The organism is Allosediminivita pacifica, assembly GCF_003054175.1.
Taxonomy (GTDB): Bacteria; Pseudomonadota; Alphaproteobacteria; order Rhodobacterales; family Rhodobacteraceae; genus Allosediminivita; species Allosediminivita pacifica.
In genome coordinates this window covers 1-45,946 of record NZ_QBKN01000034.1, presented here as the reverse complement: position 1 = coordinate 45,946, position 45,946 = coordinate 1, and the positions used below count along the sequence as shown (strand labels likewise).

The 45,946-nt window shown below is 63.7% G+C and carries 38 protein-coding genes; 12 read left to right on the top strand and 26 right to left on the bottom strand.

The features are described from left to right. Positions 1-217: 217 nt before the first annotated feature. The 5 genes from C8N44_RS20075 to C8N44_RS20055 all read right to left on the bottom strand — a co-directional run bounded on the left by C8N44_RS20075 (position 218) and on the right by C8N44_RS20055 (position 4,901). Entirely contained in the window at positions 218-1,228 is a 1,011-nt protein-coding gene (locus C8N44_RS20075; RefSeq protein ID WP_107978546.1) for an NAD-dependent epimerase/dehydratase family protein, read from the bottom strand. Between the two features lie 87 nt (positions 1,229-1,315). Next, on the bottom strand, positions 1,316-2,191 hold the full coding sequence (locus C8N44_RS20070) for an aldose 1-epimerase family protein (RefSeq protein ID WP_107978545.1): 876 nt from the start codon (positions 2,189-2,191) through the stop codon (positions 1,316-1,318). Between the two features lie 74 nt (positions 2,192-2,265). Further along, the gene (gene kdsA, locus C8N44_RS20065) at positions 2,266-3,102 is read right to left on the bottom strand and encodes a 3-deoxy-8-phosphooctulonate synthase (RefSeq protein WP_107978544.1); all 837 of its coding nucleotides are present in this window, start codon (positions 3,100-3,102) and stop codon (positions 2,266-2,268) included. Beyond that, positions 3,099-3,899, bottom strand: a complete 801-nt coding sequence (locus C8N44_RS20060; RefSeq protein ID WP_107978552.1) for a 3-deoxy-manno-octulosonate cytidylyltransferase — start codon at positions 3,897-3,899, stop codon at positions 3,099-3,101. The genes kdsA and C8N44_RS20060 overlap by 4 nt, the downstream gene beginning before the upstream one ends. A 21-nt stretch (positions 3,900-3,920) precedes the next feature. Next, entirely contained in the window at positions 3,921-4,901 is a 981-nt protein-coding gene (locus C8N44_RS20055; RefSeq protein WP_107978551.1) for a KpsF/GutQ family sugar-phosphate isomerase, read from the bottom strand. A 329-nt stretch (positions 4,902-5,230) separates the two neighbouring features. Here C8N44_RS20055 and C8N44_RS20050 point away from each other — a divergent pair, with 329 nt between their 5' ends. From C8N44_RS20050 to C8N44_RS20040, 3 genes are all read left to right on the top strand, one after another. Further along, on the top strand, positions 5,231-5,647 hold the full coding sequence (locus C8N44_RS20050; protein WP_107978543.1) for a helix-turn-helix transcriptional regulator: 417 nt from the start codon (positions 5,231-5,233) through the stop codon (positions 5,645-5,647). Next, positions 5,644-7,233: a tyrosine-type recombinase/integrase gene (locus C8N44_RS20045; RefSeq protein ID WP_107978542.1), complete on the top strand. Its 1,590-nt coding sequence runs from the start codon at positions 5,644-5,646 to the stop codon at positions 7,231-7,233. Before C8N44_RS20050 ends, C8N44_RS20045 begins: the two co-directional genes overlap by 4 nt. A gap of 148 nt (positions 7,234-7,381) precedes the next feature. Beyond that, positions 7,382-7,675, top strand: coding sequence for a BrnA antitoxin family protein (locus C8N44_RS20040; protein ID WP_210204196.1), 294 nt, complete (start codon positions 7,382-7,384; stop codon positions 7,673-7,675). Between the two features lie 155 nt (positions 7,676-7,830). On the opposite strand, the gene rfbA is transcribed toward C8N44_RS20040, so the two are convergent. The 6 genes from rfbA to C8N44_RS20010 form a co-directional block, all read right to left on the bottom strand. Further along, entirely contained in the window at positions 7,831-8,712 is an 882-nt protein-coding gene (rfbA, locus tag C8N44_RS20035; protein WP_107978541.1) for a glucose-1-phosphate thymidylyltransferase RfbA, read from the bottom strand. After that, positions 8,709-9,560 (bottom strand): dTDP-4-dehydrorhamnose reductase, encoded by an 852-nt coding sequence (gene rfbD, locus C8N44_RS20030; protein WP_244641145.1) that lies wholly within the window; start codon positions 9,558-9,560, stop codon positions 8,709-8,711. The genes rfbA and rfbD overlap by 4 nt, the downstream gene beginning before the upstream one ends. Beyond that, positions 9,557-10,606 carry a dTDP-glucose 4,6-dehydratase gene (gene rfbB, locus C8N44_RS20025; RefSeq protein ID WP_107978540.1) on the bottom strand — a complete coding sequence of 350 codons (1,050 nt, stop codon included), beginning with the start codon at positions 10,604-10,606 and terminating at the stop codon, positions 9,557-9,559. Before rfbB ends, rfbD begins: the two co-directional genes overlap by 4 nt. Continuing rightward, entirely contained in the window at positions 10,603-11,175 is a 573-nt protein-coding gene (gene rfbC / locus C8N44_RS20020; protein WP_107978539.1) for a dTDP-4-dehydrorhamnose 3,5-epimerase, read from the bottom strand. Before rfbC ends, rfbB begins: the two co-directional genes overlap by 4 nt. Positions 11,176-11,379: 204 nt before the next feature. After that, on the bottom strand, positions 11,380-12,411 hold the full coding sequence (locus tag C8N44_RS20015; protein ID WP_107978538.1) for a ParB/RepB/Spo0J family partition protein: 1,032 nt from the start codon (positions 12,409-12,411) through the stop codon (positions 11,380-11,382). A 120-nt stretch (positions 12,412-12,531) separates the two neighbouring features. Further along, the gene (locus C8N44_RS20010) at positions 12,532-13,911 is read right to left on the bottom strand and encodes an AAA family ATPase (protein WP_107978537.1); all 1,380 of its coding nucleotides are present in this window, start codon (positions 13,909-13,911) and stop codon (positions 12,532-12,534) included. Positions 13,912-14,314: 403 nt separating this feature from the next. On the opposite strand from C8N44_RS20010, the gene C8N44_RS20005 reads away from it, so the two are divergent. The 8 genes from C8N44_RS20005 to C8N44_RS19970 all read left to right on the top strand — a co-directional run bounded on the left by C8N44_RS20005 (position 14,315) and on the right by C8N44_RS19970 (position 25,021). Then, complete coding sequence (locus tag C8N44_RS20005; RefSeq protein ID WP_107978536.1) at positions 14,315-15,334, top strand: replication initiator protein A; 1,020 nt, start codon at positions 14,315-14,317, stop codon at positions 15,332-15,334. A 193-nt stretch (positions 15,335-15,527) separates the two neighbouring features. Beyond that, on the top strand, positions 15,528-16,970 hold the full coding sequence (locus tag C8N44_RS20000; protein ID WP_107978535.1) for a mannose-1-phosphate guanylyltransferase/mannose-6-phosphate isomerase: 1,443 nt from the start codon (positions 15,528-15,530) through the stop codon (positions 16,968-16,970). Between the two features lie 35 nt (positions 16,971-17,005). Beyond that, the gene (locus C8N44_RS19995; RefSeq protein ID WP_107978534.1) at positions 17,006-17,899 is read left to right on the top strand and encodes a sulfotransferase; all 894 of its coding nucleotides are present in this window, start codon (positions 17,006-17,008) and stop codon (positions 17,897-17,899) included. A gap of 16 nt (positions 17,900-17,915) precedes the next feature. After that, positions 17,916-18,917: a sulfotransferase gene (locus C8N44_RS19990; RefSeq protein ID WP_158274104.1), complete on the top strand. Its 1,002-nt coding sequence runs from the start codon at positions 17,916-17,918 to the stop codon at positions 18,915-18,917. Then, positions 18,914-20,053 carry a glycosyltransferase gene (locus C8N44_RS19985; protein WP_107978532.1) on the top strand — a complete coding sequence of 380 codons (1,140 nt, stop codon included), beginning with the start codon at positions 18,914-18,916 and terminating at the stop codon, positions 20,051-20,053. Before C8N44_RS19990 ends, C8N44_RS19985 begins: the two co-directional genes overlap by 4 nt. Beyond that, positions 20,050-21,228, top strand: coding sequence for a glycosyltransferase (locus C8N44_RS19980; RefSeq protein WP_158274103.1), 1,179 nt, complete (start codon positions 20,050-20,052; stop codon positions 21,226-21,228). Before C8N44_RS19985 ends, C8N44_RS19980 begins: the two co-directional genes overlap by 4 nt. A 138-nt stretch (positions 21,229-21,366) precedes the next feature. After that, on the top strand, positions 21,367-23,541 hold the full coding sequence (locus tag C8N44_RS19975; protein WP_244641146.1) for a polysaccharide biosynthesis tyrosine autokinase: 2,175 nt from the start codon (positions 21,367-21,369) through the stop codon (positions 23,539-23,541). Next, positions 23,480-25,021 carry an oligosaccharide flippase family protein gene (locus C8N44_RS19970; RefSeq protein ID WP_107978530.1) on the top strand — a complete coding sequence of 514 codons (1,542 nt, stop codon included), beginning with the start codon at positions 23,480-23,482 and terminating at the stop codon, positions 25,019-25,021. Before C8N44_RS19975 ends, C8N44_RS19970 begins: the two co-directional genes overlap by 62 nt. Before the next feature lie 15 nt (positions 25,022-25,036). On the opposite strand, the gene C8N44_RS19965 is transcribed toward C8N44_RS19970, so the two are convergent. The 3 genes from C8N44_RS19965 to C8N44_RS19955 are packed head-to-tail and all read right to left on the bottom strand — an operon-like array spanning position 25,037 to position 28,695. Then, on the bottom strand, positions 25,037-26,017 hold the full coding sequence (locus C8N44_RS19965) for a glycosyltransferase family 2 protein (protein ID WP_107978529.1): 981 nt from the start codon (positions 26,015-26,017) through the stop codon (positions 25,037-25,039). A gap of 25 nt (positions 26,018-26,042) precedes the next feature. Then, positions 26,043-27,212 carry a polysaccharide pyruvyl transferase family protein gene (locus C8N44_RS19960; RefSeq protein WP_158274101.1) on the bottom strand — a complete coding sequence of 390 codons (1,170 nt, stop codon included), beginning with the start codon at positions 27,210-27,212 and terminating at the stop codon, positions 26,043-26,045. A gap of 13 nt (positions 27,213-27,225) precedes the next feature. Beyond that, the gene (locus C8N44_RS19955; protein WP_107978527.1) at positions 27,226-28,695 is read right to left on the bottom strand and encodes a hypothetical protein; all 1,470 of its coding nucleotides are present in this window, start codon (positions 28,693-28,695) and stop codon (positions 27,226-27,228) included. 278 nt (positions 28,696-28,973) lie between these two features. On the opposite strand from C8N44_RS19955, the gene C8N44_RS19950 reads away from it, so the two are divergent. Further along, on the top strand, positions 28,974-30,797 hold the full coding sequence (locus C8N44_RS19950; RefSeq protein ID WP_210204195.1) for a hypothetical protein: 1,824 nt from the start codon (positions 28,974-28,976) through the stop codon (positions 30,795-30,797). 29 nt (positions 30,798-30,826) lie between these two features. Here the strand turns inward: C8N44_RS19950 and C8N44_RS19945 are convergent, their stop codons facing one another. The 12 genes from C8N44_RS19945 to C8N44_RS19890 all read right to left on the bottom strand — a co-directional run. Then, positions 30,827-32,107, bottom strand: a complete 1,281-nt coding sequence (locus tag C8N44_RS19945; protein WP_146178881.1) for a hypothetical protein — start codon at positions 32,105-32,107, stop codon at positions 30,827-30,829. Positions 32,108-32,225: 118 nt separating this feature from the next. Next, positions 32,226-32,414, bottom strand: coding sequence for a hypothetical protein (locus C8N44_RS23890; RefSeq protein ID WP_244641147.1), 189 nt, complete (start codon positions 32,412-32,414; stop codon positions 32,226-32,228). Positions 32,415-32,970: 556 nt separating this feature from the next. Continuing rightward, positions 32,971-33,717: a phosphoadenylyl-sulfate reductase gene (locus C8N44_RS19935; protein ID WP_107978523.1), complete on the bottom strand. Its 747-nt coding sequence runs from the start codon at positions 33,715-33,717 to the stop codon at positions 32,971-32,973. Between the two features lie 151 nt (positions 33,718-33,868). Next, on the bottom strand, positions 33,869-34,801 hold the full coding sequence (gene fcl, locus C8N44_RS19930; protein WP_107978522.1) for a GDP-L-fucose synthase: 933 nt from the start codon (positions 34,799-34,801) through the stop codon (positions 33,869-33,871). Then, positions 34,798-35,574, bottom strand: coding sequence for a hypothetical protein (locus C8N44_RS23195; RefSeq protein ID WP_158274100.1), 777 nt, complete (start codon positions 35,572-35,574; stop codon positions 34,798-34,800). The genes fcl and C8N44_RS23195 overlap by 4 nt, the downstream gene beginning before the upstream one ends. 34 nt (positions 35,575-35,608) lie before the next feature. Next, positions 35,609-36,730 (bottom strand): GDP-mannose 4,6-dehydratase, encoded by a 1,122-nt coding sequence (gmd, locus tag C8N44_RS19920; RefSeq protein WP_107978520.1) that lies wholly within the window; start codon positions 36,728-36,730, stop codon positions 35,609-35,611. After that, entirely contained in the window at positions 36,730-38,001 is a 1,272-nt protein-coding gene (locus C8N44_RS19915; RefSeq protein WP_107978519.1) for a WcaI family glycosyltransferase, read from the bottom strand. Before C8N44_RS19915 ends, gmd begins: the two co-directional genes overlap by 1 nt. A gap of 627 nt (positions 38,002-38,628) precedes the next feature. Beyond that, entirely contained in the window at positions 38,629-39,951 is a 1,323-nt protein-coding gene (locus C8N44_RS19910) for a UDP-glucose dehydrogenase family protein (protein ID WP_107978518.1), read from the bottom strand. Between the two features lie 113 nt (positions 39,952-40,064). Further along, on the bottom strand, positions 40,065-41,435 hold the full coding sequence (locus C8N44_RS19905) for a polysaccharide biosynthesis/export family protein (RefSeq protein WP_107978547.1): 1,371 nt from the start codon (positions 41,433-41,435) through the stop codon (positions 40,065-40,067). Next, on the bottom strand, positions 41,435-42,070 hold the full coding sequence (locus C8N44_RS19900) for a YjbF family lipoprotein (protein ID WP_146178879.1): 636 nt from the start codon (positions 42,068-42,070) through the stop codon (positions 41,435-41,437). Before C8N44_RS19900 ends, C8N44_RS19905 begins: the two co-directional genes overlap by 1 nt. Then, positions 42,067-44,223, bottom strand: coding sequence for a YjbH domain-containing protein (locus C8N44_RS19895; protein ID WP_158274099.1), 2,157 nt, complete (start codon positions 44,221-44,223; stop codon positions 42,067-42,069). The genes C8N44_RS19900 and C8N44_RS19895 overlap by 4 nt, the downstream gene beginning before the upstream one ends. A 334-nt stretch (positions 44,224-44,557) precedes the next feature. Then, a partial coding sequence (locus C8N44_RS19890; protein ID WP_107978515.1) for a phosphomannomutase occupies positions 44,558-45,946 on the bottom strand: 1,389 nt, incomplete at its 5' end.

Here is a 45,946-nt window from a genome sequence, read left to right as displayed (position 1 = left end):
GGGCAGGCTGCCAGGAAGGCGCGGGTGTGGTCCGCGACAAGATCCGGTGTCAGCTCGGTGACGAGGCCGCGCAGGCCGCTGGTACCGAATTTGGGGGCCATGAAATCTCTCCCTGGAAAAGTTCCCTGGGCGAGGGTGTCGCCCGAACGGGGCCCGACCTCAATGGCAAACCGCACAACTTCGACGTGTGAAGCGGCGACCTGCCACGATACTGATCTCAAAGACCGTGATGCTCCCGGTACCATGCCACGAAGCGTGAAACCCCTTCGGTGACGGGCGTATGGTGACCGGTTCCCGTCAGGCTTTCCAGGAGGGTGGTATCGGCCCAGGTGGCGGGCACGTCCCCGGGCTGCATGGGCAGCATGTTGCGCTGCGCGGTGCGCCCGGTCGCCGCCTCGATGGCGGCGATGAACTCGGTCAGGGCCACGGGGGCGGAATTGCCGATATTGACCACACGGAAGGGCGCCACCGGTGAGAGGCTGTCGCCCTCGGGCGCCTGCCCCGCCGCGGGGCGTTCCGGCACGGCATCCATCAGCCGGCGCATGGCCCCCACCAGGTCGTCGATATAGGTGAAGTCGCGCTTCATGTCGCCATGGTTGTAGACGTCGATCGGCGCGCCCTCGAGGATCGCGCGGGTGAACTTGAACAGCGCCATGTCCGGCCGCCCCCAGGGCCCGTAGACGGTGAAGAAGCGGAACATGGTGACCGGCAGCCCGAACAGGTGGGCATAGGAATGGGCCATGCTCTCGGTCGCCTTCTTGGTGGCGGCGTAGAAGGACATCTGGTGATCGGCGCGCATGGTCTCGCGGTAGGGCATCTCGGTGTTGGAGCCGTAGACCGAGGAGGTGGAGGCCAGCAGCATGTGGCGCGGCGGATGCGCGCGCGCGGCCTCGAGCAGTTCGAAGGTGCCGGTGATGTTGCTCTCGAGATAGGCGCGTGGCGCCTCGATCGAGTAGCGCACCCCGGCCTGGGCCGCGAGGTGGATGACGAAGTCGGGGCGATGCCGCTCGAAGAGCTCCATCAGCAGGCCGGGCGTTTCCACCCGGTCGATGACCGGTGTAAACCCCTCGGAGGGGCTCAGACGGTCCAGCCGCGCCTGCTTGAGCGTGACATCGTAGTAGTCCGTCATGGCATCGAGCCCGACGACCGCATGGCCCTCGTCAAGCAGCAGGCGACTGACGTGGTAGCCTATGAAGCCGGCAGCGCCGGTGACGAGGATCGTGGCCATCTGCGGGGTCCTTCCGGCGAGAAGAGCACTCAGTACGGGAGGTCTTGTGAAACATCTGCCCGCCCTTGGCCAGCCCGGGCCGGGGTCTCAGCCAGCAGAGACGGAAAACCCGAAGCGCATGCTGCCGCCAGGGGCAAGTGTCACACTGCCGGGACGGGCGGTCATCTCGGGGCCGGCGCCTTCCTCGGCGGCCATGCCGTGCCAGGGCTCGATGCAGATGTACGGTGCGCCGGGTTTCTGCCAGATGCCGAGATGCGGCGTGTTCTCGAAGGCGAAGCGCAGCGCGGGTGCGTCCTGCCCCGCCGCCTCGAGGCGCAGCGCAGTGCCCGCCCCTTCGGGAAAGATCATGGCGTCTTCCTCGAAGAGACCGGGATCGAGGGTCAGCACGCCTGCGGAAAAGGGTGAGGGGAGACGATCGGGCGCGAGCAGCCCCCCTGCCCCGAGCCGGGCCAGCGGCGGCTCGGCACCGTTTTCCAGCACGACACGGTGGGGCTGGTCTTCGGCGCCCGGCAGCGGCCAGCGGAAGGCGGGGTGGAAGCCGAAGCCGAAGGGCAGCGGCACCTCGCCGGGGTTCTCCACCTCGGCGGTGACGGTCAGGGTGGCACCCTCCAGCGCGTGGGTGACGGCAAGGCGGAAGGCAAAGGGATAGGCGGCGCGGGTCTCTTCGCTGTCGGTGAGCACGTGGCGGCACCAGTCCGGCCCGGCCTCTTCCAGCACAAAGGTGCTGCGGCGGGCGAAACCGTGCTTGGCCATGGGGTAGGTCGCGCCGTCGAAGGCCACCGTGTCCCCCGGCGCGCCACCGACCATGGGAAAGAGGATGGGCGCGCGCCCCGACCACCAGGCGGGATCACCGTCCCAGAGCAGCTCTCCCCTGCCCTTCAGCGTGAGGCTCTGCGTCTCGGCGCCGAGGGCGGCAACGGTGGCGGTCAGGGTATCGGAGTCGATGGTGACGGTGTCGGACATGGTGCTGGGTCTCCGGCGGGCTCTGTTTTTCGGGGTAGGCCGCGGAACGGGGAGCCGCAAGCCCCCTGCCCGGCTCAGCCCTTGGTGAGCGCGTCGATGGCGGCAAGCCGCCCCAGCAGCGCCGGCAGCCGGTCCACGGGCACCATGTTGGGCCCGTCCGAGGGGGCGTTGTCGGGGTCCTCGTGGGTCTCGACGAAAAGCCCCGCGGCGCCCACGGCCAGCGCCGCGCGCGCCAGCGGTTCGACGAATTCGCGCTGCCCGCCCGAGGTGCCCCCCTGCCCGCCCGGCAGTTGCACCGAGTGGGTGGCATCAAAAATCACCGGGTAGCCGGTCCCGGCCATGATCGGCAGCGCGCGGAAGTCGCTTACCAGCATGTTGTAGCCGAAGCTCGCGCCGCGTTCGCAGAGCAGGATGTTCTCGTTGCCCGTCGAGGCGATCTTGGCGGCGACGTTGGCCATGTCCCAGGGCGCGAGGAACTGGCCCTTCTTGACGTTGATGACGCGGCCGGTTTCGCCAGCGGCGAGCAGCAGGTCGGTCTGGCGCGACAGGAAGGCGGGGATCTGCAGGATGTCGGCCACCTCGCCCGCGCGGGCCACCTGGCCCGTGTCATGCACGTCGGTCAGCACCGGGCAGCCGAATTCCTCGCGGATGGCGGCGAGGATCTCGAGGCCCTTCTCGATGCCGAGCCCGCGTTCGCTGCCCAACGAGGAGCGGTTGGCCTTGTCGTAGCTCGCCTTGAAGACGAAGGGGATGCCGTAGGGCGCGGTGGCCTCGGCGATCTTCGCACACAGCATGCGCGAATGCTCGAGGCTCTCCATCTGGCAGGGCCCGGCGATCAGCGCGAAGGGCGCCGCGTTGGAGAAGCTGACCGGGCCGGCGGCCACGGTGCGGGGTTGGACGGTCTCGGTCATGTGCTCTCCGCGCGCAGGATGGTTTCGATGCGGTCGACGTCCTCGGGGTTGTTGAGCTCCCAGAAGACGCGGCCCCGGCCCTCGACCTCGACGCATTGCAGGCGGGCGCCGTTCTCGAGGAAGCGCAGCTGTTCGAGGCCCTCGAGGGTTTCGAGCGGGCCGGGTGCCCAGCCAAGGTAGGCGGCGAGCGCCGCAGGCCGGTAGGCGTAGACGCCCACGTGGTGGAAGACGGGCACCGTGTCGCCGGCGTCAAAGACCGCATCGCCGGTGAAGGGGATGACCTCCTTGCTGAAATAGAGGCCGCGCCCTGCCCCGTCGAAGACGGCGGTGGTGCCGCCCACGCGGCCCGCGCGCCGGTCCTGGCGGAACATCTCGAGCGTGGCGGGATCGCAGCGCAACACCGGCGTCGCCGCGTCCAGCGTGGCGTCGGCGCGCATGGCGCCGATGAGATCCGACAGGAACCAGGCGGGCGTCAGCGGCGCGTCGCCCTGCAGGTTCACCACCACCTCGGGGGAAAGCCCCGCACGCGCCAGCGCGTCGGCGCAGCGCTCGGTCCCGTTGCGGCAGTCGGGATCGGTCATGATGACCTCGGCCCCGAAGCCCCGGGCCGCCTCGGCGATGCGGTCATCGTCGGTGGCCACGTAGACGGCATCGGCCTCGGGCACGGCGCGGGCCACCTCCCAGGTCCATTGCAGGAGCGGCTTCGCCACGCCGTCGGATCCCCGCAGGGTCGCCAGCGGCTTGCCCGGGTAGCGGGTCGAGGCATAGCGCGCGGGGATCAGGATCACGGTCTTCACGTCTGTCACCTTGGTCACCTTTCAGGCCACGCCGGCGCGCAGCAGGTCGTGGATATGCAGCAGCCCCTGCACGCGGTGGTCTGCGTCCACCACGAAAAGCGCGCTGATCTTGGCCTCGTTCATGATCTTGAGCGCCTCGGAGGCGAGCGTGTCGGGGGACACGGTCTTGGGATTTCGCGTCGCAACCTCGCCCGCGGTGCTGTCGAGCAGCCGGTGCATGTTGCGCCGCAGGTCGCCATCGGTGACGATCCCGGCGAGCCGCCCGTCCTCGACCAGCCCGGCAAGGCCGAAGCCCTTGGCCGACATGAGCACCAGCCCCTCGGACATGGGCGTCGCCGGTTCGACCAGCGGCAGGTCTGCCCCGGCATGCATCAGCCGCGCCACGCTGAGCAGCTGCGCCCCGAGCTTGCCGCCCGGGTGGAACACCTCGAAATCCTCGCGCCGGAAGCCGCGCTTTTCCATGAGCGCCACCGCCAGCGCATCACCGAGCGCGAGCGTCGCGGTGGTCGAGGTGGTCGGCGCCACGCCGATCGGGCAGGCCTCGGGCGCGTCGGGCAGCAGCAGGGTCACGTCGGCCTGCCGTGCCAGCGTGCTGTCCGCGCCGCCGGTGACGGCGATGAGCGGGATGGCGAAACGGCGGCTGTAAGTGACGAGATCGGCCAGCTCGGTGGTTTCGCCCGAGTTGGAGATGACGAGGCAGACGTCCTTCTCGGTGATCATGCCGAGATCGCCGTGGCTGGCCTCGGTCGGGTGCACGAACTGCGCGGGCTGGCCGGTCGAGGCGAAGGTGGCGGCGATCTTGCGGCCCACGTGGCCGGACTTGCCGATGCCGCTGACGACGACGCGCCCCTGCGCGGCCTGCAATATCTCGAGCGCGCGGGCATGATCGGGCCCGAGCGAGGCGCTCATCTGCACGAGCGCCTCGGCCTCGATGCGCAGCACGCGAGCGATCCGGTCCAGCCCTTCCTGCGGGTCCGGGGGCACGGCTGCGTTCTCGCGCATATCGATGTCCTCGCTGAGACTTACAAAGGCCGTGGGCATACCACGAGGGTTGTGCGCCCACTTATCCGGCCAGGGCCTGAGGCTTCAACCGTTGAAAGGCTTAGCCATGTCGGATGCCGGTGGCTTCACTCTCATTGAGCGGCATGTATGTCCCCGGCGTCTCAAAGCTGGCCCCTAGCCGAAAGCTGCGCCGAATTTTCCCTTGGCACCTGGTGCAACTTGCCTCATACAGAAACATATAGAGAACATATGGCGATGACCGTCGATGTTCTAACGAAAAACAAGTAGCGTGGCGAAGGAGTTGTCGGCTACCCAGAAGGGGTAGGCGTATGACGTTTCTACGCGAGAACCAGCTAGATCTTTTTCCTTTGGAGCCATCCGCCCGCAAAGAGGACGGATACCAAGAGTCTGGCGGCAATGTCGTCGCCAAGCCCGCGCACGATATTCCGCAAGCTTCAAGCGACGGTACTGGTCTAAACAGAGAGCGCGCTGATCGCTCTGCTGCACCGCGCAAAGCGGCGGCTTTGCGGACCGAAAAGCAACCGCGCAAGCTCTTCCTGTCCGACAAAGAAGTGGCCGAGAGATACTCCGTCTCCCGCCCGACTATCTGGCGCTGGGTTAAGACGGCTCCCGGATTCCCGCCGCCGGTCCGCCTGGCACAGGGCACGACACGCTGGGCGGTGGATGCTCTCGCAGAATACGAGCGCAACCTGAACGATGCCTCTCGCGCAGGAGGAGCATCGTGAGCCGTTCCTATCGCGGGGTCCGCCCCAAGACCCACCGGGTCTACTCCGTCCAAGACGTCCTGACACTCTATGACATCTCTCGAAACACGGTTTGCAACTGGGTTCGGGGCGGGCTTGTCCCCGTGGACAAGCAAAAACCGCAACTCTTCCGCGGGGCCGAGCTTGCTCGCTTTCATGCCGATCGGCGCCAAGAGAGGCCGAAGTTGCGCTCCGGTGAGTTCAAGTGCTTGGGCTGCAAGGCCGTGTTGTTCCCTGAAACCACGACGGTCTGTTTCCAGACGAGCTCGAAGGGAGAAATGTTCGCGAATGCGACTTGCCCGGACTGCGGAGCAAGCTTGATGAAGCGTCTAGGTAAGACGGAATACGACAGCATCCGCAATTGCCTTGATACCAATACGAGCCTGAACTCGATAGACGAAGAACTGGGCGCGCGCCCCGCTTGTATTGGGACAAATCAGGCTAAGCCTGCGCAAACGCAGCCGTCGCCCAACGATCGGCTCATCCGCGACTGGCAGGACTATGCCGGGCGCTACACGGAGAAGACCGTGGATGCCCATCTTGCCGCCATCCGCTCTTTCGAGGCCTTCATCCAGCTGAAGTCCTTCTCCAAGGTGACAACAGATGACGCAGCGGCCTGGCGAGAGGATGTCGTCTCTTCAGGGGGCGGCGGACTTTCGCATTCCACCATTCGGCACAGGGCCTCACATCTCAGGGCGTTTTTCGAGTGGCTTGGAAAGGAGGCCGGGTTCCGGCACCTCGCCCCCGTACCGGCGTACTTCGAGCTGCCGCGTCGGTTTCATCAGAAGAAGGTTTCGAAGTCGCGGGAGTATCCAACACTCGATGAAGCCGAGGAAATACTGGATGCCATGCCGACGAAGACCCTCAAGGATCGCCGGCAGCGTGCCATCTTTGCCTTCGCCTTTTTGGGCGGTTTGCGGGCGGACGCGCTGATCACGGTTCGGCGCCGGCACGTGGATCTCGCCCGGCGGCAGATCACCCATGACGGTGAGGAAATGCGCACGAAAAACGGCAAGAGTTTCGTGGTGAACTGGTTTCCCCGCACCGAACACTTCCGTCAGGTCTTCATTGCATGGTTTGAGGAGGGCACTGCGCTAGGCTTGCAACCTGACGATGCTCTGTTCCCCGATCTCGCCAGCCTTTCCTCAGCACGCCGCAGGAAGAAGGATCCGATTGCCCCGATGAAGACGATTGGGGCAGTTTCCGAGGCCTTCAAGATAGCCTCAAAGAACCGAGCCACAGCCTATTCTCCGCACTCCGCACGCCACACGCTGGTTCAGCTCGGAGATCAAATCTGTAGAACCGCCGAGGCCCGGAAGGCGTGGTCACTGAATCTGGGGCACGCTTCCGAGGAAGTCACATGGAGGTACTACGGAAAGGTCGATGACGGCCGCAAGCGCGAGATTTTCGAGGTGTTTGAGGCTGCAGAGCCCTCCACCTCTGATGAGCTTGAGCTGATGCTCGCCTACCATGAGCATAAACTGATGCGCGGAACGCCCGAATTCGAACAGGCCGAGGTATTGGTCTTTGCCCGCCAGCAGGAACGGAGATGGAATGATCAGAGGTGATACATGGCACGACCAGATACTGTGGACCGCACCGTCGGGGCATGGCTACAGGAACAATCTCAGATCGCGGCTATCTTCGCGGTCCTGAGAACCGAGGCCTCTCGGTGATCTCGATGCGCCCCGCCAGCCGCAAGGAAAGGGAACTGCTATGACCAAGACGCCGCTCAGCGAAGCCAAGGTTCAGGAGATGATTGCCAGCGACCCGGATGCTCCGGAAGCCACTGACGCGCAGCTTGCCCAGGCGAAGCCCTTCACTGAGGCGTTCCCGGCGCTGGCCGAGAAGATGCGCAAGAATGTGGGCGGTCGTCCGAAGGCGGAGAACCCGAAGGGGGCTGTGTCGCTGCGCCTCGATCCCGAAGTGGTGTCCCGGTTCAAGGCCGGGGGGCCGGGCTGGCAGACGCGCATGAACGAAGCACTGCGGCAGGCTGCGGGACTGACTTGATGCGGAGAAGTCGGCTACCTGCTGGCCGGCCGCCTATCCTGCATCAGGATCAATGGGGCGTGAGCCTCGCGCGCAGCGCCACCTTCAGCGCATACGCGAAGGGGAGAGAGATCAATTTCGATGTTTCGCGCGCGAAACATGGGGAGCGAAGCCCCCTACTCCGCCTCGCGGATCAGTGCCGCCAGGTAGCCGCCGTAGTCGGTCTTGCCAAAGGTCTTCGCGTGCTGGGCCATCAGTTCCTTGCCGATCCAGCCGTTGTGCCAGGCGATCTCTTCGGGGCAGCCGATCTGCAGGCCCTGCCGCTGCGACATGGTCCGCACGAAGTTGCCGGCATCGAGCAGGCTGGCGTGGGTGCCGGTGTCGAGCCAGGCGTAGCCGCGCCCCATGGTCTGGACGCTGAGCGTGCCCTCCTCGAGGTAGCTCTGCAGGAGCGAGACGATCTCGAGCTCGCCCCGCGCCGAGGGGGTGATCGCGCGCGCGCGCGCAGGGGCCTCGGCGTCGAGGAAGTAGAGCCCGGTGACGGCGAAGTTCGAGGGCGGCACCTCGGGCTTCTCGATGATCTCGCGCGCGGTACCGTCCTTGTCGAAATCCACCACGCCGTAACGCTCGGGATCGACCACGTGGTAGCCGAAGACGGTGCCGCCCTTTTCCTGCGCGTCCGCCGACTGCAGCGCCTCGGGGAGACCGTGGCCGAAGAAGATGTTGTCGCCCAGCACCATGGCCGAGGGCGCCCCGTCGAGGAAGTCCTCGGCCAGCAGGTAGGCCTGCGCCAGCCCGTCCGGCGAGGGCTGGGTGATGTAGGTGAAGCTCATGCCCCACTGGCTGCCGTCCTGCAGCAGGCGGCGGAACTGGTCCTGATCGTGGGGCGTGGTGATGATGGCCACCTCGCGGATGCCGGCGTGCATCAGCACCGAGAGCGGGTAGTAGACCATGGGCTTGTCGTAGACCGGCATGAGCTGTTTCGAGACGCCCATGGTGATCGGGTAGAGCCGCGTGCCCGAACCCCCTGCGAGGATGATGCCCTTGCGTTCCGTCATGCCAATGCTCCGAGGTCTTTGAGGACGTGGTCGAGATCGGCCCGCCAATCGGGCCGGGTGATCCCGAGCCGCTGCAGGCTGCTGCAGTCCAGGCGTGAATTGGCCGGGCGCCTGGCGGGGGTCGGATAGTCCGCCGAGGGGATGTCCTCGACCTCCACCTGGCGCCCGGCGCGGGAGAAGATCTCGCGCGCGAAATCGGCCCAGCTCACGTCCGGCGCGCCGGCGAAATGATAGGTCCCGGTGACGCCGCGGGAGCGCCCCAGGGCGCCCGCCGCCGCCACGCAGGCCGAGGCGATGGGACCCGCCGCGGTCGGGCCGCCCACCTGGTCGGCGACGATGGTCAGTCGGCCCCGGCTTTCCGAAAGGCGCAGCATGGTCTTCACGAAGTTGCTGCCGTGGGCGGAGAAGACCCAGCTTGTCCGCAGGATCACGTGCGGCCCGCCGGCCGCACGCACCTCCTCCTCACCGGCGAGCTTGCTGCGCCCGTAGGCCCCGAGCGGCGCGCAGGGCGCGTCGGGGCGAAACGGCATCTCGCCGCTGCCGTCGAAGACGTAGTCGGTGGAGATGTGCACGAAGGGGATGCCTTGCGCCGCGCATTCCCGCGCCATCACGCCCGGCGCCTCGCCGTTGATGATGGTGGCAAGCGTCTCCTGCTCCTCGGCCTTGTCCACGGCGGTATAGGCGGCGGCGTTGATGACGAGCGGGGGAGCTGCGGCACGGATCGCCGCGCCACAGGTGTCGGGATCGGAGAGATCTGCCTCCTCGCGGCCAAGGAACCGCGCGCCGGGCAGCCTGCGGCTCAGTTCGCGCGCCACCTGCCCCGTTCTGCCGAAGACCAGCACGCTCATGACCCTACCCCCAGCCGTAGCCCGACGCCCTGACGATCCTGCAGCGCCCGCCACCAGGCCTCGTTGTCGAGATACCATTGCACGGTGCGCTCAAGCCCCTCTTCCACCGTCACGCTCGGCCGCCAGCCGAGTTCGGCGCGGATGCGCGACGGGTCGATGGCATAGCGCGCGTCATGCCCGGGGCGGTCGGTGACGAAGGTGATCTGATCGGTGTAGCTGCCTTGCGCCTTGGGGCGTTTCGCGTCGAGAATCCCGCAGAGCGTCCTGACCAGTTCGAGGTTCGTGCGCTCGTTCTCGCCCCCGATGTTGTAGGACCGGCCCACCGCACCCTTTTCCACCACGAGCAGCAGCGCGTCGGCATGATCCTCGACGTAAAGCCAGTCGCGGATGTTGGACCCGTCGCCGTAGATCGGCAGCGGCCTGCCCGCCAGCGCGTTCAGGATGATGACCGGGATCAGCTTCTCGGGGAAATGGTAGGGCCCGTAGTTGTTGGAGCAGTTGGTCAGCACGACCGGCAACCCGTAGGTTTCGTGCCAGGCCCGCACCAGGTGGTCGGAACTGGCCTTGCTGGCCGAGTAGGGCGAGCGCGGATCGTAGGGCGTGTCCTCGGTGAACTGCACGGAGGGGTCGGCGGGCAGCGAGCCGAAGACCTCGTCGGTCGAGATGTGGTGGAAGCGGAAGCCCTCGGGTCGGCCCGCCCCGGCCCAGTATTTCCGGGCGGCTTCCAGCATGTTGTAGGTGCCGGTGATGTTGGTCTCGATGAAATCCCCCGGCCCGTCGATCGACCGGTCCACGTGGGATTCGGCGGCCAGGTGCATGACGGCATCGGGCGCATGTTTCGCGAAGATACGCTCCAGCGCGTCGCGATCGCGGATGTCGGCCTGCTCGAAGGCGTAGAGCGAGCTTTGGGCGGCCTCTGCCACGTTGTCGAGGCAGGCGGCATAGGTCAGCGCGTCGAGATTCACCACCTCGTGGCCACGGGACACCGCCAGCCGCACCACGGCCGAGCCGATGAACCCGGCGCCACCGGTCACGAGAAGCTTCATGCCGCGCCCTCCCAGGTGAAGGGACTGTCGAACTCGGCCAGCAGCGGCGCGGCCTCGTCCTTGGGCGACAGCACCGGTACGCTGCCCGGGTCGGGCCAGTCGATGCCGATGTCGGGATCGTTCCAGCGCACCCCGCCGTCGCAGTCGGGCGCGTAGAAGTCCGAGCACTTGTAGACGATCTCGGTCTCGGGCTCGAGCGTCATGAACCCGTGCAGGAAGCCTTCGGGCACCAGCAGTTGTCGTCCGTTCTCGAAGCTCAGCTCGGTGCCGAACCATTGCCCCCAGGTCGGGCTGCCCCTGCGGATGTCCACGGCCACGTCGAAGAGCCGCCCGCGCCCGCAGCGCACCAGCTTGGCCTGCGCGTGCGGCGGCGACTGGAAATGCAGGCCCCGCACGGTGCCCGCCGCCTGCGACAGCGAATGGTTATCCTGGACGAAATCGATCTCGATCCCCTGCTCGGCGAAGGCCCGGGCGCTGTAGCTTTCGCTGAAGAACCCACGGTGATCGCCGAAGCGTTTCGGCGTGATCACCATGACCCCGGAAAGTGGGGTCGTCTCGAATGCAGGCATTGCTGTCTCTCGTTCCGATCTTGAATCAAATTTTCAGAAACCCGCAGGCTTCCGGGGGCGCCTTGGCCGATCTCCACACCGCGGGTGGTAACATCAAGTTAAGATCCTCGGCAGGGCGGAAGCAAAAGCCCCGAATTTCACCCTCGGTGTGTGACACGCATCACCCCGGGCAGCAATTCGCTCTTCCTCGCGGTCCTGCCACGGTCAGGCGCGGTCTTCGAGCCAGCGCTGCAGGGCCGCGTGCAGCTCGCCATCAACGCCCGGTCCCTTCAGCGTCAGCACCCCGCGGTCAGGATCGTAGATCGTCTCGATGTGCCGCGCTCCGGCGGTTTCCCCATCTGCGTCCCGCGATCTTGCCGGGGAACGCTCCTGCTTCGGGGCCTTCGGTCGGGCGGCCGGGGCCGGCGCCTCGAGGCGGGCCAGTTCCGCCTCGGCATCGGGGGCAGGGGTCTGGCGGAGCTCCTCTTTCAGGCGTTCTGCCAGTCCCGGATTCTCGTCGAGCCGGCGGGCCAGATCGAGTCCCGTGCGCTCACCGATGGCCGAGGGGAACCGCAGCGCGCCATCCAGCGCCTCGACAATGCGGGTGAAGCTGCCGATCTTGGACCGTTTCGCGCGCGAAACGTTGGCGAAGAGCGTACGCAGGGCCGTCTGCCGATCCTCGAAGACGCCCTGTTCGACGGCCTTCACCACGATACGGGCACGCTCGTAGTAGCTGAGCCCCACGCGGATCTCGTTCTCCTCGACCATGGCGACATAGGCGTCGGAGGCCGTTTTCGGGGCGCGGATGAGGGCAAGCGCGGTCCCGAAGCGATCGTCCTCTTCCGAAAGACGTTTCAGCGCGGCAAGGCGGCGCCAGCCCGAGATGAGCCCGTAGCGGGGCGCGGCGCTCTCGCCTCGGTCGACCAGCTCGATGGGGGTCTGCTGCCCCCGGGTCCGCAGGCTTTCCATGAGCGTCCGCAGCTCTTCTTCCTCGGCCTCGATCCGGTCGCGGACGAGATGGCCCGGGTCGATCTGGTCGAGCGGGATGGCCTGCACGAGACGCCCCTCGGCACGGGCCTCCTCCATGGCGCGGGACAGTTCTCCGAGCGCGGCCGAGGCCGAGACCTCGCCCGCGACCTGCGCGATGGGGGGTAGAGAGGACGACCTCGGCTCGGGCGCGATGCGCGGGGCAGGGGCCTCGGGGGCTGTGCCGAGATAATCGGGATTGGCGGCGGTCAGACGCTTACGCTTGGCCATGGCGGGAGCTCCTGGAATGCAGGGACAGCGGGGCAGGGGAGAGCGATGTTTCGCGCGCGAAACACTTCGGGACGGTGGGACAGGGATGTTTCGCGCGCGAAACATCGGCAGGGGCCATGGTCATTCCGCGGCCTCCCGCGCCGCGATCTCGTCGCGCCGCCAGGTGCCGATCAGCAGCTTCTTGAAGGCGGCATAGGTCTCGTCGAAGGTGGCGCGGCCGCGGACGTAGGTCTCGCGGTTGAAGTCGCGGTAGTCGGCTTCGTAGATGCCGGCCACCTGTTCGCCGGCCTGCCCGATCAGGGCGGTGTAGTCCTGCCGCTGGGGCGAAAGTGTGCGGCCGAGATAGGCCTGCATGAGGCCCGCCAGCTCGCCCTGCTGCGCGTTGTCGTAGCGGGTCAGGATGGCGCGCACCGCATCCCACTCGAAGGCAACGCCCTCGCGGCCGAGCGCCCGGGCAGCCATGTTCTCGCCTTCCTCGATGCTGGCGAAGGTGGAATGCAGCATGTCGAAGAAACGCCCGGTGCTGTCGAACTCGAGGAAGGAGGCCCCGAGCGGCACCAGCAGGATGTCGGCGGCGGCGAGCCCGTTGATCGTCAGGTATCCCAGGGCAGGCGGGGTATCGAGGAAGATCACGTCGTAGTCGTCGAGCACCCCGTCTTCCTCGAGGCTTTCGGTCAGCGCGTCCCAGAGCTTCCAGCTGCGGCCCTGCATGCGCCAGACCGGGATCTGGAATTCCGACCAGTAGAGGTTCAGCTGTGCGCCGATCAGGTCGATATTGGGCCAGTGGGTCTTCTGGATGAGCTTATCTGCGGTCACGTCCAGCGCCTCGGAGAGCGTGTCGTCGAGGGGCAGGGGCGCCTCGCCCCGGTCCATGCGACCCTGGTTCTCGCGCCGTTGGTGGCGGGCGTAGTGGCGGGCGAGCAGGGGAAAGACGGTCTTCCATTCGTCCTCGACCTCTCCGCCGAAGATCGAGGTCATGCTGCCCTGGCTGTCGAGGTCGACCACCAGCACCCGGTAGCCGTCGAGCGCGGCGGACATGGCAAGATGCGCGGCGGTTGAGGTCTTGCCGACGCCGCCCTTGAAGTTGGCGACGGCCACCATCTTGGCGGGCAGGTCCTTGGGCCGGTAGGGGAGGTACTCCTTGGTCTTCGATCCTTCCGCGGCGAAATGGGCCCGCAGGCGCAGCACCTCATCGAGGGTGAACCACTTGGCGCCGCCCTCCGTCTCGGAGCGGCCCTGGGGCAGCTCGGGGTGAGCCTTGAGCACCCGGCGGAAATGCGGCGTCGCGACCGGGATAAGGTAGCGCGTGATCTCCCACGTGGAGAAGAGCCGGAGCGACTTGCGCCCGCTTTCGTCCATCCCGCGTGAGGCCAGATCCGCCCGCCCGCGATTGCAGGCCGTGGCAATCTCGGCAAAGCCCGCGGTGGCCACGGGCGCATCGAGATCGCGCAGAGCACGGTCCGGATCGATGTTGAAATAGGGAGGCTGCTCGCTGCTCATGATACCCCTCACCCCTTATGTGCTGCTTTTCGGGAAACATACCTGAAAACCCGGCACATGGGAATGCGTTGCGCATCCGATTCGGCTTTTCATAGCAAATTCAGGGGTGTTGGCATGGGCGCGAGGGCTTCGTTTCAGACCCTCCGCATTTTCTGCCAGTGTTATTATTGTGTTAATTATAGTGTTACGGGGAAAGCCGAGTCTGTCCATAGACCTGTATTTCAAGGTGAATTCGACTGTCTGCAGAGGGCAAGGCGACTCTGAACCCCCGATAAGGTGACTCTGATCCGACGCTCATCCGACTCCGAACCCCCGATGCCGAGGCTGGACCGGCGGGCCGGGCATACCTAGGCTGGCCGTCAACGAAACCACGTTAAGAGCCGGAACGGCGGGGCGGGGCAGAATGGGCGCAGGCACGGGCGAGCCGGGCAGAGAACTCCTGCCCGAGCGGCATCCGCAGATGGACTTCTTCCTCTGCGATGTCTTCGACGCGATCCCCAAGGACGACATGGCGACGATGGAGCACCCGGTCTTCAGCCTCGCCACGCGGCCCGACCGTCGCATCCTGCGCTACGAGCACAATGGCGCCCAGGTCGAGGTCACCCCCTCGGTCAAGGGGCTGGCCACGATCCACGACAAGGACATCCTGATCTTCTGCATCAGCCAGCTGATGGCGGCGATCAATGCCGGGCGGCAGGTGGGCCGCACGCTGACCCTGCGCGCGCACGACCTGCTGGTGGCCACCAACCGCGAGACCAGTGGCGATGCTTACCGGCGCCTGCGAGAGGCTTTCGAGCGGCTGGCCGGCACCCGTATCACCACCAACATCGCCACCGGCGAGACCGAGACCACCACCGGCTTCGGCCTGATCGAACGCTGGGAGATCACCCGGCGGTCGCGGGGCGGGCGGATGATGTCGGTCTCGGTGACGCTTTCGGAATGGCTCTACCGCGCGGTGCTGGCGAAGTCGGTGCTGACGCTCAGCCGGGACTACTTCCGCCTGCGCAAGCCGCTGGAGCGGCGGATCTACGAGCTGGCCCGCAAGCACTGCGGCCGGCAATCGTCCTGGCGGATCTCGGTCGAGACGCTGCTGAAGAAGTCCGGGTCCGCCTCGCCGCGGCGGGTCTTCCGCAAGATGCTGCGCGACATGATCGCGAGCGACCACCTGCCCGACTACCACATGGCCGAGGAAGAGGGGGACATGATCCGCTTTACCCGACGCCGGAAGACCGAGGACGCGGGCACGGATGCGCCCCCGGTCTCGCCCGCGGCGCTGGAAGAGGCGCGTCGCCTGATGCCCGGCGTCGACATCTATGCGCTCGAGGCCGAATGGCGGGCCTTCTGGGCGGGCTCGGGTCGGCCGCGGTTGCGCTCGGCCGACGGGGCTTTCCTGGGCTTCGTGCGGGTTCGGGCGAAGCGGTAGGAGGCCGGAGCGGCGCTTCTTGTGTGGAGAAATTCGCGCAGGCTTTGTCAACCTTGAGTTGTATGCGCTGTTTTTTGCCGCATTGCGGCATAACGGTCTCACCCATCCCGCGAGAGGGGCAGTAACAGCTTGAGTCGAAGATGATCCCTGTTAACAGAAGCTAAGATGATTTTCAGATGGCGAGTACTGCACCATGGCTTTGACGACGATCACCCCCGTCCTTCTCTGTGGCGGGTCGGGCACGCGGCTCTGGCCGCTTTCGCGCAAGAGCTACCCCAAGCAGTTCGTACCCCTCATGGGAGAAGAGACGCTGTTCCAGGCGTCGGCGAAGCGGCTCTCGGGGCAGGGAGAGGGTCTGTCTTTCACCAGCCCGATGGTGCTGACCAACGCCGATTTCCGTTTCATCGTGACCGAGCAGCTGCAGGCCGTCGGCATCGATCCCGGCCCGATCCTGATCGAGCCCGAGGGACGCAACACCGCGCCCGCCATCCTTGCTGCGGCACTTCATGCGGCCTCCACCGATCCCGAGGCCATCCTGCTGGTCGCGCCCTCCGACCACGTCGTGCCGGATGCTGATGCGTTCCATGCGGCGGTCGCCCGCGGGCTGACCGCGCTGGAGAAGGGCGACCTCGTCACCTTCGGTATCACGCCGACCCACCCCGAGACCGCCTATGGCTATCTGGAACTTGCAGGCCCGCCCGAGGGGGATGGAGCCCCGGTGGCCCTTGCGCGCTTCGTCGAGAAGCCCGATGCGGCCCGCGCCGCCGAGATGGTCGAAGCCGGAACCTACCTGTGGAACGCGGGCATCTTCCTGTTCCGCGCCAAGCAGGTCATCGAGGCCTTCCAGACGCATGCCCCCAAGCTCATGGGCCCGGTGCAGGCGAGCCTCGACGAGGCCAAGACCGACCTCGGCTTCCTGCGGCTCGCCCCCGGGGCATGGTCCGGGGCGGAGGACATCTCGATCGACTACGCGGTGATGGAGAAGGCCACGAACCTCTCGGTCGTTCCCTTCGATTCCGGCTGGTCGGATCTCGGCGGCTGGGATGCCGTCTGGCGCGAGAGCGGCCCGGACGCCGACGGGGTTGTCGTCTCCGAGCACGCCACGGCGATCGACTGCCGCAACACGCTCCTGCGCTCGGAAAGCGAGCGGCTCGAGGTGGTGGGCATCGGGCTCGAGAACATCATGGCCGTGGCGATGAACGACGCGGTGCTCGTGGCCGACATGAGCCGTGCCCAGGACGTGAAGAAGGCGGTCGCCGCGCTGAAGGAAAAGCAGTCGCCGCAGGCCACGGCCTTCCCCAAGGATCACCGCCCCTGGGGCTGGTTCGAGAGCCTCGTCGTGGGCGGTCGCTTCCAGGTGAAGCGCATCCTCGTGCATCCCGGCGCCTCGCTGAGCCTGCAGAGCCACTTCCATCGCTCCGAGCACTGGATCGTGGTCGAGGGCACCGCGCGGGTCACCGTCGATGACGAGGTGAAGCTCGTGACCGAGAACGAGAGCGTCTACCTGCCGCTTGGCTGTGTCCACCGGATGGAGAACCCGGGCAAGGTGCCCATGGTGCTGATCGAGGTGCAAACCGGAACCTATGTGGGCGAGGATGACATCGTTCGCTACGAGGACCTCTATGCCCGCGGTTGAGATCGTCCGCGGCCTGGCGCCGGTGCAGAGTTCCCATGGCTGAAGCACCCAAGGTCGTGCGTATCGTGACCGGGATGCACCGGTCGGGCACCACCTGGATGGGGGAGGCCGCATCCGTGGCGATGCCGGGGTGCGTGGTGCACGAGCCCTTCAACCTGGGGTCCGGCCTGAAGGGGGTGCCATGCTGGTACCCCGGGCCCGACAGTGCCGAAGAGACTTCGGCACTGGTCGCCCAGATGATGGCAGGCCGCCGCGGCTTTCGCCGCCGCCGGCCGTCCGACGGGCTGTGGAGGGGGACCGCGCGGCAGATCCTGGGCAGCCAGTATGACCGGGTCCTGTCGCGGGCGCTGCGAGGCAGCAATCCGCTGGTGCTGCTCAAGGATCCCTTCCTCATCCGTCTCTGCGCGGATCTCGCCGATCAGCAGGATGCCAAGGCGGCAATCCTGATCCGCCACCCCGCCGCCCTGGTGCATTCGCTGCGCCGCATGGTCTGGCCGGTGCCCGAGCTGGACGGCAAGAGCTGGCCCCGGCGCCACGAGGATCCCGATCTCCAGTTCGCCTATGCGCTGGGGTGCTTCTGGTCCGCTATCTACGAGGAAGTGGCGCAGCAGCTGGCCCGGGCCCCGGGAAACCTGCTGCTGATGCGCCACGAGGATCTCTGCCTCTCGCCGCTCGAGGAGGGCAGCGCCCTGCTGGAACATCTCGATATTCCGGTCACGGGGCCGGCACGCGAGTTTCTCTTGAAATCCACCTCGGGAGGGACCGGCGAGATGTCGGGACAGCAGTTGCACAACATGTCCCGAGACGCGCAGGCGCTCGCCTTTTCCTGGCGCACCAGCCTTCCGCCCGAGCAGATCGCGGCGGTGACCGAGGGCGCCGGTGCGACGCTGGCGCGCCACTACGCCGACCTTGATGCCGAGCCGGCTTGAGACGGAGATCCCAGGCATGTGGACCGACACACCCCTTCTGCTGCGGCAGGCCATGCGGCAGGCCATCAGCGAAACCCTCAACACGCACCGGCCGGGCAACAAGCCAGACATTGCCCTGATCGGGTCCCGGCGCAGCGGATCCACCCTGCTGATGCAGGTCCTGGGGCATGCACCGGGCCTCAAGTCCTCCGACCAGCCTTTCGCTCCGCCTACGGCAACGGCAGCGCAGATGCGCCATCTCGGGTGGCCTGCCGGGGGGATCTTTGTCGCGCCTGACGCGGCCATGCGTGCACGTCTTCTACGCTATATGACTGACATGCGCGAAGGGCGCCTGCATGTGCAGGAACCCTGGCGTTTTTGGCGTGGCGACTTTCACTGGCGTAGCAATCGGCTGTTGCTAAAAACCACGGCTGCCTCATATCTGCGGCCGTTGCTCGAGGAAGCAGGCTTCATGCCGATCCTCTATTTCCGCCACCCGGTGCCTCAGGCCCTGTCCTGCGCGCGCAACAAGTGGGGGGACAAGCTGGATCTGTTCCTCCGCAACCGGCCGCTCTGCGAGGATCTACTAAGTGCCGAGCTGCGTCTCGAGGTAGACAGACTACAGGCCGAAGGTTCCGAGCTGGAGCGCTATGTGCTCTGCTGGTGTCTCGAGAACATGCCGCTCTTTCCCGATCTGGCCGCCGGCATGCCGTCAATCTTCTACGAAGACATGGTCCTTGATCCGGACGGCACGCTCAACCGTCTGGCGGAACTCTGCGACATCGAACCCACGCCACGGATGCGCGCAATGTTCGGCAATGCCTCGAATTCGGTGCGCGGGTTGAGCGACAGCGAAGGTGCCGCGGCGATCCGCGCGGGCGATGCTCAGGCTTTGGTGGGGCGCTGGCGCGAAAAGGTTTCTCCCGAAGACCTCGCTCGGGCGCAGATGGTACTGGATCTCTTTCCCGGCTGTCCATACCGGACGGATGCCATCAGGCCGGTGGCGACGGCTGCGTTGGAAGAGAGTTTTCCCGCATGACCTGCCTGACCTATCTTGAGCCGTTGACCGACGGCCATTGCGCATTCTGGGCCCAGATGACTCTTCGAGGGGCCGCTGCTGACCCCAGGGTCGACCAGCTGCGGCTGGTCACCGGCCCGGAGATGGCCAAGCGGCTGGAAGAAACCGTGGCCGCGACCGGGCTGGAACTCGAGGTCCTGCCACCGGATCAATTGAGGGAGCTGACACAACCGGATCTTCTGAAACGGGGCCGCGCGCAATGGGAAGCCGCCCGGGATTGCCTCGGCACCAGTGGTGGACAGCTCTTTCTCCCCTTTTTCGATCATGCGATCTACGGAGCACTGCTGGACCGTCGCCCCGTCCCGGGACAGGTCTCAGGGATCATTTTCCGGCCACCCAACGGGCACAACTATCCGGCGGGACTGCGACGTGGACTCGACACCGGACGCCGTTGGGGGAGCTATCTCGGAGCACAGCGCCCGGCCTTGCGGAAGCTCTTCACGCTTGATGAACGCGCACCTCGCTCTGCGGTATCCCGCATGGCGGGTCTTCTGACCTTCCTCCCCGATCCGTCACCTGACCTGTCTTTGCTGGAGAACCGGACACCATGCCCGCGCCTGGATGGTCGCCGGGTGCTGCTGTTGTTCGGTGCGCTGGCGGAGCGCAAAGGCATCTTCGTACTGCTTGAAGCCTTGTCTCACCTTTCTTCGGAACAGAGGTCGCGGCTTGCACTGCGTTTCGTGGGGCGCGTGGACAACCCTGACCGTGAATCCTTCGCAGCACGACTGGAAGCCGCCCGAGCCGCCTATCCGGAGGTCGCGATCGAACTTGTTGATCGCTTTGTCTCGGATAGCGAGCTGGCACAGGAGGTGGTGGATTGCGACGTGGTGCTGGCGCCCTACCAAAATCACGTGGGATCCTCGGGAGTGGTCTTCTGGGCCGCTGCAGCAGGCAAGCCGCTGATCGCGCAGCGTACAGGGCTGATCGGTTATCAGGTGGAGCAACACGGTCTGGGTGAGGCCGTGGATACTACAGACGCGACAGCTCTTGCGTCAGCTATCGAAAAAGCCGCGCCGCGGAAGCGCAATGACACTTTCCTGAAGGCACATAGTCCCGAGGTCTTCACCCAGACGATTCTGGAAGGATGCTTTGGATGAACCTGCTTTTCGTTGTGCGCACCTACCCCTATCCGCCCTACGCGGGAGATTTGCGTTTCAATGCGGACCTGATCAGTGCCCTGGCCATGCAGACTGACGTGAACATCACGGTCTTCTGTGGTTCCGGGCTGCCTGAAAACCCCGGGCCGGAAGGGACGGCGACCTGGACCGGCATCGGTGGCACCCAGGGCCGGATGGCCGACCTGCGATCCATCCTGGGGTCCTTGCCGCGCGCGGCCGAGCGAGCAATGTCGCCCGAGGCTCGCCGCGAACTGGGCAAATTGCTGGACGCGCAGTCGTTCGATGCGGTCGTGCTGAGCGAATCCTGCACCGCTCCCGCAGCGGAGATCGTCGCCAGCCGCGGGCTTCCGATCATCTACGTCTCGCACAACGTCGACATAGACATCCGCCCCAGGATCGCATCCGAGGTCACCCGTCCCGGCCTGCGCCAGCTTCAGCACCGTGATGCGGAAAAATACCGGCGCATGGAACTTGCCCTGCTCGAGCGGGCCGACGGGATCACGGCGATCACCTCGGAGGACGCCGCCCGGTACCGCGACCTCGCGCCGGGCAAGCCGGTCGTAGAGATGTCGCCAGGCTACAGCGGGAAGCCTGCCAAGGTGCCGGAGAACATGGCCGGGACGACCGAGGCACTGGCGGTTATTGTCGGATCCTTTGAATGGAACGCGAAACTGCGCAACCTCGACACGATCCTTTCAGCCTACGAACGGGCAGGGGGGCAAGGCGCCGGTTTCAGACTGCGCATCGCGGGCCGGATGGCGCCGGGACGCGTAGAAACCTACCGCGCAGCCTACCCGGATGTTGAATTCACCGGGGAATTCGGGGCTCTCGAGGACGTGGTGTCGGATGCCCGCATGGCCCTCGTGCTCGAAGACCTGGGTGGCGGCTTCAAGCTCAAGATCCTAGATTACATCTTCAGTCGCCTGGCGATCGTTGCCTACCCTCATGCCATGGCCGGCAGCGGACTGACCCCCGGGGCCCACTACGTCGCGGTGGATGATCCGGATGAAGCGATGACACGCATTAGCGAGCTTGTCGGGGACATAGATGAGTTGAAGACCATGAGCACGAAGGCTCTGGAGCATGCGCAGGAACGCTTTTCCTGGGAGCCGCGGGCATCTGCTCTGCTTGAACTTTGTCGGGGTGAAACATAGGAGACGGTGAGCGGAGTTTTGCCATCCCCCCGGAGCCACGAACAATTTCTATGCCCTCTGGCTAGACCTGAGGTCTAGAGGGTTGCGCGGAAAGCACGTAAGCGCGACGCTTTGGGGTACACTGCGAGGACAGCGTACATGAATTCTTCCTTTCCGAATCCGCAGGTATCCTCCTCGGTGGGCATGCGATCTGCATCATACGAAGATGGCGCAAGCGCTCTCGATGTCGGAGCCATCCTTGGAGCCCTTTGGCGCGGGAAGTGGATCATACTGATTTCCGCTATCGGCATGCTGATGGTGGGGATCTACTACGCCTACGAGGTTGCTACGCCACGTTACACGGCCTCTGCCGTGGTCGCGCTGAACAGCCGCGAGGAGCAGGTGGTTGATCTGAACAGTGTCGTGAGCGGCCTTTCGGCGGATTCCTCCGTGGTCAACACGGAGGTCGAAGTCCTGCGAAGCAGGAATTTGATGGGGAAAGTGGTGGATACCCTCGACCTCACATCAGACCCTGAATTCAATCCGCAGCTGCGCGACAGGTCGATAATGCAACGGATCACGGGACAGGTGAAAAGCTGGATCCGGTCAGTCTTGTCGCAGCCTCCGCAGACCCAGGCCTCCGGCGCAGTGCTCGGAGCCACGGAAGACCGTTCTGCTCGCGATACGGCAACCAGCCTGCTTCTGGGTGCAACCGAGGTGCGCAACATACCGCTCAGTCTGGTTTTCAGGATCAACGTAGAAACCACGAATCCGCGGAAGTCTGCGGCCATTGCCGATACGATCGTTGATCTCTACATTCAGGACCAGCTAGAGGCGAAGTTCGAGGCGACCGAGAAGGCAACGGTCTGGCTGACAGATCGCGTATCCGAGCTCCAGGTAGAACTTGAGGAAGCCGAAGCGTCGGTCAAGGAGTTTCGCTCCAGCATCGATCTCGTCAGTCGGGAAGCCCTGATCGGGCTTGAGCGCCAACTCAAGGACTTGCGTGATCGCGCAGAGGCGACCGAGACCCGGCGCGATGAGGCGGCTGCACGACTAGCGACGTTGGAAAGCGCCGGAACGCCTCAGGAGCAAGTCGAGGCACTTGGCGATTCTCAGCTTGAGCAGTATTTGCCGCGGCTGGATGAGCCGCAGATCGCACAAGCATTCGAGACGCGCCTCCAGCAGATTGAGATCCGCACCCGGCAGGAACTTCAGAGAGCGGAGAACCAACTCAACGCATTGCGCAATAGCGCGACCGAACTGGAGACCCAGATCGATCGTCAGAGCGATGACTTCATTAGGCTGCAACAGTTGACTCGAGAAGCCGAAGCCGTGCGGCTGCTCTATGAATATTTTCTGTCACGCCTCAAGGAAACCTCGGCACAGCAAGGTATCCAGCAGGCCGACAGCCGCAGCCTTTCAGAAGCCGTGATCCCCGGCGGCGCCTCTGCCCCAAACAAGGCCTTGATCTTCGCCATATGTTTGCTGTTGGGCGGGATCGCTGGAAGCGTCCTCGTGTTGTTCCGGGAGGCGCGGAATAATGTTTACCGCGAGCCGCAGAGCCTCGAGAAAGGCACTGGTTACCCTGTAATGGGCCAAGTGCCGCTCCTGCCAGCCCGTCGCCGCAAGGATGCCATTCGCTACTTGGCGGAAAAGCCAACCTCGGCGGCCGCCGAAGCCGTGCGCAATCTGCGCACCTCGGTCATGCTGTCGAATGTAGATGCCCCCCCTCAGGTCATCATGACGACCTCGTCATTGCCTGGTGAAGGCAAGACCACCCTAGCCATGGCGCTGACTCAGAACTTCAGTGGGATGGGCAAACGTTGCCTGATCATCGAAGGTGACATCCGGCGTCGCGTTTTCAGCCAGTACACACAAGACAATGACTCGGAGACGGGGCTGATCTCTGTGCTCACCGGCGAGCGGTCGTTGTCCGAAGTGGTTTACCATATGCCCCAGGTCGGTGCCGATGTGCTCCGAGCGGGAAAAACCGGGACCAATGCGGCCGACCTATTTGCTTCTGACAGTTTCTCAGAGGTGCTACGAGCTGCTCGGGAGCAGTATGACCAGATCATCATCGACACGCCGCCGGTGCTGGTCGTGCCTGACGCCCGGATCATCGCTCAGCATGTCGACGCCGTGCTCTTTGTGGTTCGCTGGGATTCCACCCAGAAAGGGCAGGTTTCGGAAGCACTGCGCATGTTCGAGAGTGTTGGCCGGCCGATCAACGGCACGGTCCTCAATCAGATCAATCCGAAGGGTATGAAGCGCTATGGCTACGGCCACAAGTACGGCGCCTATGCCGCCTACGGATCCAAGTACTATGTCAACTGACGCTGATAGGAAGGTCGGCGGCGCCCACAAGCAGCGTGCTTTTACCGCCGTTCTCTGGGCCTCCTTCGAACAGATCGGCGCTCATGGTCTCGGCACGATCTTCATGCTGGTCTTCGCCCGGTTCCTGTCTTCCGCGGAATTCGGTATCTTTGCGGCAGCCCTGCTGATGATGACCTTCGCCCAGCAACTGGCGATCCTCGGGTTGAATACCACCATTGTACAGCGTCACGAGTTGAGCCCAAGGACGCTGAGTACCGCTTTCTGGATGAGCATGAGTCTGACCGTGCCGCTCGGTTTCCTGATGGTCGTCTTCGCGCCACAAGTGGCGGCTTTGTTCGGGAATTCCGAGATTGCTCGCTATGTGCCGCTTCTCGTCATTGGCTTGGTCTTCAACACCGCATCAGCTCTATTGACGGGTGTCCTGCGCCGCGAATTGAACATGAAGGCGCTCGCCCGGCGCACATTGGCGGCAAACGGCATCTCCGGCCTGATCGCCACGCCTCTCATCATCTACGGTTTCGGGGTCTGGGGGCTTATCACGCAGGTGGTACTTGGATCGGCCCTAACTTTTGCACTGAGTGTCGCGCTTCTGGGCTGGCCAATCCGTCTGGCCTTCGACCGGATTGCCGCCCGCGAGATGCTGCGCTTTTCCGCCCCGATCTGCGGAGCTGACATGTTGACGCAATACACCCGGGAGGGGCCAAAGTTCTTCGTTGGGATCTTCCTCGGTGTCGAGGCACTCGGTCTTTTTTCAATGGCCATGCGGATCCTCAATCTGCTGTTGCAGGTGGTGGGAGTGACGCTTTCGAAAGTGTCTATGCCTGTGCTTTCCCGCGTGAACCGGGAAACACCGGATCGGTTCGCTGAAATCTTCCTCAGGCTCTCGACGCTTGCGGGGGCTTTTATCCTGCCGGCCTTCGCCCTCACCGCCGTGCTGCGCGAACCCCTCGTCAGGATTCTTCTCGGCGCACGCTGGCTCGAGATCACGCCGCTCGTCATATTCCTGTGCGGTGCGGGGATCCTAACCACCCTGAACTACCTCAACTCCTCTTCCATGGTCTCGCGGGGCCGGCCCGGCGCGCGCCTGACCTTCTCGGCCCTTCGAGCGACGGTCGGAACACTGCTTTTCGTCCTTCTCACGCCCCTGGGCCTGATCTGGGCTGCAGCGGCCTTCCTGCTGCGCGGCGTGATCGTCGAGCCCGTTCCGCTGGTCTTCGTGCTTCGGTTGCTCGGGATACGTCCGGCTGACTACCTGCGGCGCCTGGCCGGCCCGGTCCTTGCGACCCTCGCGATGATCGTCGTGGCGGAAGTCGTGCTCGTGCTTCTGGACGACCAGGTCACTGCGCTTCTTCGGTTGGCCTTGCCTGCGGCTGCGGGGATTGCGGTATACGGACTGGCGCTCTTCCTGCTGAGCAATGCGCTGGTCACCGAGTTCAAGGGGCTCGTCGCGACGCTGCGGCGCAAGCGCCAAGGCGCCTGAACGTCACCCACCTCGTCAGCGGGGCCAGGGGGGCAACAGCTTCGCCGCTGCCTGCCGCGCGGCAGCCCCCTTCGCGATGAGGGGCAGGGCAGCCAGTAGGGATAGCTTGTTCCGTCGGCGCCGGCTCGCCTCGGCCTGGGCCGGAACCGCATCGGCGAACCCGGGAAACCGCTCGAGCAGAGCGTGGCGGCGTTCGGCCGGAACGATGCCTTGCAGCCCGGGGCCGAAACGCGCGGCGAGCATCCGGCCCAACCGGTCTTCTCCCAGACAGTCCAGGAGCATGTCGAGCTGCGACAAGGCCACCCCGGCCTGGGCTTCGGCCAGGCGTTCGCGGCGAACCTTGGACAGGCTTTCGCCACGCTGCATGTAGAGCGTTCCGATCTCGCGCGTAGGGCTCCAGGCCGGAGCGAGGGCCGCCAGCCGCAACTTGAACTGCCAGTCCTCGTAGAGGTTCAGGCCGTGCTCGAGCCCCCCGGCCTTCTCGTACAGGGATTTCGACATCAGCATGTCGCGAGGGATCGGCCCATGCCGCGCTGTCAGGCGACCGACTGCGTCCGCAGCGGAGCCGGACACGGTCGGTGCGGGATCCAGGATCGACGAGCGCCAGGGCCGGACCAGGTGCAACCAGCCGATACGGCTGAAGGCGACGGCATCCTCGCGTTCTTCGAGGGCAGTCCATTCGGCTTCGATCTTGCGGGGAGCGATCAGGTCGTCTCCGTCGAAATGCGTGACGAAGGGCTGGTTCGCGTTGCGCATGGCCAAGTCGCGGTTGGCGGCCACCCCGACGTTGGCAGGACGCAGGACGGGGCGCACCTGCGGGTATCTCTCGGCCACCGCCTGCAGCCATTCCCGCGATCCGTCGGTGGAGGCGTCATCGGCCACGATGATTTCAGAGATCTCGACGCTCTGGCGCAGGACCGAGGCGATGGCCCCCTCGATCAGGCCTCGACCGTTGAAGTTGGTGATGACACAGCTGACCGGAACCTTGCCAGGCATCAGGAAACCTCCGCGTGTACCGGGATCAGGATGCCGCCCCGGTCGTCGGTGCCGTGAACAGATCCACGTAATCCTGGTAGCGGCGCTGCAACGCCGCGACGCGGGCCTTCCGCGCCCCGAGACCGGCGCGCTGGCGCTCGAGCTGACGCAGCACACGCCTTGGCGTCAGGAAGCGATGCGTCCGGATGCTGTGCGCATGGCGCTGCATGCCGACCTCGCGCAGGAGCAACCAGGTCTTGGAGCGATGGCGCTGGAGAGGATGCGAATGGTACATGTCGAAGGCCACGACCGGGATCCCGGCCAGGAGCGAGACCACGACGGGGTGGAAGCGTACGCCGACATAGCCCTCGGCGCCGGCGATCAGCCGCATCCAGTCGAGCGGGGGCAACGGGAAACCGGGCTGGCGCGTGGTTCCGGCGTGCGTGTGTCCTTCGGGCAGTGGCAGGGAAACCGTGTCGTATCCTGCTGCGTCGGCCAGTTCGGTGAAGGCGGCAGCCCATCCCGCGTCCGTCTTTCGGGGTGGGCAGACGAGGATATAGGGACGCCCGCCGGGGCGCTCTTCCCGCATCTTCGAGACCATCTCTCCGAGCGAGAAGACGGGATCCGGAACTTCGGTCATGGCACCGGTGAAGCCGCTGGCCCGGAGCTGTTTTCCGCTCCAGGCATCGCGTACCGAGACATGGTCGAAGTTTTCCAGCTGGGCGCGGATGCCGGAACGCGTGGTCTCCGGCAACCGGCCGAAATCGGCGCCCATGGCGCTCGGGCTGAGTGCGGCGAGGCGCGCACCGGGAAGCTTCTCGGCGCCACAGAGCCAGTAAGGATTGGGAAAGACCAAGTCTGCGCGTTGGCTGGAAGGATCCAGGCGGAAGACCGCGTCGGAGCCCGTCACGAAGAGATCCCGGGGAGACTCCTGTATCATCTCCTCGAATTCCGCCTGCGTGGTGATCCGGGGTGAAAGCGGCAGGTGCTCGGACACGAAGCCCTCGTGTGCCGCGAGTTGCTCGGCCGGGATGATCCCTTCGTACTTCTCGATCAGGTCCGCGGGGCGGAAATCGATGAACTGCACATCGATCCCCTTCCTCCCGAGAGCCCGCGCCGTGGCCAGCGCCTGGAGGTTTGCTCCGAAATTTGGGACCCAGTGGTGGGTGGCGACATAAGCGGTACGCGGCGAGACGCCGGCGGTGTCCTGGGACATTTCGATCATCCGGTCACTGGCTGGAGGAGGAAGCGTAGAGCCGCTTCGTCAGGAGGTGTGCAAGTCGCAGATCCATCGGATCTCCTGGTTCGACCAGATCCGCGAGCCCCTGATCGGCCATCAGGACGGGGCGGTCCCCCTTCTGCCCAGAGTGCATCCCCGACACCCCGAGGATCGAGGTGACAGGAGCAAAATCGGGGTTCGGCTCGTACCAGTTTTCCCCCAGCCAGATCGGGAAGGCGAAACCGGACTGGTGTATCTTGATGTCGGGCATGAGGTCGGCCTTCGGGGCCCCCTCGTAATTGGCACGGTAGGGGGCCGCCCGCATGGGAATCTGCGCCTGCATGGTTTCCCAGTTGAACAGAGCCACCAGGCGGTTCACCTCGGCTTCGACGTCCTCTTCCGCGACGGGGCCGCCGAACCGCTTCGCGTCGTTGATGTAGAACCCGTGCACGTAGGGGGCCGAAAAGGCGGGCGCGTCAGGCCGGATCCGCCCACCGTCGCTGGAAAGCATGCCCGGGATACGCGAGAGGGGGGTCCGGGACAGGCGCGCGCGGAAGCGCGGGCGTGCGACAACACGCATGAGATTACGGGCCCGATCCTTGGCGCCGAGGTCATAGCGGCTCAGTCCATGGGCCGCGAGGAACCCGTTGAAATCCACATTGTGCGTCCACGGAACCATGCTGTGGTCCGAGACGATCAGGTGATGCTTCGGGGAGAGTTCGGTGAACAGCCGCTCGAGACATTGGTCGAGCGTGTGGAAATGTCGGTCGAGATGGGGAAGCCACTCCGGAGACCACGAGGCCCGGTCCGTCTTTCCCCGGGGACCGTCGGACGCGAAGGCGATCTCGGACATGGCGAGGTAGAGCAAGACGGTCGTCGCGCGGTAGGCTAGGAAGCCGAAGCCGATGCCATGCGTCTTGGCCAGTTCTATGAAACTGTCCGTACGGGCGACCATCATCTTCTCGAGGCGGTCGCAAAGCTCGGGGATCGTCTGGAAGCCCTCGGCCCCGAGCCGGATGTCGAAGATATAGCCGTTTCGCTCAAGGATCTCCTGGGCGCTGGAGGGGTAGAGCGCGTCATCGGGAAGACCGCCCTGAAAGATCCCGCCGCCGCCACCTGCGACATAGAACCCGTCCACCTCTTGTGCGGGAGATGTGGTGGGAATGTTCATCAGTCCGATGGACTGGCCGGCCTCCTGCGCGAATTTCCAGATCGGCGCGAAACCCGGGGCCGAGCTCATCTCCTTGTAGCCGAATTTCGGCGTGAAGTCGCGGGTCCCGTCGAGCTTCGGCATCATGTAGAGGCCGCCGTTTTCCTCGGCTCCCTGGCCGGAGAGAATACGCGCCCACCCGCGCTGGACGATGTCCTCCTCTACATCCAGAAGCTTGGCGGACGCTCGCAGCTTCTGCCAGAACGGCATGTCGAAGGCATCGAATATCTCGGCGGTGCCCCCGTCGATTCCTGCAATCAGTAGCTCCATGAAACCCTCCGCCGCGGCGCAGAAATGCCACGAATACTCGCGTCCACTCGTGCCCGGAATCCCCGGACCCACCAAGCAACTCACTGATCGCAGTGTATAGAGAAGGTTCCAGGAGGCCACAACGTCACGCAGGGACTGGGATGCTGCATCGCCGCAAAGATGCCGGTTAATCGTGCGGACGCCGGTGACAGCCTCCCCTAATCATTGCCTTGCATTTTCCCGGTGAACTTCTGGCGGGCCTTGGTCCCGGCCGGATCTCATCAAGGGAGCGGAGACCCATGGGGATATTGAACCCGAACGACGCGAGCCAACTGCCCAACTACGGTTCCCAGCCAGTGCCCCATGCTAGGGCCTATGTTTATTGGGCCGGTACGGAGGTGATGTCCCCGCTCTACAAGGACCCCCATCTCACGGTCTCCTGTTCCAATCCCCTTGTGGCGGATGAAAACGGCCAGTTCGACCTGTGCTACGTGGTGAACGGAAACTACCGTCTGCAGGTCGTTGATCCCCGGGGGCGCGAGATTGCACATGCGGACGCCATTCCCGTGCACGTCCCAAAGGCACACGGGATCTTCAAGGGGTTCGAGACGGTTTCCGAGCTGCTTGCGGATCATGTCCTTTCCTATGCCCCGGGGCGCGGGCGCGAGCAGATCCTGCCAGGGCAACTGGTGCGGGTGAACGAGGGGGGTTTCGCCTACCGCGTCGCTCCTGAAGGCGCCCAGGATGCGAACCTTGTCACGGCCGGCGGGATCCAGCTGTTTCTGGCCGATCCCAGCGTAATCGATATTGTGGCCTTGGGCGCCCGGAAGGGGTCGGATGCCGCCGGTCCCCTGCAGGCTGCTTTGGATCTTTGGAAGTCGGAAATGGCAGCCGGCCGCAGCTGCCGACTGCGCATCCGCGGGGAATATACCTTCTCTACCCCCCTGGAGGTGGAATTCACGAACAACACCACCTCGGGCGGCTGTATCGACATGACGGGGGGAAGGCTGCTGTCGAACGTGCCGGCCGGACAAGGTTCCGCGTTTCGGATCGTTTCGCGCAGGACCGTGCGCAAGGTCGACCTCATCAATCTGAACATACGTGGCTCAGGCTCCGAGGACGTCTTGCTCGAGATCGAGGGGGGAGATGCCCACGACGAGGCCCGCGGCTTCTTCTATGGCTGGAACCTCGTCTCGCCCAAGCTGGAGGGCTTTTCGACTGTCGGCCTTTGGCTGCACAACAATGCCTTCGAAGGGAACATCACGGAACCCTATTTCGCCTGCACCTCCACCGCCGACGACAGCTACTGCATGCTCTGTGAAGACAATACCGGCGGCACGAGTTCGGGAAACGTCTCATCGATAACGCTGCGTGGCGGCGTCATGCGGGGCGGCCGGCACAACCTGCTGTGCAGGGACAACGCCGACATCCGCTGCTACGGGACCACGTTCCTTCTGGCTGGGCAGGAAGCGGTCGTTGAGCAGAACATGATCGGCGGCTGTTACGTCGGCATTCACGTCGAGAACCCGTGGGTAAACGGAGGCGGCTCACCAATGGCGGGAATGAAGCTGCTCAATTGCGCAAACCTCTCGCGGATCTATGTCTTGGGCAACAATGGCAACGTCGACACCGGGGTCACGCTGTTTTTAGCCGGAGGCGAAAGCCACGTTGACGGCGTCGTCATCAGTTCTGACCTCACCCACGCCGTGCATGTCCGTAACCAGTCTGACAATGGCGGGCGGCTCATTCTGACAGGCGTGCGACGCCACCGCGTGGCCTTCAACTCGCCTATCGCAGAGGACATGGTTAGCTTTTCCGAACGGCAGAGCATATTCCAGACCACGGCGAACGGTAGCCTGCCGGTTCCCATCGATGTGTCGCGCAACAACATTTTTGATATTATCTGCAGCGGCGACGTCGAGATCTCGCTCCCCGAGCACATGATCCGCGGGGATCGGATCACCGTGATCCTCACGCAAGATGCCACGGGAAACCGCGGCATAACCTGGCCCGGGAATTTCCGTGTGACACGGACCTTCGACCCGGGGCCGGGCACCACGACCACCTGGAGCTTCCTATGGACCGGCAATCTTTGGCTCCAGTCGGATGCGGGCGGTCTCTGAATTGCGCCTCAGGCTGGTCTTGTGCCGGCCTAGGCAGGCCGCTCCCTGCGGTACTGGTCTGCAAGCCACAGCCCCGAGAGGAAAACCGCAAGTTGGCCCCAGTAGAAGGGGGTGTTGATCACCCCGATAAAGAAGCCGAAAGACACGAAGAACAGCCAGAATATCGACATGTACCCGCCCAGAACAGAGCGCGCGAAGCGGGCGATCGCGGTAATCCAGATCAGTCCGCCAATCGCCCCTAGCTGGATGAGCAGCGCGAAATGGGAAGCCCCCCAAGCCCGGTTCGTCGTTCCGATTTCCCGCCGGAGATAGACCGGGGCATTCGCGGAGGTGGAGACCTCCTCGAACAATCCCGCAATCTGTCGGTCGCTTCCGATCCCGTAGCCCAGGAGCGGCCGTGCCTCGATCGTCCGCAGCACAAGCTGGAAGGGACGAACAAGGCGGATATACAGGCTGGGATCCACCGTCTGGATCAGCCTCGTGCGTATCGTCTCCACGATCTCGTAGACGAAGAACCCGCAGAACACGACGAGCATCACCAGAATGAACGGGTTCAGGAGTATCCGCCGGGGACCGATGCGCAAGGTCACCAATGCGCAGGCGCACATAAGGCCCGGAAGGACGGCAGGGCTTCGGACCAAGACGATGAACGGAAGAGATATGAGGAGGAGCCAAACCTGGGCCTTCAACTTCGGGTGACAGGCAACCGCCATGAAAAGGCAGAGGCCGTAGAATTTCCCCAAGTGTGAAGGCTCTGAGGTGAAGAGTTTCGGCCGGACCCACCCATACGAGCCAATATCCCTCGTGTCGTTGCTATAGAGGCCAAAATCGTAGATCGCGCCGCGTATTGCATCGCTGACCGGGCGCAGGGGGCCCGCGACCTCGAGCGCGATTCCGAGGCTCATCAGGGCGAAGATCCATAGTACGGTCCTCGACAATCCGTCCGGGTTGAGCCGCCCCGCCATCTGTAGAGATCGGAAGACGCCTATGCTGGACGTGACAGCCAGAACAAGCTGGACATAGGACGTGAGCTGTTCGGGCAGGTACCTAGCCAAGGCGGGCGAGAAGATGAACCAGAAGATCGACGCCAAGGCCAGCAGGCATATCGTGCTCGCAAACCACAGGTCGTTCGCCCTGGGTATGAGGGTGGCGAAGAGCAGAAGTCCCGACAGGTAATAAAGCGAGAACGGCAGGCCCACTGATATTTGGAGATAGAAGCCCAGCAGGGCAAACGCCAGCAGGACGCCGACGGCCACCCGCGTCACCGGCATACTGCGCGTTTCGCCGACGAACCCGCTCATGAATGCCACGTGCACTGTCTCCTGGAAAGGGTCCCATCCAAGGACCCGAAAGCCCGAGAACCATCTATCATGCAGCCCTGACCAAGGCCATGCTCCCATGGCCAGGCAGCCCTCGGCACGTGTCCGGTCAGAATTTGCCCAGCCTTTCGTAGTCTACGCTGTAGGCCACCCTGAGGCGCTGTACCGTCTCTTCGGCAGGCTTTACCTTCGTGCGGACGGCATCGGGGGTCGCGTTTTCCTTCTTCGGCGGGGATTCCACACCGAAACCCTCTCGAAGTGCCGTATCAAGCCCGCTGGCGGGCACGATCTCATCCACGAGGCGTGCGCCGTTTCGTGCGAACACAAAATCCGATTGGGGGCGCAGGAAATTGATGTCCAGGAACCTCTCGAAAGTCCCCCCAGGACGAATTCGTCGAAGCTCTGGCAGGACCGGATCGCCTCGAATGCTTCGCGGGTCCGGGGAACGGCGGGCGTCTTCGCATCATTCTTGGCATAGGTATAAGCGGAAATGGCCCGGGCGACCGGGTCACGCACGACGCAGAAAGTGCGATAATCATCAAAGATCCCCGGGAAGAAACCGCGGAGCTCCTCCGCGGAGGAATGCTTGAGTGGTATCGGCCGACCGAGGCGCGTCTTGGCCGCCCTGAACTCGTTGAGAATCCGGCTGCGCAACGGGGCTCCGACAACCTCGACCCGCGGCCCCGTCAAGAACACATCCCCGGGTGCCGCCTTCGACCGAAAGCTCTTGGACACATGCATCCCGGCCGCTTTCGGGATGTGAACGAACATGGTCCTGGAGCTATGCAAAATGAACATCAATTACCTTTCATGTGGCCGGGGAAGCTTTGCATTGCATCCTGCCTGACCCCCGCTCAGTCAGAAGCCCCGGCGCTACTGCGCCTGAAGCGCCCGTCAGGTCCGAGATGGATACCGCATTCCACCTTCTCGGGGCTTTCCGCCCATCGTCCCGCCCGGGCATCTTCCCCCTCGGCCACGGGGCGCGTGCATGGGGCACAACCGATCGACAGGTAGTTCTGGGCTTCCAAAGGATGGCGCGGCAGGCGGTGGAACGCGAAGTAGGCGTCGATCTCCTCGCGCGTCCAGAAGGCCATCGGGTTGACCTTCAGGCGCTCACCGTCGCGTTCGATGACACCGATCTGGCTGCGGCTGTCGGCCTGGTAGCGCTTGCGCCCACTGATCCAGCTATCGAACCCGTCGAGCGTATCCTGCAGCGGGAAAACCTTGCGAAGGCGGCAGCAGGTATTCGGCTCGCGGCTGTGCAACTGACCGTCGGGATCCTCGGCCTGAAGGCTCGAGGCCTCCGGTTCGAGCACCCGGAGGTTCAGATCAAGGTCCTTCACCACCTGGTCGCGATAGCTCAAGGTTTCGGGGAAGTGCTTGCCGGTGTCGAGGAACAGGACCGTAACCTCGGGCAGGATGCGGGAAACGTAATGCAGAAGCACGATGCTCTCCGCCCCGAAGGATGAAACCAACGCCAGGTTTCCCAGGCGCCGATCACGTAGCAGTCCCGGAATGTCATAGGCACCCTTCCGGGGTAGATAGGTTTCCTGCAGGTCGGCGAGTTCGGGGTCGTGAGCCCCGGGAGGCCAGCTTTCCATGGTCGGTACCCCTATAAAGAGACTACTTCTTAACTATTCACCAATAACGTGTATCCCGTTCTTGGCATCCGGGGGAGAGCCCGCTTCCGCGGCCTTCTTCCGGCAGGGTCAACCTGCTCAAAAAAGAGCCCGACGGCACCGAGCGGGGCCGCTAGTTGCCCGCCAGATACGCTTCGTAGGCATTCGCGATGCCATCCTCGAGAGAGCGTGCGTTGTTCCACCCCATGTCATGCAGACGCGAGCTGTCCATGAGCTTGCGCGGCGTCCCGTCGGGCTTGGTCGCATCGAAGCTCAGTTCGGCTTGGTATCCGACCACACGGGCGATGGTCTCGGCGAGTTCCCGGATCGTCACCTCGACGCCGCTTCCCACGTTCACGTGCTCGTAGCCGGAATAGTTCTTGAGCAGGAAGACCAGCGCATCGGCGAGGTCGTCGCAGTGCAGAAACTCGCGCAAAGGTGTTCCAGAGCCCCAGAGTTCCACCGAGGGCGCTCCCGCTTCCTTGGCCTCGTGGAACTTCCGCAGGAGGGCGGGCAGGACGTGACTGCTTTGGAGGTCGTAGTTGTCGCCGGGTCCGTAGAGATTGGTCGGCATGGCCGAAATCCAGTCGCGCCCGTACTGCGTGCGGTAGGCCTGGCAAAGCTTGATGCCGGCGATCTTGGCGATGGCATACCACTCATTGGTGGGTTCCAACGGCCCCGTCAGAAGGCTGTCCTCGGGGATCGGCTGCGGTGCCATCTTGGGATAGATGCAGGAGGACCCAAGGAAGAGGAAACGCCCCACGTCGGCCTCGTGGGCCGCCTGTGCAATGTTCGCCTCGATCATCAGGTTCTGATAGAGGAAATCGACGGGATAGTCGTTGTTGGCCTTGATGCCGCCGACCTTGGCCGCGGCCATGACGACCACGTCGGGGCGGGTGTCGAGCATCCATGCACGCACCGCAGCCTGGTCGACCAGGTCGACCACGTCACGCCCCGCCGTGATGACCTCGCAGTTCTCCCGGGCAAGCCGCCGGACCACCGCACCGCCAACCATGCCGCGATGACCGGCGACCCAGATGCGCTTACCAGTCAGATCGTATGTCATTGGGCTTCCTTCGTATTGCTGGAGGTATCTGCGACGTCTCGCAGTTTCAGGCGTGAACCGAATTCCGGAGAAGCCACGAAGCAGTCGGGAAGCTTGGCGAGTTCGTTATCGAGCGGTCCATAGACGGCCCGGGCCCTCTCGAGGGCCTCCGGCTCGACCTTCTTGGGGGCACGCTCCCGGCGCTTGGGCAGCCTCACGTCGAGCCCGCAGAACTCTGAGATCGTATCTATATTGTCCCAGAGCCCTTCGTACCGGAGACACAGAACAGGAACGCCTTCGAAGCTCATCCACGCCACGCATTGATCCCGGAACCCGAGGACATCTTCCTGCAGAAGGTCATCGTAGCGGTAGGGCCTGCGCAGGTGCTCGAAATGCAGCTTGACCCAGTCCTCGCTGCGGGCAGCTTTCTGAGCATGAACTGAAAGAGCTGCTTCTTCTGCCGATCCGAACAGGAATAGAGCCCGTACATTTTTTTTCCCGGACAGGACATCCGGATAGTCATGGGTTTTGTATACGACGCCCGGTCGCAACTTCCGGGCTCCAAGGTCGAAGGCTTCGTCTTTTGCAACCTTTAGAGATAGGCCTCCCGCCGCGTGATAGCGATGCTGGGCCATTGCTTCAGCCACAGCATCATAAACTAGCGTACTACCTGCGCGGCCAAAACTGGCCACCACAATCGCATCCCGTTTGGTAGGCAAGCTTTGGACAAATTCCTTGAAATTGCGACGTGTACGATAGCCAAACGTTGCCGTTTGCGCCGGGTCAGTAGTCATATCGCTCTCCTGCGCAAGGGAATTGACGCTGTGCTCAGCGGTCTTCAACCGAGATCGGCAACGCGTAGCCATGCTCCTTCAAAAGTGCATGACGCTTTGCGGTATGCAGATCCTCCGTCACCATTTCGGCACACATTTCCTGTGCCGTGATCTCCGGCACCCAGCCAAGCTTTTCCTTGGCCTTGGTCGGATCACCCAGAAGGGTTTCGACTTCGGCAGGGCGGAAGTAACGAGGATCGATGCGCACCAGGATGTCACCGGTCTTCACGGCCGGCGCCACGTTGTTGTCGACAGACTTGACCGTGCCGATCTCCTCCACCCCTTCGCCGGAGAACTCGAGCTCGATCGAGAGCTCTCGCGCGCTCCAGTCGATGAACTCCCGCACGGAATACTGCTTGCCCGTGGCAATGACGAAGTCGTCAGGCTCGTCCTGCTGCAGCATCATCCACTGCATGCGGACATAGTCCTTTGCGTGCCCCCAGTCCCGCAGGCTGTCGATGTTGCCCATGTAGAGGCAATCCTCGAGTCCCATGGCAATGTTGGCCATGCCGCGGGTGATCTTGCGGGTTACGAAGGTTTCGCCGCGCCGCGGGCTCTCGTGATTGAAGAGCACGCCGTTGCAGGCGTACATCCCGTAGGCTTCGCGGTAGTTTACCGCGATCCAGTAGGCGTAGAGCTTGGCGACGGCATAGGGAGAACGCGGGTAGAAAGGCGTGGTCTCGCGCTGAGGGATCTCCTGGACGAGCCCGTAGAGTTCAGAGGTCGACGCTTGGTAGAACCGGGTCTTCTTCTCTAGGCCGAGAAAGCGGATCGCCTCGAGCAAGCGCAGCGTTCCGGTGCCGTCGACATCGGCCGTGTACTCAGGGGCCTCGAAGCTGACCGCGACATGGGATTGGGCACCGAGGTTGTAGACTTCGTCCGGCTCGATCTCGGAAATGATCCGGGTCAGGTTCGAGGTGTCGGTCAGGTCCCCGTAGTGCAGCTTGAGCTTCGGGTTCGGCTCGTGGGGGTCCTGATAGATGTGGTCGACCCGCTGGGTGTTGAACAACGACGCCCGGCGCTTGATGCCGTGAACCTCGTAACCTTTTTCCAGAAGAAATTCGGCCAAGTAGGATCCATCCTGGCCGGTAACGCCGGTAATCAGGGCTTTTTTCATTATGTCTTCCTCGAACTGTCTAGAGAGCACTCTGCCTCGGCAGGGATGCCGGACAGGGTTTCAAACTCGTTCCTGAGACGGCTCAGAATAGCCGTCATGTCCCATCTTTCGATCGCTCTTTGGCGCGCTGCAGCCCCCAGACATCTCCGCTCTTCCGGAGCATCGAGAAGCTCTTCCAAGGCTTTTGCCATAGCCGTCGGATCCCCCGGAGGAACCAACCGGCCAACTCCTTCCACCTCGCGTCCCAAGGCTGTGTCTGCAGTGGTCGTGGCAATCATCGGCCGGCCTGACGCCAGCATGTTAGTTAACTTCGAGGGCAAAACGAGATCCGCGGCCCCCGCAATCTGGGGCAGAAGATGGACATCGGCCATCCCCAAAAGATCGCTCAGCTTTTCGATCGGTTGGAGCGGAAAGAAACGGATCATCGGCAGATCGCGCGCCATCTCTTGTAGAGGTGCGCGCATGGGCCCGTCTCCACAAATTGCAATCGTGAGATCTTCACGATGCCTTAGATGCCGTGCCATCTGAGGCAAGAGCTCCAGTCCTTGTTTATTGGCGAGATTACCTGAATAGAGCGCCACATAACGGGTCTTAATGCCCAGTTCGTCCTTGAGCGGAGAGGGGGCTGTTAGAGGCGTAACCTTCTCCAGATTGGCCCAATTACGCAGCTCGTAGATGCTCTCCTCAGACACGCCTTTGTCACGAAGTTTGTCGAGCATGGGCTCGGAGATCGAGCTAGTCCTGTCGAACCTCCCCAGCACCCATTTCTCGAAGGCCTTCGCCGCACGACCTACCCGGCCCTTTTCACTCAGAAGCCCCGTGGCGAAGGCCGCTTCCACTTCGTAGTCCTGAATGTGCAGCCAACTCGCCCCACCAGCCAACCTGGCAGCCCCCAAAGCCACTGGAAATGCGATCAGTGAAGGAGCAACCATGACCACAACGTCAGGACGACGACGCAACCCTTTCCACAACCCGATAGGCAACGCTGAAAGGGCAAACGAGATATAGTGCAATATGCGGCGCGCACCGGTGGGGTTGCGGGGCACATAGATCGGACAATGCACGATCCTAACACCGTTCTCGCTAAGGCGGGATTTCCAGAAAGGGCGACGCCAGCCCTCGAAAGTTTTCCACGCCGGATAGTAGGGTAGGGCAGTGATCACGTCAGTTTCAACACCATCCTGCTGCATGTATTCAGCCAACCCAGTGGTGTAGAGACCTGTTGAAATGATCTCAGGCGCATAGTTGATGCATATTACCAGTAGTCGCATCAGAGTTCTTCGAAAGCTCCAAGCACATCGGATGCGCAAGAGGCAAATATCTCAAAGTTCCCGGCGCAGGTTACCGTCAACCGGACGAGGACCAGTTCGGTCTCCAAGGCCGTATCCAAACCGTTCATTGCGTCTCCCCATACCACCCAACTGAAATTTGCTCGCCTTCGAAGAAGACGGTCAGAGAAGATGAAGCGCTCATGTCAGACGCTAACGGCCCACGCTCCGGATCTGCCGAGGTAATACTCTGTTAAGGTTAGCCTGTCGATATGCATGCGCAGAAAGACAAGAGGCTTCGGCAGCATTCTTCAACGATGCGGGCCAAGACCCACAAGGGGAGAGACCTAAATATTTATTTTAAAACAGATGCTTACAGATTTAGATCTCGCCTCCACCTCCAGAAGAACCGAAATGCTGCGGCGCAGCATGGGTGCGAAATTGCGCAAGAAAGCGCCAGTGGTTTCGACGCTAATGGTTGCACGCCTAGGGAGAACGGGCCATACCGATTAACTTATAGGTTTATTTATACATAACAATTATTATCGGCCAAAGCGTAGCCACCCTGACCTCCTGTTCCGAAGTACGCAACGCCAGTACCTCTGAACGGACCTTTACGACTAGACGATCTCAAAGGTCAGAGAACCCGACACGCCCGATACTATCATAAGCGGAAAAACCAGCTTCGCGCGCTGCCTCGGCTGTATAGATATTACGAAGATCTGCCATACGGCGCGTACGCATCAGCTTTGCCAATCGGCCCAAATCGAGAGCACGGAACTCGTTCCACTCGGTAAGGACGACGAGCAAGTCCGCCCCCGTTGCGGCAGCATAAGCATCTTCCCACCATGTCACCCCTGGTAGAAGGGCTTCGCCTTCGCGGCGGCCTTGAGGATCAGTGACGCGAACTTGCCCCCCCCCACCGACCATTGCCGGGAGTAGCGTAAGTGCGGGGGCTTCGCGCATGTCATCCGTATTGGGCTTAAAGGTCACCCCAAGCACCGCAATTGTCTTACCGTTGAAGCTGCCGCCGCAAAGCTCAAGCAACTTGTCCGTCATGCGTCGTTTCGTTTCCTCGTTCACCTTGATTACTGTCTCGGTGATGGACATCGGGCACGCATGTTCCTGCCCTATCCGAGCCAACGCTCGCGTATCCTTGGGAAAGCAAGATCCACCGTAGCCAGGTCCGGCATGCAGGAATGTCTTTCCGATGCGCCCGTCGAGGCCCATACCTCTAGCAACCTGCTTTACATCAGAGCCGACCTTTTCACAGAGTGCCGCGATCTCATTGATGAACGTGATCTTGGTCGCCAAGAAAGCGTTCGCCGCATACTTGATCATTTCCGCGGACTCCAGATCAGTGGTCACGATCGGGAATTCACGTAGGTAGAGAGGGCGATAAATCTCCGCCATGACCTCTCCCGCGCGCTCAGTTTGCACCCCGACAACAACTCGATCCGGTTTCATGAAGTCATCAATCGCGGCGCCTTCCCGCAGAAACTCGGGATTTGAGGCAACATCGAAGTCCAGCTCAGGATTTGCGGCGGCCACCACCTGCGCGACCTGTCGGTTTGTCCCGACAGGAACAGTCGATTTCGTCACAATTACCACATAGTCACGTGCTGCACGGGCGATCTCTTCCGCTGCAGCCATCACATAGGTCAGGTCAGCATGCCCATCTCCGCGACGGGTTGGTGTTCCCACGGCAATGAAGACCGCCTGTGCACCTTCGATCGCCGCCGCCAGATCCTGAGTGAACCGAAGCCTGCCAGCTTCCACGTTTCGAGCCATAAGCTGATCCAGACCAGGCTCGAAAATCGGGACCTCGCCCCTCTCGAGCATCTCGATCTTTCCCGGATCGCGATCAACGCAGACCACTTCGTGCCCGAAGTCGGAAAAGCATACACCGGAGACAAGCCCCACGTAACCGGTGCCAATCATCGCGATTTTCATGGTCTTCGCCTTTCATGCTGCAAGAGCATACATGTGTTTGCCCACCCCGAGGGGCACGTCAACGCTCTTGGACAATCTCGGCAGCCGCGCCGAAGTCGCGACTACCGCAAAGTTTAGTTGGAGGCACGCGCTGCAGTATTCGCAGCTGTGGTGACCAGCGAAGGGGTAATCTGCTGGATTACACGGTTCCACTTAGTGACAGGCTGTTCGGCCACGAAGATAACATCGTTGGGACGAAGCTCGAAGCGAGTCGCGAGAAGGATATTACCAGCATTGGTAGTGTTCAAACGCCATGCCGTGGTTGCACCAAATTCTCGTGGGTCTGAGGACCCGCGCAACACATAGATCTGGCTGGCGTCGCCTGTTCTAAGGGGAACCCCTCCGTTGCCATATAGAGCCTCGGCAAGAGCCGCCGTGCGTCCAAAGGGCAGTTCATAGCGCCTCTGGCTTTCAACTTCGCCAGTTAGATAGACATAGTCCCGGACAACAGAATCAAGATCCAAGCGTTCCAAATAGTTGTTACGCTCATCCTGTTGATTGTCGCGCCGAATGCCAATCTCGGTATTCAATGTGCTGATCGCAATGTTCCGAGCACTTTGTTCGAATTGAGCCAATCGGATCTGCTCTTCGAAGTAGGCTTGAGCCAAGTCCAATTCGTAAGAGGTATCGACAAAAACACTGTCGCCATCAATCAATTGGATCCGCCTCAATCCGTCCCGAGCGTAAAGTTGAGTGAGCGGGATCTGATAAAGCGTACCATCTCTATAAATCCGGACGGTAGCATAATCCTGATCCTCAACGGTAATTCCACCTGCAGCCGCCAAGGCTTCGTCAAGGTAGAGAGCCGTCAGAGAGATCGGCGCCACGGTTGGCTGAGAAACGGCCCCGCCGATAGAGACCTTCTTCGAATTGAATTCCGCAATCTCCAAGCTAAAGGTTGGATCAATCTGGTTTTCGACGAGCCGTTGAAACAACGCAGCTTCGGCTTCTTCCAGTGTCAAACCGGCAATCTGCACTCGCCCCACATTGGGGATAGCGATCGCACCATCATCTTGCACAGTGTAGCCTTGTCGTGCGTTCGTAGCGGCCAGCAGGCCTGACAGTTGTTCTACGGTCGATCCTGTCTGTGGAGTAGCGAGCAGCAGTACATCTCCCGTCCCAATCCGATAGGGGCCGGGATTGACCTCGGGAGGCAAGCGCGTCTCCAGAAAATCCTCCTGCGGCCGACGGTCAAACGCTGGTTCAGGCGTCGGTCCCGCCCCCCTCAAGCCGCTACCGTAACCCGCCGTGTTGAAGAACACCGGCGGAAGCGACTTTGGTTGATAAACTGAGCGGTTGGCTACAAGAACTGTCTCCGGGGTCATGTCGACCACGCGCAACTTACCGTCGGCGCCCGCCATGCGATCCACCGAAGGAGATTTGTAGACTACACCGCAACCGGCGAGGCCGAGCGCCAGGCTCAGCAAGATGACGAGTGCACGCATCATGGGGTCTCCTTCACTCTCGGCATCGCAGCACCCTGGGCCGCGATCGGCCCAAATTGCCAAACGCCTCTTCCGGCTTTCTGGCGGGAGGACAGCACCCTCCCCGTACCGGGTGAAATTTGGTAAATGTTGATGAAATTCTCGGTCAGGCCAGCGCAGTCCTCCCGAGCAGTCAGCCCACTGATCGTAACAGAGCAGACATAGCTCCTCAGCACGATCCGCCCTTCTCCGTTTAGGAGACTGTGAAAACGCTCGGCGGTGCCGTCGCGCCCGGAGCGCAACAGCGCGCGTAGTTGGGAGAGGTCGGAGGACATAAAGTCGTTCCCCACCCCGCGCGTAGCGACCAAGAGGCCCTCGTCGAAGGTGAACCCGCTGCCGTCGGGAGCCAACCAGAGCGATCGTCCGTCAGGCATAACCGCGACTTGGCGAAGGTCCAGCATCGTTTCGCTGCCAACAAGCGTAGCACGACGTGAAGGGGCTCCACGGCGCACCAGCGTCTCATGACGTGCATCGTGACGCTCGAGGAAGGGCAAGAGCCCCACGGTGGCTTCACGGACCAGCCTTTGCGGCTCGCCGGTGGACGCACACCCGGACAAGGCGACCAGAAGACCCAAGCATGAGAGGATGCGCCTCATCGCCAGAAGCTCCCCCAATCTTCCTGCAACTCGCGTGCCTGGCCCAAACGCACCCTCTCGTAAAGCCGGTTGGCCTGTTTCACACGAGCCCCGCCGTCACCGGTGGTCGGGCGCCATGTGGTCGCGAATTCCCGCCCCGACGGATACCCCAACAGCCAGCTTGCCGGCACCGAAAAGCGGATCCCCTTGTCGAATGAGCCCTCGCCGAACTCGTCGGTCGGCATATCCGTGATCGTGGCATAGGCTCCGATCCGGAAGCCGTTGTCGAACTCACGGTCAAACGACACAGTGGCCCCGGTATCTCCCGCGAGGTACTGACCGACGTCAATCTGGCCGAGGTAGCCTTCGCTGAATTCGTAGTAGGCCGACACGAAGCCGGTGGTGGTGTCGAAATCCTCGAACCCGAAGGGATCGTCCGGCTGACGCTTGCGAGCATAAGTGATCTCCGCACCGAGCCCCAGCCGGCTGTCGGCCGGTTTCCAAAGAAGTTCAGCGGACGCTCCACCATACATCTGCTCGAACTGGCCCACGGAAACACGACCGAAAAGATCCTCTCCCGGGCGAAAGACGTAGTCGGCGGTCAGGCGCCGCAGTTCCAGATCCGTGTCGTCATCGTAACGCGCCCCATCCGTACGCACGACAGGGTAGTCGCTTTCTCCTTCGGGCTGGTTCGGCAACGGCTCGACCCTGTTTACAAGCAGCGGCTGGCGCAACTCCGTATCAAGCGTCAGCCCCGGGGCCAGCGCCAAGAGTGCGTCGAAGCGCAGCCCGCTTTCGGCCACGAAGTTGTCGGGGTCCGACACGGTAGGCCCGGCGTAGAGATCGACACCATAGGTGAACCGGGGGTAGGCGCCGGGGGTGCGGAGCGATAGCGGGTGCGCCCGACCGTCATCAATCTCGGCACGGGCAAAACTCTTCCAGCTGCCATCAAGATCATCCTGCAGCGCCACGAGGTCCGCCCGCTCCAGCGTAACGGCACTGGGGGACAATTCGCCCTGACGCGGGACCAGGATCATCCGCTCCACTCCGGCGGGAAGCTCCCCCGCGATCACCCGCGCCGCGCGGCCGATTCCTTCCGCCTCGGCGAGATAACGATCGTTGCGATAGTGAACCTCCAGCACGTCACCGCTGCGTTTCAATGCGATCAGCCGCAGTCCCTGTGCTCCGAGGCGGGAGCGAAGGCGGGCCTCGAAGCTCTCCCCCGCGCCAGCGTCTCTTGCGGCACCGCCCATCATGCCGCCCCAGCCAAGCGCCACCGCGCTGCTGGCGGCCACGACAGGGCCCTGCCCTTCGCGGCCACTCGCCGGGCCCGGGGGCGTCTTCGGGTTGAAGCTGTAGCTCAGCTGCACCCCGAGAGCATCACCGTAGAGCCATGCCGCCGTCAGATCGAGACCATTGTCGAACCGATAGCTGGCCGCGACGCTCACCGGGCTCTGCCGGCTGAAGCTGGTATTGGCCTCCTCCAGTGCGTAGGCGTCGGAGGAATACTCCGCGCTCACCACCAGCCGGTCGCTCACCTCGTACTGCAGCCCCCCGAAGAAGGCGGCATCCCCGCGGAACCATTGGTCGGCATCGAACTGGCCCGTCTGGGTGACGTTCACCGCGGTCTCGGGACGATTCTTGAAACGGTCTCCGAAGACACCCAGGGGGTTCTCGAAACCGCCTTCGCTGCCGAAGCGGCCCCAGCCGAGCCCGGCGGTGGCCCGCAGTCGACCAAAGGTCTTGCCCGCCACGATGTATTCCCCGGCATAGATGCCGGTGCCGCCGAAGTCCTGCAGACCCACCGCCAGCGCCGGCCATGTCAGGCTCTCCTCGACCAGCTGGTAGCGGATGTCGAAGCTGCGGTCGTAATAGGCGCCGGTGTTGCGAAGGTTATCCCCGTAGACATACCGGAAGACCCCGGAAAGCCGGGGGCCGATCTGGAAATGAAAGATGTTGCGCTGCACATCCGAGCCGAAGGCGTTGACGGTGATCGAGCCTTCGGCGTCGGGCATCTGGTGCGCGCCGGGCATGTCCACGAGGCCCGGCACACCCTGGAAGTTCAGGGTGGGGCGTTGCCAGGGGGCCTCCTGCGGGATGGCGGAAAGCGGCCATGCACAGGCCAGGCCGAGCGTGCTGCACAGCAAAGCCTGCCGGATCCCCTTCCGTTCCATGTGTCCCCTTGCTCCCCGGCGCGGATGCCAGCGGCTATGTTTCGTGTTCACTCCGGCACCTGGGTGATTCCTGATGGCCCAGCCCGGTGCCTGTTCTTTTGACGCCTTGGCCCGAGATAATAAACGTCCGTCCTCTCTCCCGGGCGATTTCGGCAGGATCGACGTGCCCCGAAACCCACATTTTCGGCACTTACAGCCCTCCAGGCAGGGAGATGTCCCGGGCCGGGACATCCCGCGAGGCCAGTAAAAACAAGAGCTTGGAAAGCCGGATTCAGACATTGTTCACACTTCGACCGAACCGGCTCCTCCGGATGCCAGCTCCAAGCCCCCGGGTTCAGCCGCGCAGCTGCGCGGCAAGCTTGTCCAGGTGGCGCTCCACCAGCGCCTCGGCCGCCTCGAAACTGGCCGCCTCGGCGTAGCAGCGCAGCTCGGGCGCGTTGCCCGAGGGGCGCAGGTGGACGATGTCGCCGCTCTCGAAGCGCACGCGCAGCCCGTCGGTCAGGTCCGTATCCGCCTCGGGGCCGGTCCCCTCGAAGAAGGCGGCCCGGGCGCCGGGATCGCCGGTCAGCTCCGCGATGAAGGCCTTCGAGGCCTCGGTCGGCACCTCCTGGATGCGGTCGGCGGCGGTGTAGCGCGGCGGCAGCGCCCCCACGAGATCCGCGAGGCTCTGGCCTGCCGCGTTCGCGGCAGCCAGCGGCGCGATGATGGGCAGCAGGCAGTCGCGGGTCATCAGCGGCGCGAGCGGGCCGGCCGGCCCGCGCGCCTCGAAGCCCAGCAGGAAGCCCCCGTTGGCCTCGTAGCCCACCACGCGCGCGGTGGTGTCGGCGGCAAGCGCCTCTTCCATGGCCGCGATCACGAAGGGCGATCCGATGCGGGTCTGGGTGACCGCGTCGAAATCCGGCATCTCGCGCACCAGCGTGTTCGACGAGACCGGCGTGCAGACCAGTTTGGCCCCGAGCGCCCGCGCGGTAAGCGCGCCAAGCACGTCGCCCGGCACCACGCGGCCGGTGGCATCGGCCACCATGGGCCGGTCGGCGTCGCCGTCGGTCGAGATCACCGCGTCGAGCCGGTGTTCCTCGCACCAGCCGCCCAGCATGCCCCGGGTCTCGGGGTCGAGCGCCTCGGTATCGACGGGGATGAAGGTCTCGGAGAGCGCCAGCGGCACCGCCGTGCCGCCGAGCGCCTCGACAACCTCGACCATCACGTCGCGGGCCACCGAGCTGTGCTGGTAGACGCCCACGCGCAGGCCCGAAAGCGCCTTGCCACCGTAGGCCGAGACGTAGCGGTCCCGGTAGAGCGCAGCCGCCGCGCTGCCGTCCTTCAGCGCGCCCTCGCCCGTGCCGGCGGGCCGACCCAGGTGGTCGAGGATCGCCGCCTCGTCGGACTTGGCGATCTCGCCCGTGGGCAGGTAGAACTTGAGCCCGTTTCGATCGGCCGGGATGTGGCTGCCGGTGACCATGACGGCGGCCTGTCCCTCGCGCATGGCCGCCAGCGCCAACGCCGGCGTCGGCAGAACTCCGCAGTCGGTCACGTCCAGCCCCTCGGCCCGGGCCGTGGCGACCACGACTTCGGCGATCTCGGGCGAGGAGGCCCGCAGGTCGCGCCCCACGAAGAGCCCGCCGCCCGTGGGGCAGGCTGCCAGGAAGGCGCGGGTGTGGTCCGCGACAAGATCCGGTGTCAGCTCGGTGACGAGGCCGCGCAGGCCGCTGGTACCGAATTTGGG

Coding starts and splice junctions, on each gene's coding strand:
- C8N44_RS20075 (WP_107978546.1), bottom strand. CDS start 1,228: ATGGCCACGATCCTCGTCACCGGCGCTGCCGGCTTCATAGGCTACCAC.
- C8N44_RS20070 (WP_107978545.1), bottom strand. CDS start 2,191: ATGTCCGACACCGTCACCATCGACTCCGATACCCTGACCGCCACCGTT.
- kdsA (WP_107978544.1), bottom strand. CDS start 3,102: ATGACCGAGACCGTCCAACCCCGCACCGTGGCCGCCGGCCCGGTCAGC.
- C8N44_RS20055 (WP_107978551.1), bottom strand. CDS start 4,901: ATGCGCGAGAACGCAGCCGTGCCCCCGGACCCGCAGGAAGGGCTGGAC.
- C8N44_RS20050 (WP_107978543.1), top strand. CDS start 5,231: ATGACGTTTCTACGCGAGAACCAGCTAGATCTTTTTCCTTTGGAGCCA.
- C8N44_RS20040 (WP_210204196.1), top strand. CDS start 7,382: ATGACCAAGACGCCGCTCAGCGAAGCCAAGGTTCAGGAGATGATTGCC.
- rfbA (WP_107978541.1), bottom strand. CDS start 8,712: ATGACGGAACGCAAGGGCATCATCCTCGCAGGGGGTTCGGGCACGCGG.
- rfbD (WP_244641145.1), bottom strand. CDS start 9,560: ATGAGCGTGCTGGTCTTCGGCAGAACGGGGCAGGTGGCGCGCGAACTG.
- rfbB (WP_107978540.1), bottom strand. CDS start 10,606: ATGAAGCTTCTCGTGACCGGTGGCGCCGGGTTCATCGGCTCGGCCGTG.
- rfbC (WP_107978539.1), bottom strand. CDS start 11,175: ATGCCTGCATTCGAGACGACCCCACTTTCCGGGGTCATGGTGATCACG.
- C8N44_RS20015 (WP_107978538.1), bottom strand. CDS start 12,411: ATGGCCAAGCGTAAGCGTCTGACCGCCGCCAATCCCGATTATCTCGGC.
- C8N44_RS20010 (WP_107978537.1), bottom strand. CDS start 13,911: ATGAGCAGCGAGCAGCCTCCCTATTTCAACATCGATCCGGACCGTGCT.
- C8N44_RS20005 (WP_107978536.1), top strand. CDS start 14,315: ATGGGCGCAGGCACGGGCGAGCCGGGCAGAGAACTCCTGCCCGAGCGG.
- C8N44_RS20000 (WP_107978535.1), top strand. CDS start 15,528: ATGGCTTTGACGACGATCACCCCCGTCCTTCTCTGTGGCGGGTCGGGC.
- C8N44_RS19995 (WP_107978534.1), top strand. CDS start 17,006: ATGGCTGAAGCACCCAAGGTCGTGCGTATCGTGACCGGGATGCACCGG.
- C8N44_RS19990 (WP_158274104.1), top strand. CDS start 17,916: ATGTGGACCGACACACCCCTTCTGCTGCGGCAGGCCATGCGGCAGGCC.
- C8N44_RS19985 (WP_107978532.1), top strand. CDS start 18,914: ATGACCTGCCTGACCTATCTTGAGCCGTTGACCGACGGCCATTGCGCA.
- C8N44_RS19980 (WP_158274103.1), top strand. CDS start 20,050: ATGAACCTGCTTTTCGTTGTGCGCACCTACCCCTATCCGCCCTACGCG.
- C8N44_RS19975 (WP_244641146.1), top strand. CDS start 21,367: ATGAATTCTTCCTTTCCGAATCCGCAGGTATCCTCCTCGGTGGGCATG.
- C8N44_RS19970 (WP_107978530.1), top strand. CDS start 23,480: ATGGCTACGGCCACAAGTACGGCGCCTATGCCGCCTACGGATCCAAGT.
- C8N44_RS19965 (WP_107978529.1), bottom strand. CDS start 26,017: ATGCCTGGCAAGGTTCCGGTCAGCTGTGTCATCACCAACTTCAACGGT.
- C8N44_RS19960 (WP_158274101.1), bottom strand. CDS start 27,212: ATGTCCCAGGACACCGCCGGCGTCTCGCCGCGTACCGCTTATGTCGCC.
- C8N44_RS19955 (WP_107978527.1), bottom strand. CDS start 28,695: ATGGAGCTACTGATTGCAGGAATCGACGGGGGCACCGCCGAGATATTC.
- C8N44_RS19950 (WP_210204195.1), top strand. CDS start 28,974: ATGGGGATATTGAACCCGAACGACGCGAGCCAACTGCCCAACTACGGT.
- C8N44_RS19935 (WP_107978523.1), bottom strand. CDS start 33,717: ATGGAAAGCTGGCCTCCCGGGGCTCACGACCCCGAACTCGCCGACCTG.
- fcl (WP_107978522.1), bottom strand. CDS start 34,801: ATGACATACGATCTGACTGGTAAGCGCATCTGGGTCGCCGGTCATCGC.
- C8N44_RS23195 (WP_158274100.1), bottom strand. CDS start 35,574: ATGACTACTGACCCGGCGCAAACGGCAACGTTTGGCTATCGTACACGT.
- gmd (WP_107978520.1), bottom strand. CDS start 36,730: ATGAAAAAAGCCCTGATTACCGGCGTTACCGGCCAGGATGGATCCTAC.
- C8N44_RS19915 (WP_107978519.1), bottom strand. CDS start 38,001: ATGCGACTACTGGTAATATGCATCAACTATGCGCCTGAGATCATTTCA.
- C8N44_RS19910 (WP_107978518.1), bottom strand. CDS start 39,951: ATGAAAATCGCGATGATTGGCACCGGTTACGTGGGGCTTGTCTCCGGT.
- C8N44_RS19905 (WP_107978547.1), bottom strand. CDS start 41,435: ATGCGTGCACTCGTCATCTTGCTGAGCCTGGCGCTCGGCCTCGCCGGT.
- C8N44_RS19900 (WP_146178879.1), bottom strand. CDS start 42,070: ATGAGGCGCATCCTCTCATGCTTGGGTCTTCTGGTCGCCTTGTCCGGG.
- C8N44_RS19895 (WP_158274099.1), bottom strand. CDS start 44,223: ATGGAACGGAAGGGGATCCGGCAGGCTTTGCTGTGCAGCACGCTCGGC.